Raw genomic sequence first — 51,669 nt, forward strand, 5'->3', positions numbered from 1 at the left:
CTTGAAAGGAATTAAAAATAGTAGTAAATTAGTTGCGTACCTCCACGAAAGCTTTAACCAGATATTTGCACTGAAAACTTGGCGTGGGAGGTTAGTATGATAAAATTCAGCTCGTCTTATGGCGCCCTTCCGGCGCTAAAAAATGAAACGACAGTTAGTTGAAACTAACTATGTGATGCGGCAAAGCTGGTTCATGCATTATACAGTATTGCGTAAATCAGGCTAAGAGCTCTGAAATGTTTGAAGGAGGTGAAACAATGAGCATTGTAATAATCGGAGGAAATGAATGTATGGTCTGTCAATACAAGAATTTATGCAAGCAGTATAAATGTCAGGCAAAAATATATACAAATATGAACGGTACGCTTAAAAACAAAATCGGTCAGCCTGATTTGCTTGTATTGTTCACAAATACAGTATCTCATAAGATGGTGCGATGTGCCATAACTGAAACCAAGGGGCAGAAAACAGTTATTGCACGTTCACATTCAAGCTCTATGGCGGCACTGAAGAATATTCTGGATGAACATGCAGTGTCATGAGGAGCCACAGGTGGCGCAAAAGGAAGGAGATGTTGATTGTGTCAGAAAAAATGCTTGTAAAATATTGTGCTCCTACCTTGGCAGGAATAAAAACGGGCAATTTGTTTAATTGTTCCTATTCCTGCGAGGAGCAGCTTCAAAATCAAATAAATGAGTTTAATAAAATACTCAACCCAAAGGGTGTATTTATTACACTGCTTCGCAAAAATGCAGAAAAAGCCCTTATTTATGTGTACCGCAGAAACAGACTGGAGAATGATATGTCAAACGTTGAGGTTAAAGAATTTCTTGAGGGCAACGGATATATTTTTGACGATACCTGCAGCTTTATAAGCGAGCTTTCCAGCCGATTGTGCAGGTCTGAGGCATTTCCCCATGAAATCGGCCTGTTTCTCGGCTATCCTCTTCATGATGTTAAAGCCTTTATTGAGAACAGCGGAAAGAACTGCAAATGTATTGGCTGCTGGAAGGTGTACTCGGACGAAGGAGAGGCAAATAAAATTTTTGCAAAATATAAAAAGTGTACTGATATATATTGTAAAAAGCATTCTCAGGGGTTGTCCATACAGCGGCTGACAATAGCCGTATGATACATAAAATTGACAGCTTCAATTGTTATTTGTGCCGGATTCCGGCGGAGTGTTGACAGAAATATTCAGGTAATAAGTCATACAGGATATAAAATTTAAAATATCGTGTATGGCCTTAAATATAATATTAACAGAAAGGTAGTGTTTTATATGAGTAAAATAGCAGTAGTATATTGGAGCGGTACAGGAAATACAGAAGCAATGGCTCAGTTTGTTGTTGAAGGGGCTAAGGGAAAGGGAGCGGAAGCGCAGCTTATAGCCGCGGCAGATTTCAAGCCTGAAATGGTAGGCGAATTTGACAGTATAGCCTTCGGCTGCCCGTCCATGGGGGCTGAGGTACTTGAGGAAACAGAATTTGAGCCTATGTTTAATGCTTGTGAAGGCTCGTTGAAGGATAAAAAAATTGCTCTCTTCGGTTCCTATGGATGGGGAGACGGAGAATGGATGAGAAACTGGGAGGACACCTGCCGTGCTGATGGAGCGGTTCTTGTGTGCGACAGTGTAATTTGCAATGAAAGCCCGGATGCAGAAGCAGAAGAAGCTTGCAAGAATCTTGGAGCAGCTCTTGCCGATGCATAAGTAATTTTAGCTTGTAAATATAATTTCCAGATAATTACATAATATAAATACTTCAATTTACCGGTGACGGAGTTTTCAAAGGGAATAAAACTCTGACACCGGTCTTTTTAGTACCATAAAAGTGTAAGTGTTACAGCACATCATTAGTGCTTAAACATTTGCACTTATTTTTTTATAATTAAGGGAGTAATTGGTCTGGCGGAGGTCTTTTTGGATTAACCACATCCGTAACAAAAACTGTCAGCCATCCCTTATTATAAACATTCGGTTAAGCAGGTAGAGACCATATAGGCTTTCGTGTAACCAACTAAAATGAATCGTAATAAGTGCAGGTGGAAGACAATTACAAAAAATACTTAGGAGGTTACATATGATAAGTGTAGGAATTGATGTTTCAAAAGAGAAGAGTACTGTGTGTATTTTAAAACCGTATGGAGAGATTTTAAGTTCGCCTTTTGAGATTTTCCATACGGAAAGTGATTTATCAGGATTGGTAACAATGTTGCAGCGTTTTGATGAAGAAGTACGAGTAGTAATGGAAGCTACAGGAGCATATCACTTACCTGTACTTAGTCATCTAAAAGAAAATGGACTATATGTATCGCTAATTAATCCTTTTGTCATGAAGGAATATAGATGTAAAGGATTGCGTAGGGCAAAGACTGATAGCCTTGATGCTAAAATGATAGCGAATTATGGTATTGATAACTGGTACCATCTTGAAAACTATGAATTTAGTGAAGAAATATACCAGGAACTAAAATTGTTAGGAAGACAGTATGCACACTATATGAAAATGAGGATAGAAAGCGTACTTGTGCTGACTAATATGTTGGATTATACAATGCCGGGGATTAAGATATTGCTAAATGGGTGGGATGAGAGTTCAGGAAAAGATAAATTGGCTGACTTTGTAGAGGAATATTGGCATTATGATAACATTACAAAGAAAAGTGAAAAGCAATTTGTAAACAGTTATTTGAAATGGGCAGAAAAGAAAGGATACCATCAAAGCGAAGCAAAAGCTATAAAGATTTATGCTATGGCTAAGGAAGGTATCCCAACTTTATCGTCCAGTGCCCCATCGACCAAAATGTTAGTACTGGAAGCTGTTCGAGTTCTACGTGAAGTAGATAATACTCTCAAATTGATTTTAACACAGATGCAAGAATTAGCAAGAAGCTTGAAGGAGTATCCAGTTGTAAGAGCTATGGGAGGAGTTGGTGATGTCCTTGCACCAAAACTGATAGCGGAGATTGGTGATGTACGACGCTTTCATAGTGGAAAAGCTTTGATTGCATATGCAGGTATAGATGCTCCACCTTATCAGTCAGGTCAATTTGTAGGAACCAATCGACACATATCGAAGCGAGGTTCATCAACGTTACGTAAAGTAGGATATGAAACAATGAGATGCTTAAAGACAACAAAGAATGTAGAAGACTCAGTATATCAATTTATGATAAAGAAAGAAATTGAAGGAAAGCCAAAGAAAGTAGCCAAGATGGCGGTCTTGAATAAATTCCTACGTATTTATTATGCAAGAGTAAAAGAAGTGTATCGGTAAAAATACATTTAATAAAGTAGATAGACCAGAGGATTTAGCTGGTCTTGTCAGTATGCAAAGAAATAGCATATGAAAAAAGATAAAACCTGCAACAAAAAGTATTGACTTTTGTTAGCAGGTTTTTGTAAAAAATTCCTTGCAGCTTTCAATAATATTTTATTTCAATAAAGTAATATTGTTGGACAAAGCCTAATATATTAATAATAACTAATTCAAAGGATAAGGACAGGGGATGGATACAAATGACCAATTCACAATTAAGAAAGCAGAAATCGGCAGCTTCGGTAGAAAATGAAATATTGCCTTTTGTGATATCCGGCATAAAAGATATCCTGCTGAGAATGGATAATAATTTGTTGGACAATCTTGAGGAAATAAGACTCAGAGCAGGGAAACCGCTAATGGTATTTGTAAAGAATGCCGATTGGTTTGTTACGGCAGAAGGTATTCTGACAAAGGATATAACAGCTGCCTATCCCGTATCTCAGGCGGAAATACTCAAGACAACGGAGCTTATGAGTGAAAATTCAGTATATGCCTATCAGGATGAAATAAGAGCAGGATATCTGACTCTTCGAGGAGGTCACAGAGTAGGCCTCAGCGGCAGGGTTATCCTACAGGATGGACAAATCAGAAATATCAAGGATTTCAGTGGCCTTAACATTCGTGTTTCAAAAGAAGTAACAGGCTGCTCAAAGCATATCATTAAATTCATAACCAAAAAAAGCTGTGACATATATAATACATTAATAATCGGCCCGCCTCAATGCGGAAAGACAACTATTCTGAGGGATATGGCGAGAACTCTGAGCAATGGGGCTCCAGAGCTTGATTTTTCGGGGCTGAAGGTGGGCATTGTTGATGAAAGGTCCGAAATTGCCGCCTGTTTCAAGGGAGTTCCGCAAAATGATGTGGGCTTCAGAACAGACATAATGGATGGGTGTCCTAAAACTCAGGGTATGGAAATGCTTTTAAGAAGTATGTCTCCCAACATAATAATTACAGACGAGATAGGCACTCAGGGTGATAAGGCTGCAATATTAAAGGTTTTGAACTCCGGAGTCAAAATAATAACATCTGCTCACGGATATAGCATTACAGAGCTGAAAATGAGGGAAGAGCTGCTGGCGATGATTAAGGCCGGTGTTTTTGAAAGATATATAGTACTCAGCTCAGGAAACGGCCCCGGAACACTTGAAGAGGTTGTTGATTCTCAACTGACGGCAATATACAGGAGGCAGGGAAATGATAATTAAAATTTTAGGAGCTGTTATTCTCATAGGTGCCACAAGCTTTATAGGATTTTTTCTGGCATCCGAATGCTCAAAAAGACCGAGAGCACTGAGGGAGCTGCAGTCCTTGCTGCAAATGCTGGAAAATGAAATAAGCTATTTATCAAATATATTGGCAGAGGCATTTAACAGAATTTATGAAAACACTGATTTTGATACTGCCGTATTATTCGGAGAAGCGGCAAGGCATCTGGGCTCGGATGGCTGTACAGCGGATTTTGCTTGGGAGACCGCGGTAGAAGAAAACTACGGAAGGCTTTCTCTCAATGGTGAGGACAGGAATATATTGCTTAGCTTCGGGAAAATGCTTGGTAACTCTGATTTGGAAGGACAGCTGAATAATATCCGGATGATTTCATCTCAGCTAAAGGTTCAGGAAATCAAAGCGGAAGAAATAAAAAAGAAAAATGAAAAAATGTACAGAAGTCTGGGAGTATTAAGCGGCTTGGCCATAGCGATAATTCTGCTGTAAAAGGATATTGGGGGTTAGCTTGAAAAATGGGAAGTGAATGATAGCGTACCTCCGCGAATACTTTATCAAATTTTTTGGTGCTGAAAACTCGGCATGGGAGGTTATTATGGACGGTGTTGATATTATTTTTAAAATAGCGGCAATAGGCATTATTGTTGCAGTGCTGAATCAGGTGCTGGCACGTACCGGCAGGGAGGAGCAGGCAATGATGATAACCTTGGCGGGAATAGTTGTTGTGCTGATGATGGTTTCAAAAGAAATAGCAGGACTTTTTCAGGCGGTCAAGACCATGTTTCAATTCTGAGACATATATATTTGACCGTACAGTCTCCAAAACGGTCATTATATAAACAAAATAACTATGAGGGGTTACATATGCTATGGACATACTTCAGATTGTCTGCATCGGAATAATTGCTGTTGTGTTATCCTCAACGATAAAAAAGCAGCGTCCGGAGATAGCCTTGCAGCTAAGCATAGCAACAGGACTGATAATATTTATTGTCGTAATTGTAAAGCTGTCTGCTGTGATTGATTTTTTACAGGCCTTCAGCAGGAAAGCAAGTATAGATTCTACGTACATAAATATTCTTTTAAAGATTGTGGGGATTGCTTATATTGCGGAGTTTGGGGCAGAAGTGTGCAAGGATGCGGGGGAATCCTCCATAGCATCTAAGATTGAGCTTGCGGGAAAGGTAACTATCGTAATCCTTGCGGTGCCTATAATTTCTTCATTGCTTGATTTAGTTGTAAAGCTGATGCCTTGAATTTACGTATATCAATACACTGAAAGAGCCTTAATTGACTTGTGGGGGTGTTAAAATGCCAATGAAAAAATTTGTGCCTGAGGGTAGTATCAAGCATATAAACGAAACAAGGATTTCAGACACGTCAGTTACCGGGCTCCCGGGATATCCGGCAGGAATGCCTGTGAGCTGCAAATATGCCTTGATAGTTATAGCCGTATTGATACTTGCCATATTTGCTTCCTGTCCGGTTAATATATATGCGGCAGCTTCCGATACAGCAGGCATGGCTCAGAAAACAGCAGCTGAGGAAGAAGAATATAATGAAACCGGAAGCATAATTGATGAGCAGCTGAATTCAGGGGATACAAAATCCATTACCGAAAGTGTCAAAAAATATTATGCAAAGGATTCAAAGGAGCTGTTTCCGGAATTTAATCCGGATGAGATTGCAGCTTCGGCAGTCAGGGGAGATTTTGACCTGAGTTTAACCGGAATATTTAACAGAATAGTTAAATACCTTTTTAACGAAGTGCTTTTGAATGTTGATATCCTTATAAAAATAATTATTCTGGCTATAATCTGTGCAATACTGAAAAACCTGCAAAGCTCATTCCTGAGTGAAAGTGTGGGGGAGCTTGCATTTTTTGTGTGTTACATAGTTATTGTATCTGTGCTTATTGTCAGCTTCAGTACTGCCATGAGCATGTGTGTGTCCATTATAGACAGTATGGTGGCCTTCATGCACTCTATTATTCCGCTTTTAATCAGCTTGCTCATATCTACAGGAAATATTTCATCGGCAGGAATATTCCAGCCTATACTTATTGTTCTTGTTGAAACGGGAGCTACAGTTATTAAAAGCTTTTTCATTCCTATGATATTTCTTATAACTGTATTGAATATTGTTAACAATATTTCGGACAAGGTTCAGCTGACAAAGCTTTCAGGTTTTTTGAAGCAAATATGCACATGGGGTATCGGCCTTATATTAACTGTATTCATAGCAGTGGTATCCATACAGGGAACCATGGGCGCGGTAGTTGACGGAGTAACAAGCAAAACCGCCAAATTTGCGCTGGGTACTTTTATTCCGGTTGTTGGGAAATATCTGGCTGATGCCGCTGACACTGTAGTCGGCTGTACTTTGGTAATAAAAAATGCCTCCGGCTTGATTGCAATGCTTGGAATAATAATAATCTGTCTGGCTCCGTTGCTTAAAATACTGGCACTTATAATATTATACCGGCTTGCCTGCGCAATCGTGGAGCCTATCTCCGACAAAAAAATTACCAACTGCCTCAGCGACATGGCAGGCTCCCTGACCTTTCTGCTGGGAATAACAGCCGCGGTGTCCTGTATGTTTCTTATAGCCGTTACTGTTGTTATAGGGACTACAAATTTATCAACAATGATAAGGTAGGTGAAAAGAGAGTATGCTTGAATTTATGAAAAGCTGGATAATAAATATTGTAACTATCTCAATAATACTGATACTTTTTGAAATTATAATTCCATCGGGAAAAATAAAAAAAATAATAAATTTGATTTCAGGCTTCATCCTGTTAATAGTCATTATAAACCCGTTTATAGCATTAAAAAATCAGGACTATGATTTAAGCAGGATTGTTGTTTCGGATAGCTTATATATTGATAAAAAGGAGATTGAAAAGGGCAGCAGGCTTCTGAATGAGACGCAAATGAAACAAATAGCAAGTGTATACAAAAACAAGCTTATATCAGAAATAAAAAATAAGGCAGCTGCTTTAGAGGGGATTCAAGTATTGAAGGTGGATGTGGAAATAAATGAAGATAATACAGGTGACAGCTTCGGGGAAATAAAGAGTGTTTATATAGAGCTGAAAAAAGCAAGTGAGCAGGATAAGGAAAAAAAGGCGGAGGACAGTATTAAAATCAGTCCCGTCCTTTCAGTAAGAAAGGTTGATATTACCGAAAGGGCCGGTAAACAAAAAGCAAGGACTTCAAAAACGTCAGACCCGGGAAGCACAGGTCTTGCTGAAAAGGTAAAGGAGGATTTAAACACAGCATTTGAAATACCAAAGGATTGCATTGTCGTATCAATAATAGAATAGCTTTTAATAACGGCAAAATGGTATGCGGACGGTTGAAAAAATATAACAGGTATAACTGATTAGATAATGAAAGGGGGGGAGAGTCCATGCAGCTTAAGTACGGTCGATAATATTTGATCTCTTGGGCATGGACACAACTATATGTTAAAAAAATTTCTTGAGAAAGCAAAACAAATATTCACGAAAAACGGAAGCAGAAAATTTATTGAACGGGCGGCAATAGTAGCACTTATTGGAGTTATGTTTCTGATTGCGGGGAGTGTCCTGTTTGAAAAAAATCCAAGGAGTAGTCTGGAGAGCGGGACATCAAGCAATACTTTGGGCAATACCGAAGTAAAGACAGGGGAGGGTGCTGTGGAAACTCTTAACCAAACTGAAAAAAATTTGAAAAATGAAACGGAATTGAGGCTTAAAGCAATTTTATCTCAAATAAGCGGTGCGGGCAAGGTGGATGTAATGATTACCTTTTACTCGGGAAATGAGTTTATTCCGGCTGCTGATGTAAATACAAGCGAGAATGATACCCAGGAAAAGGATAAGGAGGGAGGCTCCCGTGTAATTAAGCAGACTGACAAGGAAAGCACAACAATTTATCAGGAGGTTGACGGTGTGAAAAAGCCTTTTATTATTAAGGAGATATTGCCAAAGGTCAAAGGGGTCGTAGTGGTGGCGGACGGAGCGGCAGACGCAGAGGTAAAGGCAGACTTGGTAAAAGCAACGGAAGCTTTGCTTGATATTGCTGTTCATAAGATACAGGTATTTCAAAGAGACAGTAATTAGCAATGGAAAGTTTAGCAATTAATTTTAAAAAATAGAAATAAAGCGCATGAAAAGTGAATATACATAATTCTGAGATAAGTTATAATCCTTAAGTTAAAAGCTAAGGAGGAATATAAATTATTAACATTGTAAGGAGGGTCTATGTAATGAAATTTTTACAAAGAAAACAAATTGTTGTACTTTCCCTTGTATTAATGCTGGTTATTGCCGGCTATCTACAGATCAGCTACAACTCACAGTTCAGTGCAGCCGAAGATCCTGCTCAAAGCGGTGATGTTGTATATGTCGATAATCGGGGGACAGCTGAAGGTGAGGTTGCAGAAAGCGAGCAAGAGGCTGTAACGGCATCCAAAGAAACAAATAACTATTTTGCGCAGACAAAAATGGACAGAGAAAACGCCCGGGAAGAAGATATCGAAACAATTAAAAGCATAACCGGTGACGAGCTTGCAAGCAAGGAAGCAAAAGAAAAGGCTCAGGAAAAAATGTTGAAAATAGTTGAAGCTAATCAAAAGGAAGCCAATATTGAATCCTTAATAAAGGGTAAGGGCTTCAGTGACGCTATTGCAATGTTTGCAGATGACGGAAGTATAGATGTCATAGTTAAGGCTCCGGCAATTTCAAAAGCCGATACTGCCAAAATAGCCGATATAGTTGTCAGACAGGGAAATGTAACCTTTGATAAGGTAATTATTAAAACCATGTATTAAGCTTAAAAGTATTATACCGCCTAAAATGGTCTGCTTTCGGCCTATAAGAAATAAATGTCTGAAAAAATAAATAATGCCATATTAAATAATCAGAGAGGTTATCCATTCATTATGGGTAGCCTCCTTCTTTTTAAAATCTGTTTTTATTTCATTGATAAATGTATCCTTAAGTGATATAATTTACAAAGTTCTCAACGGTATTAAAATTTACATTTTGAAATAAAGTAGTTATATATCAAAAGTATGTATCTTAAAAATTGATATGCCAAAGCTCAAAGGATTTTCTTTATTAATGGCGGAGAGGTGCATTATGGACGAGGAAAATAGTATTTTAGATGATTACGGCTCTGTTAAAATATCTGAGGAGGTTGTGGCTATTATTGCGGGAATAGCTGCTACAGATGTGTCCGGAGTAGCGGGTATGAGCGGAGGCATAGTAGGCGGCATTGCCGAGATACTTGGGAGAAAAAACCTTTCAAAGGGTGTAAAGGTTGAGGTGGGTGAAAAGGAAGCCGCCATTGACTTATATATAATAGTTGAATTCGGTGCCAGAATACCCGAAGTTGCATGGAATATACAGGAAAAGGTTAAAATAGCCGTACAGACAATGACAGGACTGAATGTTATCGAGGTCAATATTCATGTTCAGGGTGTAAACTTTGATAAGGAAATAAAAAAGGAAGCCGAGACAAAATAAGGTATTATTCTGCAAAATGCAGGAAACAATTATTAATGTGTAATGCAGCCTCCGGTATATCAGGCTTGATACATACAATTGCTTAATGCAAAAATAACTGGTTACCGGAAGAAAACAGACCCTATATTAATTATTTCAGAACGACTATTGTTTGATTTTTATGAGTTTATGAAATATAATATGCTTATACGAAAAGGGAATGTTTGGCTTTTTGATTATATTGCGGTAAAAGCGCAGATTAGTTGGCAGACTTTTTATAAAGAGGTGGAGTTATATGAACATAATATTACGAGTTTTATTAGCAATATATGCATTTTTTCTTACAATTGCATCCCTATTTGCAATGCTGATTACTATAAAGTCGGACATATTAACAGATACCTATACATACTTATATAATGAGGTATTGCAGTATAGAAATCCATCAATAGTTATGTTTATTATCGCTTCAATATTTTTTTGCCTGAGCCTGACTTTTCTTCTTTCGGGCTTTAAGCCCGAGGGGGATAAGAAGGCTATTGTTAAATATAATAAAAACGGCGATATAAGGATTACATTAAACTCAATTGAAAACATTGCACTGGCAGCTTCAAGAAAGCTGTCAGGTATTCGTGACTCAAAAGCATATGTTACAAAAGCAGGGGAAAATGTCAGTATAACGGTCAAGGCTATAGTGCTTCCTGAGATAAATATACCATTGCTGTCTGAGGATATGCAAATCAAGGTGAAGTCGGCGGTTGAAGACTGTACAGGAGTGCAGGTGGATAGTGTCAAGGTGCTTGTGGAAAGCATTTTTACAGGCTACAAGTCTTCCAGAGTTGAGTAGCATATGGAGGTGTTAACATAATGGATAAACAAAAGTTATATGAAGTTTACAAACATCATAAAGGAGAAATTCTTGGTGCGGCAATTGGTCTTGCAGTTGCGGCTGCCATATTGCTGCTTGGTGTTATAAAGGCTGTATTTGTTATTATCTGTGTTACCGTAGGCTGTTATATGGGCAAGAGACTGCATCAGGATAAAGACTATATAAAAAATTTGCTTGACAGGATTTTACCGCCTGGTACATACAGATAATATTTACTAGACTACTCGACTTTCCCGGCGGAAAATTACGACATCGGTTTTGGTTTCAAGGCCAAGCTGTCGGATGATGAAATAGGTTTTTCAGCCGATAGACTTTTTATGAGGGAAAGATGAGCATATTTATATTAATTTTGGCTGCAGAAGCTACATAGGAGGAATTTTAATGGGACGTCGCGCATCCAGGGAAACGGCAATGAAACTGTTATATCAGCTGGAAATACAAAAAGATGACAGATGTGAACAAATTGATATGGCCCTGGAAGATGAAAATTTGACTGGAAATGATAAAAAATATATCATAAATATCATTGACGGGGTTAATGAGAAGGTTAGCTTAATTGACAGCATTATAGAAAAAAATTCTATGGGCTGGAAAATATCCAGACTATCGAAAATAGATTTATCAATACTCAGAATCGGCATATATGAAATTTTATACCGTGAGGACATACCTTTCAGCGTTTCGGTAAATGAAGCTGTGGAGCTGGCAAAGAAATACAGCAACGAGGATGCAGGAGCTTTTGTCAACGGACTTTTAGCGAAGGTTACAAAGGCTCCAAATGAACATTTGAGTGCAGAAGGCATGTCAACGGACGATACTTGCTCTTGAATTTTACAAGATGAAGATAGAATAAGTAAAACGGGTAATGTGAGAATAAATTTGCATTATCTTTTTTATTAGGAGAAATGTGCAATGGAAAAGGTTTTTTCTGTTTCGGATATAAATACTTACATAAAACAATTGCTTTCAACCGATAGCATCTTATCGGGATTGTCTGTGAGGGGAGAAATCTCAAATTTTAAGCATCACTATACGGGGCATATGTATTTTACCGTAAAGGACGAAAGCAGTGTTCTAAAATGTGTTATGTTCAGGTCCCATGCTTCTTTGCTGAGATTTATGCCCAAAAACGGTGAAAAGGTTATAGTTTCCGGTTATATATCCGTATTTGAAAGAGACGGACAGTACCAGCTGTATGCAGATGATATTCAGCCGGATGGGATAGGGGCTCTGCATCTTGCCTATGAGCAGCTGAAAAACAAGCTTCAGGCAGAAGGCCTATTTGACAGTGCAATAAAGAAAAAGCTCCCCTTGCTTCCAAGAAACATCGGTATTGTCACATCATCAACCGGTTCTGTAATCAAGGATATAATCAATGTAACCTACAGAAGGAATAAGAATATGAGGCTTCTTCTATATCCTGTTGCGGTACAGGGAGCTCAGGCAGCCGGGCAGATTGCGGCAGCAATTAATAAATTGAACCAGCTGGGCAATATAGATATAATAATTGTTGCAAGAGGCGGAGGCTCGCTGGAGGAGCTTTGGGCATTCAATGAAGAAATAGTTGCGCGAAGCATATATGCATCAAATATTCCCGTTATTTCGGCTGTCGGGCATGAGACTGATTTTACAATCTGTGATTTTGCCGCCGACATGAGGGCGCCAACACCATCTGCGGCTGCAGAATTGGCTGTACCTGACCTAGAGGTTTTTCTGTACAAGATACAGAATTATAACATAAGAATGAAGACAGCTCTTGTAAATAAGCTGGGAACATGCCGTGCGCAGCTGCAGAAAATCAGTTCGGGAGCTGTATTCCGTCAGCCTTATGACAGGATAAACCAATTAAGGCTGAGGCTTGATAATGAGATGAAGCATTTATTTATGTGTAATGAAATGCTTTTAAAGGATAAAAAGTCCGGGTTTGCCATGCTTGCCGGAAAGCTGGATGTTCTTAGTCCGCTGAAAATTATGGAGCGCGGATACAGCGTGGTCAAAGCTTCTGAAGGCGGTGTGGTAAGCAGGACCGAGCAGGTAAAAGCAGGAGACAGTCTCGAAATATGCTTAAAGGATGGAAGTATAGATTGTAATGTTATTTCTATAAACAGAGGAGGCAGGCTTTAATGGCAGGAAGTGCAAAGAAAAGCGGTGCGGAAAGAAGCTTTGAAGCTGCAATGCTTGAGCTGGAGGATATAGTATCAAAGCTGGAAAAGGGAGATACCTCATTGGAGGAAGCTATAGCAACCTTTCAGCAGGGGATTGAGCTTTCCAGATATTGTGCAGCCAAGCTTGACGAGGCTGAAAAGAAAATTTCCATATTGCTTCAGGATAAAGACGGAAATCTGATAGAAAAGGAATTTGACATATGAAATTTGAAGAAAAACAGCGTCAGTATATAAAAACAGTTGAGGATAGCCTTGCCGAAAGTATCAAGCTTGAAAATCCATACTATCCGAGCTTGAGGGCTGCCATGGAGTACAGTCTGATGGCAGGAGGAAAGCGGCTCAGGCCTGTTCTTGCTCTTGCCGTTGCAGAAATGCTTGAGAAGGACATAAGGGACGTGCTGGCATTTGCCTGCTCTATTGAAATGATACACACATATTCTCTTATTCATGATGATTTGCCGGCAATGGACAATGATGATTACAGGCGCGGAAAGCTTACCAATCACAAGGTATTCGGCGAGGCAACGGCAATATTGGCGGGAGATGCTCTTTTAAACCTTGCGTATGAGAATATGATAGAGGATGCCATTGCTTCAAAAAACAGCAGAAAGCTTGAAGCAATGGGTATTATAGCGAAATATGCAGGTGCACAGGGGATGATTGGCGGGCAGGCGATTGATCTGGATTCTGAAGGGAAAAGCATACCGGAGGATAAGCTTAAAGCAATGCACAGGCTTAAAACAGGGGCATTGATTAAGGCGCCTGTTGAAGCAGCTGCTGTTATAAGCGGTGCAAATGATAATGAATTTAGACTGTTATCCGGCTTTGCCGCTAATCTGGGCTTGGCTTTTCAAATAAAAGACGATATTCTGGATGTGGAAGGAAGCATGGATAATATGGGCAAAAAGCCGGGAAGCGATGCTTTGTCCCTCAAGACTACCTATGTAACTATGTACGGACTTGAGGAAGCTTCAAATCTGCTTAGAAATGTAACTGACGAAGGTGTTTCATATCTGCAGTCCTTCGGTGAAAGGGCTCACTTTCTGAGAGATTTGGCAATATCTCTGGTAAAAAGAAACAGTTAAGAATATCGTTTGTATTTTGTTATTAATTATGCTATAATATTGTCTTGATGGCACTTGATATGCCATCTGTATTTAAGATACAGGATAAACAGCGGTTGTTATTATATAAATGTGACAGGTTGATTTTTAGCTTGTCAATTGCAGCATTTGGCAGTATTACTTTAAAAAAGACATGGTGGCGCAGTATTCTAGTCAGTACTAATGGCTCTGAAGACGGGCCTAAAAATCCGTTAAAGGGCACATCGATGAAGTTCCTTGTGTCGGCTTGCTACGCCCAGTGGTGGGCTGGTGCTGGGAGTTAAGGCTTAGGGGCGATCCGCAATGGCATGCGGGCGTAGACCCCTTTTCCGTGGAGACCCTGACTTGTGGATGAAAAGTTAAGCACCTTGCTTACCACCTCATCTACGATAAGGGATTAAACCTGTTATGCGGTATCGCAAGATGCTGTGAACAGAGTAGCCTGCCGTGAGTGAAATTTGGTGGATAGTGGATCGGATGCTTAATGTATTGGCCGATATATGAGCATTATTGCTGCTTGAAACCTTTTTTGCAAAAGAGGCTAGGAGTCATTTTGACTGTTGGGGAAAACCCCTAGACTGTTCTATATGTGGTTTATTGGGGATTAAAGTGTGGACTAAGTGGTAATCAGGCCTCATACTTGGCAACAATATGGAGATGCGTTTAATGGGAAACCTCTGGTTTGGCGACATTCCAGCATGCATCTGGGAAACCCTGCCTGACCTAAGCCGCAAAATTTACTCAGTAGACTGCCACCTGTTTTCTATATATTTGGAGGATTGGTGTTGGAAGATAACTATAAACATCCGGTCGACGAAAAGAAAGTCAAGTTTAAGGCAAACAATGTCAGTTCAAAAAAAGAGACAAGAATATGGACACTCTTAATTACAGTTGTGACATTTTTAATTTCTATTTTTATGTCTTTTTTCTCTAATGAAACAATTGGTCATGCATCTACAGTGGTTTCATTTCTTATTGTTTTCGGTATCATTATTATAAGCATTTTATTTGATATAGTAGGTACTGCTGCTACTGCGGCAGATGAAGCACCTTTTCACTCAATGGCTTCACGAAAGCTGTATGGGGCAAGGCAGGCCATACGGTTAATCAGAAATGCGGATAAGGTATCGAACTTTTGTAATGATGTTGTAGGTGATATTTGCAGTGTAGTCAGCGGAGCCGCAGTTGCATTGATCGTATACAGGTTTTCGGGAAATGCGTCAAATTCCGAAAATTCAATATTTGCACTTTCTATAACTGCGATGGTAGCATCTTTAACAGTTGGCGGAAAATCGTTGGGAAAAGCTGTAGCTCTTGCAAACAGCAATTATATAATCTATAAGGTTGCAGTAATTACGAATTTCCCATTTGGAAAATTTAAAATGATAAATACTAAATCCAAGAGAAATAAAAAGGATAAGAGTAAAAAAGGATAAAGGAAATTAAAGGGGTATTAATAAAGTGGGGTATTTGGATAACATAAGCTCTCCTGAGGATGTCAAAAAATTAAATAATGAGCAGCTTTCCTGCTTGGCGGAGGAAATAAGGACATTTCTGATTAATAAGGTTTCGAAGACAGGCGGGCATTTGGCTCCGAATTTAGGAGTTGTAGAATTGACACTGGCCATACACAAAAATTTTAACACGGAATATGACAAAATTGTATGGGATGTAGGGCATCAATCATATGTGCATAAGATTTTGACGGGGCGTAAGGATAAGTTTGATACGCTGCGCAAGCTGGGCGGGCTTGCAGGCTTTCCCAAAACCTGCGAAAGCAGGCATGACTGCTTTAATACAGGTCACAGCAGTACTTCAATTTCAGCAGCCCTTGGCATAGCGAGGGCCAGAGACTTAAAGAAGGAAAACTACAGTGTTGCTGCTGTTATAGGCGATGGTGCCATGACCGGCGGAATGGCATATGAGGCACTGAATGACGGCGGCAGATTAAACAGTAATTTCATTGTGATTTTAAATGATAACGAAATGTCAATTTCGCATAATGTCGGAGGAATGTCAAAGTATTTGAGCAGATTAAGGACAGATCCCGTATATACAAAGGCGAAAGAGGATGTGGATAATTTTCTCGACAGGATGCCGAATTTCAGTAAAAAAGCCAGAGCGGCTGCAGTTAAGATAAAGGGAACGGTAAAATACCTGTTTGCTCAGGGAGTATTCTTTGAACAACTGGGGTATAAGTATTATGGCCCTGTAGACGGGCATAATTTTGAAGAGCTGAATAAAGCCTTGATTGCGGCAAAAAAAATAAAGGGCCCTGTTTTGGTTCATGTCAGCACGCAAAAGGGAAAAGGTTATTCCTTTGCAGAGGAAAGTCCGGACAGATTTCATGGAATCGCACCTTTTGAGATAGAAACCGGTGAGACCTTCGGATTAAATGAGCCGGACTATTCAAAGATTTTTGGGGATGCCGCATGTGATTTTGCAAAAGAAAATGATAGAATTGTTGCAATTTCAGCTGCTATGGCGAAAGGAACCGGATTGTACAGATTCAGCACAGAATTTTCACAAAGATTTTTTGATGTGGGAATAGCTGAGCAGCATGCCGTTACATTGGCGGCAGGAATGTCAATAAGCGGTATGATACCTATTGTGGCAATATATTCCTCGTTTTTGCAAAGGGCATATGACCAGATAGTGCATGATGTAGCTATACAAAAGCTGCATGTTGTTTTCGCGATAGACAGATCCGGCATTGTGGGCGAAGACGGCGAAACTCATCAGGGTATTTTTGATATATCTTTTCTTAATCATATACCCAATTTAACAATTATGGCGCCTGCCGATTATTATGAGCTAAGACAGATGCTGGACTTTGCGGTAAATAAACAAAACGGGCCTGTTGCCATAAGATATCCGAGAGGAAGAGGGAAAGCCATACTGGCAAAAGAATATCCCCTGAAAAAAGGAAAAGGTGCAGTTATCAGGGAGGGCAGGGATGTCTGTATTCTTGCTGTGGGAAGTATGGTTTCAACGGCTGCCGCTGCCGCTGAGATTCTTGAAGGTAAAGGCGTTAGTGCAGAGGTGGTAAGTGCCAGATTTGTTAAGCCTGTAGATGAACAATTAATTATTGAATGTGCGAATAGGTTTAAATGCATTGTCACAATGGAAGATAACTGCAAAACCGGAGGCTTTGGAAGCAGGGTATTGGATGTGCTTAATGAAAATGGGCTGAAAACCGATTTATATATTATGGCATTGCCTGATGAGTTTATTACACATGGTTCGAGAAATGAACTGCTTAAACAATCAGGATTGGATTCTGCTTCGGCAGCTGATGCTATTTTAAAAAAGATGAATAACATACATATATAATACAAATTTTATAGTAATATAAGCTTGGAATTGCAGCTTGCAAGGGTGAATATAATGGGGCACAGCTTATAAAGCGCAGCAAAAACAGGATACAGGGAATTTGGAGGATTGAAGTTGGAGAAGGAAAGACTGGATATACTGCTTGTTGAGAAAGGCTTGTTTGAAAGCAGAGAAAAATGCAAAAGTGCTATCATGGCAGGTGTTGTCCTGATTAACGGGATTCGTGAGGACAAGCCCGGTACAAAGGTACCTGTGGATTGCCGTATAGAGATAAAGGAAAATATAAATCCTTTTGTCAGCAGAGGCGGGCTAAAGCTGGCAAAAGCAATAAAAGAATTTGGTATAGTCCTTGAAAATAAGGCTTGCATGGACATAGGTGCTTCAACCGGAGGCTTTACTGACTGTATGTTAAAAAACGGTGCCGCAAGGGTTGTTTCAATTGATGTGGGGTATGGTCAGCTTGCGTGGGAGCTTAGAAATGATTCCCGTGTTGTTTGCATGGAGAGAACAAATGTAAGATACGTTAAGCCGGAGGATATAGGCTTTTCTTCTGATTTTGCATCAATTGATGTATCATTTATTTCTTTGACAAAGGTCATGCCTGCTGTGTTAGAATTATTAAAGGAGGATGCAGAGCTTGTCTGCTTAATAAAGCCTCAATTTGAAGCCGGAAGAGAAAAAGTCGGCAAGCATGGGGTTGTCAGAGACAGGGAGGTACATAAGGAAGTAATATTAAACATAATAAATTTTGTACTTGCCCGGAATTTATATGTAGAGGAGCTTTCTTTTTCACCTATTACAGGACCTGAGGGAAACATCGAGTATTTGCTTTATATATCAAAGCAGAGTGAGGAAAATACAGGCAAGGATATAGATAAACTTATTGACAGAGTAGTGTCTGAGGCACATGTGTCTCTGGTAAAAAACTGAAAAGCCCGAAAAATAAGCTTGTGCAAATATAGTGCATTTCGAGCTTTTATGTCAGAAACCCGGCGTGGAGGTTTGTATGAGAAACATAGGTGTTATAACGAACAGAGAAAAGGATATTGGGCTGAAATATACAAAGCAGCTTATTAAAAGCATTGAAAAGCATGGCGGACAGGTTATACTTCCTACACCTAATTCAAACGGCAAAGAGGGAATTGATGATGAAGTAAATGAAATATGCGGCAGATGCGATTTGATTATATGTCTTGGCGGTGACGGCACTTTTTTAAAAGCGGCACGTGCAGCTTATTTATATGATATTCCCATGCTGGGAATAAATCTGGGCTCCTTGGGCTTTTTAACAGATATCGAAAAAGGAGAAATAGATAAGTGTGTTGAAATTATTTTTGGCGGGAACTACAAAATTGAAGAAAGAATGATGATTTCTTCAAAAATATATAAGGGGGGAAGGCTGTTTGCGGAGGATGAGGCAATAAACGATGTCGTTATATCCCGGGGAGGTATCCAGAGAATACTTCATTTGAGTACGTTTATTGATGATAATTTTATCGAAATGTTTCCCTGTGACGGTATTGTAATGGCAACACCCACAGGCTCGACAGCATATTCGTTATCAGCCGGAGGACCTATTGTTGATCCCACCTCGAACCTTATTATTGTAACACCTATTTGCCCTCATATATTATATTCAAGCTCTTTTATAGCAAAGGAGGAGCAGAGAATAAAGGTTTCTGTGGCAGACGGCTTTGAGCATACCGCACTGGTTAATGTGGACGGGCAAAAGCTCTATGAGATATCGGGCGGAGACTATCTTGTAATAGAAAAGACCGAAAGTAAGCTGAAAATCCTGAAAATAGACTCTAAAAATTTCTTCAAAATTGTGAGAAATAAATTTTATGATAGAAAAGAGGATTAATGATATGAAATATAACCGACATGCAAAGATATTAGAAATAATTGACAACAATGCAATCGAAACACAGGAGGAGCTTGCCGAAAAGCTGAAGGAGCAAGGCGTGGATGTTACTCAGGCTACTGTTTCGAGAGATATCAAGGATCTTCGGCTTATCAAGGTTTTATCCTCAGACGGCAGATATAAATATGCTACTTTATCTCATACGGAAAATCAGATTTCCAGCAGGCTGACAACTATTCTTACAGAAGCGTATGTATCAAGCGATTATGCAAATAATATAGTAGTTGTAAAAACCCTCTCTGGAATGGCTCAGGCTGCGGCATCAGCCATAGATTCCCTGAAATGGGAAGAGATACTGGGCAGCATTGCAGGCGATGATACACTGATTATTGTTTGCAGGGCTGAAAAAATAGCAGAGGAAATAGTCAACAAATTCAATAAGATGATAAAGCAGTCTTAGCCGTATGTATATATTTGATTTGTGAGGATGCCGCTTTAAAAAGCATACTCAAAAGCTAAAGGTTACACAATTTTATTTAAAAAATTTAGGCAGGTGAATATGTATGCTGTTGCAGCTTGATATTCAAAATATAGCTCTTATCGATAAGCTTAGTCTTGAGATTGCACCCGGGTTGAATGTACTGACAGGAGAGACGGGAGCAGGAAAGTCGATTATAATAGATTCGATCAATGCCATCCTTGGCGAAAGAATAAACAGGGATATAATCCGTAATGGCAAGGAAAAGGCTTTTATTGAGGCTGTATTTGATTATGATGATACATATATAAATGATATATTGGAGCAGCTGGGAATCGAAGCTGAGGATGGAAACCTTATTATTTCCAGAGAAATTTCTTTGTCCGGTAAAAATACCTGCAGAATTAACGGCAGGCTTGTTAATGTATCGGCACTGAAGCAGGTGGGAGAGCTGCTGATAGATATTCACGGACAGCATGACAACCAATCGCTGCTAAAGACCGACACACATATCAAGCTTCTGGATGCTTTCGGCGGGGAGGCTGTACAGAAGTGCAAGACAGAATATTCAGAGGTATATGGAGAATATAAAAGTATTAAGTCAAGGATACAGGGACTTGCAGGTGACAAGGGTGAAATAGCCCGGCGTATGGATATGCTGAAATATCAGATTGATGAGATTAAGGGTGCAAAGCTTAAAAGGGGCGAAGATGAGAAGCTGAATAAGCAAAGACAGCTTTTGGCCAATTCAGAAAAGATTATGAGCTCTGTAATTGAGGCATATGGCTTGCTTAATGAGGATATTAACGGGAAGTCGGCTATGTATAATTTAAATAACGCACTTAGGGAGCTTTCCGGTATTTGCAGATATGATGAGGATATGGTACCTGTTTCGGAAAAGCTGGAATCTGTAATTTTTCAGCTGGAGGATATATGCAGTGATATACTTGCAAAAAGAGACAGTGCGGATTTCGATCCCGAGGAGTTGTCCCGTATTGATGAGAGAATTGACATTATTGCAAGTCTCAAAAGAAAGTATGGCTCAACTCTTGAAGAGATTATTGAGTTTTACGGAAAATCAAAGAAAGAGTATGATGAGCTTTTGCAGAGTGAAAGCCTGATAGAGGAATTAAACGATAAGCTGTCCGAAATAGTACAGAAATTGTATGAAGGCAGTAAAAGGCTTCATTTGGAAAGACAAAGGGCGGCAGCGGTTCTGGAAAAAAACATAACAGAGGAGCTTGAAAATCTGGAAATGAAGAATTCAGAATTTAAGGTGAATTTAATATATAGCGATAATCAAAACAGCTTTACAAAAAATGGATTAAATACTGTCGAATTCCTTATCTCAAGCAACATTGGAGAGCCTTTGAAGCCTTTGAACAAAATTGCCTCCGGCGGGGAAATGTCCAGAATAATGCTTGCAATTAAAACTATACTTGCAAATGTGGACTCTATTCCCACACTTATATTTGACGAAATAGACACCGGTATAAGCGGTAAAGCGGCTCAAAAGGTAGGAGAGAAGCTGTCATATATATCAAAAAACCATCAGGTTCTTTGTGTTACCCATTTATCACAGTTAGCTTGTATGGCAGACAACCACTTATTTATAGAAAAAAAATCAAATGATGAAAATACATTCACAACAGTCAGATATCTGGATCAGAAGGGAAGAATTGAAGAAATAGCCAGAATAATCGGAGGCTCTGATATTACAACTCTTGCCGTAAAGCATGCAGAAGAACTTATTAATTCTGCTGTCATTTTCAAATCAAAAAATTAAATTATTACTTTCATGTTTTATTTTACTTGAATAATAAAAATCCATAAAGGTTAACTTATGATTGTTGAGTTCAAAACCAATTGCGGTAATTGAGGTTTAAAGCCGTTAATGGTTCGAACCTTCGCACTATAGATGCAGGATTTTGCAAGTGATGTCAGATGTAAAAAAAAGCAAGCAGCAAAAAATTTTTATTTTAGGAATAGCCTTTATAATAATATAACCTGATTTTTAAGGTTCTATTATTATTTGGTTTTTCCTCATAGGGAGAGTGAATAAATGCACTATCTAAAATCAAATAAAAAAAAGCTGTTTGTATTGCTGATTGTATGTATTTGTGTAGTCTCATTCAGTTATTTGCAGGCATTTTCCGTTATACCAAAGAAATTAACACTTTTGGAAGGAGAAGAATATGTTTATAATTTTCAGAGCTTTTATTTTGTAAATATCAAAGCAGATAATACTGGGGCATTGCAATTGAATGACAAGGAAATAGAGGCAAATGGGAATTATCTTGAGCTTATGTCGCCTCTGGCCTTTAAAACTCAAAAGAAGGGTACCGTAAATCTGGATTTTAAGGTATTCGGAGTAATTCCTCTTAAAACTATGCAGGTTGATATTATCCCAAGTAAAAAGCTGGTTGCATGCGGAAATACAGTTGGAGTAAAAATAAACATGAATGGAATACTGGTAATAGGAGTAAGTGATGTTGAGTCCTGTGCAGGGGAAAGAATTGCTCCGGCAAAAGAGGGCGGAATCAGGATAGGCGATATAATATATGAAATTAACGGGAAAAAATTAGAGGATATTAACGATTTGATTAAACAGATCGATGACTCTAAGGGACAGAAATTGGATTTAAAATACAAAAGAGGAAATGCGGTAATGCACACTTTGATTAATCCCATTGAAGGAATTAATGACAAAAAATATCATATAGGATTATGGGTGAGAAACAGTACCGCAGGAATTGGTACTATGACCTTTTATGATCCGGAGTCTAATATCTTCGGAGCGTTGGGCCACGGTATAACAGACATTGATACCGGACTGCTTATGCCTGTGAACAGCGGAGAGGTTTTAGAATCAAATATTGTTGCTATAAAACGGGGAGTGCAGGGAACGCCGGGAGAATTAAAAGGTATATTTATGGAAAATAAGCTGCCTATGGGGAATATATTTAAAAATGATGATTTTGGAATATATGGAAAGCTATTTAATAGTAATATTAAAATAGCAAAAAACAGGTTATACCCTATAGGTATAAGAGGAGAGGTAAAGGTTGGCCCGGCAACTATTCTGTCAAATATAGAAGGAAATACCATAGAAGAATTTGATGTGTATATTGAAAAGGTGGCAAGGCAGTCATTTAGCGGACCAAAGGGAATGGTAGTAAAAATTACAGATAAGAGATTATTGGATACAACAGGCGGAATAGTTCAAGGCATGTCAGGCAGTCCAATAATCCAGAACGGCAAGTTAATTGGAGCCGTTACCCACGTATTGGTGAATGATCCAACAAGAGGGTATGGCATATTTATAGAATGGATGATAAAAAATATAGACGGAAATTCTAATATTAGTGCGGAAGAGTTGAAAGTTGGATGAAATTTTAATAAAATAACATTATATTATTACTCTTTGGGCAATAATATAATGTTTTTTCTTTATAATATTAGAGAAATATGGTAATATAGAGGCATACACGAGTTATTTTGTTTTTTAAAATATTTTTTCTTTGGCAATTAATGAAAAAACTTGTAATTATGTCGAGTTCAAAATATAATAGAGACATGACATATTTTGGTAAAATAAAAAAGTAGGGGGTTATTGCATTGAGTAATAATAAAATTCAAGTACTTATTGCAGACGACAATCGTGAATTCGGGGATATCTTAAGTGAGTATCTGTCAAATCAAAATGATATCGACGTTGTAGGTCTGGCAAGAGACGGGTTGGAGGCTGTTGATTTAATACTCCAAAATACTCCGGACATCGCAATACTGGACATAATCATGCCTCATCTTGATGGATTGGGTGTATTGGAAAAAATTGCCGAGTCAACCATGGAGAAAAAACCATTATTTATTGTATTATCAGCTGTAGGACAGGACAAAATTACACAGCGTGCACTTGCACTTGGGGCAGAATATTACATCGTAAAGCCATTTGATATGGATGTTCTGGTAAACAGAATCAGACAGCTGAAAAATAATACTTATTTGACAGCTCCTCAGACATCTATTTCTTCAACAATCTCATCTCACAAAAATGAGTATTTTACTACCAGTGCTTCTGCTGAGAAGAGACCGGCCCATATCAATAATACTTCAAGAAGTCTGGAGGTTGAAGTAACCAATATTATGCATGAAATAGGTGTTCCGGCCCATATTAAGGGCTACCAGTATCTGAGGGATGCCATTATGATGGTGGTAAAGGATTTGGATGTAATTAATTCAATAACTAAATTATTATATCCAAGCATAGCAAAGGATTATAATACTACTCCAAGCAGAGTAGAAAGAGCTATACGCCATGCAATCGAAGTTGCGTGGAGCAGAGGTCAGGTTGAAGCCATAGACGCTCTGTTTGGATACACTGTGAATATTGGAAAAGGCAAGCCTACTAATTCTGAATTTATAGCTATGATAGCAGACAAATTAAGATTAGAAATGAAAGTAAGCTGATTTATTTATTTGATAAAATTATATTTTTAAAATATGTCAAAGCTCTTCTGTTTTATTGTTTAAAAGCGGAGGAGCTTTTTGTATTACCCTATATTTTATGATGCGGAGCCTTGAGCACTAATGGAAAATCTTGGGACTGTTATACTTCTTATGCGGGAAAGCTGAGTAATATAATAATAATTATTTGTTAACATTTTAATTTTTATATTACATTTTAATATACTATTGATATAATTAAATAAAATATGCCTGTGTGCAGTTGAGGGATAAGCGTTTCCTAATTAATATAAGGCTATATAAATATGGTATAAAATATTAAAGAACTGAAATAAATAAAAGGGGGACATGATTTGAATAGCAAAAGCAAGGTACTGATTGTTGATGATGACAGAAATATTTGCGAATTAATAGGATTATACCTTCAAAAAGAAGGCTATGATGTAATATTTGCATACAATGGAATTAATGCCGTAGATATTTTTAAAGCGCAGACACCCAGTCTTGTGGTGTTGGACATAATGCTTCCGGGGATTGACGGATGGCAGGTGTGCAGAGAAATTCGAAAGGTCAGCTCGATTCCTATCATAATGCTTACGGCAAAGGGTGAGACCTTTGATAAGGTGCTTGGATTAGAATTGGGTGCCGATGATTATATGGTCAAGCCCTTTGAGCCCAAAGAGCTTGTAGCTAGGATCAAGGCTGTTCTAAGAAGATATGAGCATAAGGAAGTGGACACTCAGGAGGTTGCGTTTCCGAACCTCATAATAAATAAGAGCAATTATACAATAAGACTAAAGGGCAATTTGATTGAGATGCCTCCTAAGGAACTCGAGCTTTTATTCTTTTTGGCATCAAATCCCAATAAGGTATTTACCAGAGAGCAGCTTTTGGAACATGTCTGGGGCTTTGATTTTTATGGGGATTCAAGAACGGTTGACGTTCACGTAAAAAGAGTAAGGGAAAAAATTGATCTTGACGGACAGACCTGGCAGCTTAAAACTGTATGGGGTGTGGGATATAAGTTTGAAGTGAGAGGTTAAGAGGCAGCTTTGCTTTTAGACTAAAATTAAATATGATGATGGACGTGGATAAAAAATGAAGTTTAGGCTGAAAAACACAATATTTAAAAAGCTGGTAACTGTATTTATTTCACTGCTTGTGCTCAGCTATATAATTACAGGGGGATTTCTGTACTATTTTTTAAATGACTACGGGACCACCCAAAAGGTATCAACATTAAAAAGAAATGCTGAAGTTATAAAAGAAACGTTTACTGTACTGTACGGAAATATGGACGGCACATCATTGAAATGGTTTCAGAACTTCCTTAATCAATCAAGTGTATTAAGCAATTCAATGATTTGGATAGTAGACAATAAAGGCCATATTGTATATAGCGAGCCAAGTATGCCGGAGAGTCTTACCTCTAAATATATAGATGACAGCAAGCTTGCAAAATTACCGGATGTCAGGCAATATGCGGATGTTATGGACGGCGGAAATGAAACCTTGGTAAAGACAGGGGATTTTTTCGGCTTTTTTGCAGATGATGCCTTTAAAAATGACGGCAGTTCTTGGGTAACTGTTCAAATGCCTATTAAGGTAATACCCAGCAGCGGCAAGCAGATAACTATAGCTGCTGTTTATTTGCATACTCCTGTGCCTGAGGTTCAGAGACTGCAGTTTTCGGTATTCAGGCTTTTCATGATTTCGGGCGGGTTGGCAATATTAATAGCAATTTTATTGGTGTATGTGTTTTCTGTAAAGTTTACAAGGCCTTTAAAACAAATTAATCAGGCGGCAAAGAAAATTGCAGGCGGAGAATTTAGCAACAGGCTTGTAGTTAACTCCAAGGACGAAATTGGACAATTGGCAGACAGCTTCAATCATATGCTGGATGATTTGCAGGAGCTGGAGGAAATGAGAAGAGGCTTTATTGCCAATGTTTCTCATGAGCTCAGAACGCCGATGACCTCAATAAGAGGCTTTGTTGAGGGAATACTTGATGGAACCATTCCTCCTGATAGGCAAAGGAATTATTTATTTATTGTAAAGGATGAGGCAATCCGACTCAGCAGGCTTGTCAGCGACCTTCTGGATTTGGCAAAAATGGAGGCCGGAGAAATGAATCTCAATATAAAGCAATTTAATATAAATGAACTTATCCGAATATGCGTAATAAAGCTTGAAACGCTGATAACGTCTAAGAATCTCGAAATAGAAGCAAATTTTGCCATTGATAATCTTTTTGTGACAGCAGACAAGGATTCAATTGAAAGAGTAATAATAAATCTCTTGCATAATGCGGTAAAATTTTCTAATGAAAACGGGAAAATTATTTTAGAAACTGTAAAGAATAAAGAAAAGGTCTTAATATCAGTTCAGGATACAGGAATTGGAATTAGTGAAGAGGACATTAAACGTATTTGGGACAGATTTTACAAAACGGATAAATCTCGCGGGAAGGATAAGACCGGAACAGGATTGGGACTTGCTATTGTAAAAAATATTATTAATGAACACAATCAGGATATTTGGGTAGAAAGCAAGGTTGGGGAAGGAACTAAATTTACATTTACGCTTGACTATTTCAAGAATAGCTTCGAAGATTAACACTTTGTTCATAATTTTTTAAAGAAGTTTTATTAAAATTGTTTAATAACTGATGTACAATTTATATGCAGGAATCGGCGCGGAGGTTAGCTTGAAAGAAACAAAATGCGGTTGCAAAATAAATAGCGTACCGCCACGGTGCTTTACCAAATTTTTGTGCCCCGATTGGGCGTGGAGGTTAATATGATTGATGAAAATAATGATAACGGAAACGTTAATCAAAATAACGATAATTTAAGTGACAAATACGGATATGGTGACAGCGATTACCGGAATCAGGCAAACGGGAATGAAATGGCACAGAGCTCCGGTGACAAGGAAACAGAGGCTGTTATTCCTGACACAGGTAATGAACAGGGTACGAAGGCTATTATTGAAAATACCGATAAAGCCCATAATACAGGAGCTGTTGCTTCTGATACCGGCGGTATTCAAGAAGCAAAGGACAGTGCTCGGGCTGACGTTGATGCAGAGGCTGTAAATAACATATCTGGAACTTCTGATTTCCACGAAAGTAATAATTCAGGCGGCGGTTTGAATCCGGCAGAGGACAATTATGAAGGCCTTTCAGGATTAGGATATAATCAGAAGGAAAGCTGTCAGACTCAAAATCCATGGCAGGCGCAAAATATAAATAATGGCTATGGATCTAATAATATGAGCAGCTATTATAAGGAAAAATACAAGAAAACCAGCAATAAGAAATCAGATGTCTGGAAGTATGTATTGGTTTCATTAATCAGTGCTATAGTGGGAGGAGCAATTATATCTGTAATGCTTCTCGTTGTTGCGCCGGTAGCACAGCCAAGGCTTAAGGATTTTCTGGGAGTAGGCTCTCAGAGCTCAAATGGAAGCAGTGAATCAAAGTCGGGTGTAAGTGAGATTAAAAAGGTTGAGATAGTTCAAACCGGCGAAAGTGCCGTAACAAGTGTAGCTGAAAAGGTAGGCCCTTCAGTGGTTGGAATCAGGACTTCATATCAGAGCACAAATGAATTATTTGGCTCAGAATCTGATTACGGTGAAGGCTCAGGGATAATAATAAGCTCAGACGGTTATATACTGACAAACCATCATGTTGTGGAAAATGCTTTAAATGATAAGACCAGAGACATAAAGACCGGCTCAAAAATACAGGTGTATCTGCCTAATAAAATAGATAAGCCGTATGTTGCATCAATAAAGGGATATGACTCGAAAACTGACTTGGCTGTTTTAAAAATAAGTGAAAATAACCTTCAGGCGATAGAATTCGGAAACTCGGATAACCTTAAGGTGGGGGAGCCTGCAATAGCCTTCGGCAATCCGGGGGGGCTTGAATATATGGGTTCCTTGACAACAGGTGTTATAAGCGGCTTGAATAGGACTGTCCAGCTTGACGGAGGCAAAAAAATAAGACTTGTTCAGACTGATGCTGCTATCAATCCGGGAAACAGCGGAGGTGCGCTTGTAAATATTAAGGGGCAGCTGATAGGCGTAAACACGATAAAGATGGTTGCTACCGGCTTTGAGGGACTGGGATTTGCTATCCCTGTTAATGATGCAAAAGATATTGCCGATGAGTTGATCAAGAACACTTATATCTCTAAGCCATATTTAGGAATAACCGTAGATAATAGCTATACTGAGGAGGTTGCCAAGGAAAATAATCTGCCTATGGGAGTATTCGTAGCTGACGTACAGATACTTGGAGCTGCGCAGAAGGCGGGTATAAAGGCCTTGGATATTATTACGAAGTTTAATGACGTTTCGGTTACCTCATATGATGAGCTTGAAGAGGAAAAGAATAAATTCAAGCCGGGGGATGCTGTAAATGTAGAAGTTTATAGAGACGGAAGTAAAAAGACCTTAAAGGTTACATTGGGTGAAACGAAATAACGAAAGAATTTTTAATAATCAGGGTACAGCATATACTATGTTTGTGCCCTTTTTTATTTTATAAAATAAATTTATTTCACAAAAATATACATTTTATGTTGCTAATGTAACAAAAAAACTTTAAAATTAAAGGTGTGAGTATGCATTGCTTTTAAAAATTTACTAATGGAGGAAGGTATGAAATTTAGTAAGTATTACATTTATATTATAAAATGTATTGCTTTGATTATAACTATACCATTGCTTGTTTACGGATACACTAAACATTATATGATTTTATTAATAATTAGCCTGATAGTAGGTTTGATTCTTTTTGGCTTTAATATTTTTGAAATTGTTTCAATAGTGAAATCAGAAGCAAAAAGAAAAGACAGATTAAAGAGGATTATCAGGACTAAAGCCATAAAGGTTTTGGAAAATACGCGTTTTTTATATGCAAAGAAAAACGCTTTGAATGCTTATGCTTTATTAAGTCAGAAGCAGGATGAACTGGAGATATTAAGAATAACATCTGAAAAGTTTAATTCTATTATGGATGTAGACAATATCGTTGAATATATTTTTGATATTTACAAGAGATTTACGAATTGTGACAGGTGCTTAATTTGCTTCAAGGATATCAAGACACAGGATATTTATTGTAAATATGAGTTCGGGGATATTTTATTTGGTGAGGTTGGCAAGTTCTTTGACGATGATTCGGTTATTACAAAATGCTTTAACACAAATTCGGTAGTGGCTAATTACAGTATTTTTATAAATAAAAGGGGTATATACGGGGATAAGGTTGCAATTCCCCTGAGCATTTCAAATGAACAGCTGGGAGTTATATTTTTAGAAACAGCTATGAAGAATACTTTTAATGGTATTAATTTGCCATTCCTCAAAAGCCTGTCAAACTATGCTGCCGTTGCTATTAACAAGGCTGAGCTGTTTAATGATGTTTGGGCGCAGAAACAGGAGATTGAGGCTTTGTATGAAGAAACGGCTGCTGTGAATGACGATTTGAATTATAATTTGGAAAATCTCAACAAAGCCAAGGAAGAGCTGAAGCTTAAAAATGAGGAGTTGCTGAAATATTCGGAAAGTCTCAATACCGGATATATTCAGACTGTAATGTCGCTTGTAAATGCAATTGAAGCAAAGGATGCGTATACAAGCGGACATTGCCAGAGAGTTATGGAAATTTCCTGTGAAATAGCTGCCAACATGAATCTTGATGAAGATTCAATTCAGGATTTAAAATATGCAGCTGTATTGCATGATATTGGGAAGATTGGTATATCCGCCAGAATTCTGAATAAAACAGACAAGCTTACGGAACAGGAATATGAAGAAATAAAGAAGCATCCTCAGATATCATATAATATACTAAAGAATGTAGAGTTTTTGAACAATGGATTGAGAGCTATACTGGAGCATCATGAAAAGTATAACGGCTCTGGTTATCCTAATAGTCTCAAGGGTGAAGAAATAAGCCTGTTAGGCAGGATATTGTGTGTGGCGGATGCGTTTGATGCCATGACCAGCAACAGGACGTATCGCAAGGGTATGACCATGGAAGTGGCTGTAAATGAAATAGAAAGATGCAAAGGTATCCAATTTGATCCGAAGGTTTCTGATGTGTTTATAAAAATGATAAGGGAACTGGTTAATACTTAAATACACCTTGGAGGTAAAATAGTGAAATCAAATAAAAAACAACTTAAAGTGCTTTTTGTTTCAGCTGAGGTTGACCCATTTGCCAAAACCGGAGGATTAGCTGATGTGGCAGGTTCACTGCCTAAGGAGCTGTCTGTGCTGGGTCATGATGTAAGAATTGTAATGCCAAGATATGGGGTTATCAGTACAAATGCCAAATATGTTGCAGATATTCCTGTAGAAATAGGACATAGAACGGAAACCTGCGTAATAAAAGAAAGCAATATTTTTGACGAGGATAACAGGGAAGTACCGATTTACTTTATAGAAAATCATAATTATTTTAACAGGAAGGGTATCTATTGCTATTTTGATGATGCCCAAAGGTTCATACTATTGTGTAAAGCGGCACTTGAGATGTTGCCGGCTATCGGCTTTAAACCGGATATCATTCATTGCAATGATTGGCATACAGGGCCTATTTGCTTGCTGCTCAAAGAAAAATACCAAATGAATGACTTTTATAAGGATATTTCAACGATATATACAGTTCATAATTTGGAATACCAAGGCAATTTCAGCGCAGATGTTACAAGATATCTGAATTTAAAAGAGGGGTATTTTGTTCCTGAAAAGGCAGAGTTTTATGGAATGTTCAGTTTTATGAAATGCGGGCTTGTATATTCTGATATAATTAGTACCGTAAGTAAAAAGTATGCTGAAGAAATATTAACAGAAGAATACGGCGAAAAAATGGAAGGCGTTTTAAACAGCAGAAAAGAGGATCTTTTCGGTATAGTAAACGGCATTTCATATGAGGAATTTAATCCGGGCAAGGATAAATGTCTGTTTGCAAATTTTGATAAAGGTAATGCTGAGCTGAAGAAACTTAATAAGCAGGCTATTCAGGATGAGCTGAATCTGCACAGAAGTCAAGCTCCGCTTATGGGAATAGTAACAAGGCTTACAGGGCAAAAAGGACTTGAGCTTTTATTAGGATGTATTGATGACCTGATTATTAAGGAAAATGTTCAATTGATTGTTTTAGGACTGGGAGATGAATGTTATCATAATGCATTTTCAGAGCTGCAAAAGAAATATCCCCTTAATGTGGCGGCATTTTTTGAATTTAATGCTGCTTTGGCAAAAAAAATATACGCTGCCTGTGATATGTTTTTAATGCCATCCAGATTTGAGCCTTGCGGTTTGGGACAGATTATCAGTCTCAGGTATGGAACTATACCTGTAGTGCGGGCGACCGGAGGTTTGGCTGAGACTATTATAGATTATGATGAAAACAATTCAGAGGGAAATGGGTTTTCTTTTGATGAATTTTCTGTCAGTGAATTTGATAAAACAATTCAAAGAGCTGTCAATGTATATAAAAATAAGCCTGAGATATGGCAAAAGCTTATATTAAGGGCACTGAACAGTGATTTTTCATGGAAGAAGCCCACAAAGGCGTATCTTGAGCTGTATGAATCAGCTGTTGAAAGGAAAAATAAAGGTGTATTAACTGTCAATGAATAAAAAAGATAAGGTTACTCAAATATTACAGATTTTTGATGGGTTATATCCTCATGCAGAGTGTACGCTTGATTACAGCAGCCCTTTGCAGCTGCTTATTTCAACGCAATTGGCTGCTCAGTGTACAGATGCAAGGGTAAATATAGTCGCAAAGGCTTTGTATGCTAAATACAAAAGTGCGGAAGACTTTGCTGCTGCAGATATTAGTGAGCTGGAACAGGATATTAAGCCGACCGGGTTTTATAGAAACAAAGCTAAAAATATAAAAGAATGCTGCAGAATACTTGTAGATAAATATAACGAAAAGATACCGGCAAATATGGAAGAGCTTACTGCTCTTCCCGGTGTAGGACGTAAGACAGCTAATCTTGTGCTTTATGAGGTGTATGGTATTCCGGGAATAATTGTAGACACACATGCCAAGAGGCTGTCTAATCGAATTGGATTAACAAAAAATGAAAATCCCGAAAAGATTGAATACGATCTTCAGAAAATAGTGCCCAAGAAAAGATGGGCAGATTTCTGTCATATGTTAGTATCTCACGGTAGAATGGTGTGTAAAGCTAGAAAACCCGAATGTGAAAATTGCGGAATAAGGCAATATTGTGATTATTACACTACTAAAGTCAATTACTAAAGCGATAACAGTCTTCGCACGATTAAAATATCGGGACGAGCTTTATTATTACGGAGCTAACGCAAATTCGGTGTCAGGGCGGAGTTAACTGTAAAAAGGCGATATTGGGAATGGAGGTTGGCTTAAAAAGACTCAAAAGCAAAACTTGCGCAAGCATAGTGTTTTTTTGAGCGAACACGAGTGCAGCACCAAATTTTTTGTGCCAAAAGTGGGCGTGGGGGTTAATATGACAAACAAACAGACGATATCAAATATGAAGAAAAATATGGAAAAACAAAACCACGAAAACAAAGTAAGCAAGGCAAAAAAAGAGAAAAAAGCAAGCTATGACATTGAAGATTTGATTTTTTCTCTCGACATAGGTACAAGATCTGTAGTTGGCATAGTTGGTTATTATGAAAAGGAATGCTTTAAGGTTGTTGCGGCAGAAATTGTTGAGCATAAGAGCAGAGCTATGCTTGATGGACAGATTCATGATATTGTTAAAGTTGCGGAAGTAATAAGTGAGGTAAGAGGCAAGCTGGAGAAGTCACTTGGCATTACCTTGTCGAAGGTTGCTATAGCAGCGGCAGGAAGAGTATTAAAAACCAGCCAGGTGAAACTTGAATATGATATTGATGCTGACAGCGAAATAAGTGAAGAGATAGTCGGCGGTATGGAAGTAGATGCTGTTCAAAGTGCTCAGGTCAAGCTTGATGATGAATTGGACGATGAAAAGACAGTTTTTTATTGTGTTGGGTACAGTGTTGTAAATTACTTCCTTAATGGGTATGTTATATCGTCTTTGCTGGGACACAAGGGCAAAAAGATGGGAGTAGAGGTGCTGGCTACTTTTCTGCCTCGTGTTGTTGTTGACAGCCTGTATACTGTCATGGATAAGGTGGGACTCAAGGTACACAGTCTCACTCTGGAGCCTATTGCGGCTATAAGCGTCACTATTCCGAAAGAACTTCGTTTGCTTAATTTGGTATTGGTTGATATCGGAGCAGGAACATCGGATATAGCAGTTACACAGTCAGGGTCGGTTGTGGCTTATGGAATGGTACCTATTGCCGGTGATGAAATTACTGAAAAAATTGCGCATAGTTTTTTAGTGGATTTTAATACTGCGGAAAAGATAAAAATAGATATATCCTCGGGGACGGAAACAATTAAATTTAAAGATATTCTTGGGAAAAATAATGAAATTTCAAATCAGGAAGCTTTGGGAATGCTTGATTCAACAATTGCTCTATTGGCTGACAGCATAGCGGAAAAAATTCTTGAATTTAATAAAAAAGCTCCGAATGCAGTATTTTTGATTGGCGGTGGGAGTCAGATACCCGGATTGACAAGCAAAATTGCTGACGGCTTGGGCATTCATGAGGATAGAGTTGCAGTAAGAGGAAGGGATGTAATACATAACATAAAGACCAAGCTTAAAAAGTTATCAGGGCCTGAAGCAATTACCCCCCTTGGTATTGCAATGATGGCCTATATCCAGCAGGGACAGGATTTTTTATCGGTAACATTGAATGGTGAAAAGGTAAAGCTTTTAAACTCTAAAAGGCTGAGTGTTGCGGATGCCTTGATTTTAGTGGGATATAATCCGGATATGCTGATAGCAAGGACAGGCAAGTCCTTGAAATTTAGTCTTAACGGTAAGCAAATGTTTTTGAAGGGTGATTACGGCGTGGCTTCTGAAATTTATGTGAATGACAGTACAGCCAGTATAGATACTCAAATAAAAAACGGGGATGTCATTATCGTTCATCGGGCTAATAACGGAAAGAATGCCAGTCGATGCGTTATGGATTTCGTTGAGAATCCTGAGGGAATTATAATAAGCTTAAATGGTGATGCTTTATCACTTGTACCCAAAGCTGAGATAAATGGCGAGGCCTGTGATCTGTATACTGATATTAAGGAAAATGATAAGTTGAATATCTATGAGACTGTTACACTAGGAAACTTAGTACAGGACTTTGAGATTAATTTAGATGGCAGGGAGCTTTTGGTTAATGGAGAAGAAGGAGGCTTTGACTATATACTGCAAAATGGTGACTATATAGAATATCATCATGTATTTGCCGATATGGAAAGCAGCTCCGGAAAGCATAACGAAAAAATAAATGCTGAAGCTGCCAATATTGATGATTCAAGTACCATCGGCAGCATTGAGAATGATAAGCAGGGCGTCGGGAACTCGGACAGGGAGAGCTACGTTATTGTTAATGGAGAGAGAATTGTTCTCAAGGAATACAAGGCATATATTTTTGTGGATATTTTTAGTTATATAAATTTTGATTTATCTGCCCCTAAGGGAAATATTGTACTAAAGCTAAATGGAAAATCTGCAAATTTTACCGACAAAATCCAATGCGGTGACGATATAGAAATTTATTGGGAGAAGTCTAAACTGTAATCAAGTTTAACGGGTAAAAAGGTCTGAGAACCGATATGTAGTTTGTGGAGGATGTATGAATAAAATACAAAAGTTCGAAAAGGTATTAGGCGTATGCTGCTGGGGGTTCATAGCATTACTGTCTGTATCTGTATGCTTGGCGGTAGGGCCTGATTTTAAAATCGATAACATACTTGCACCCGACATAATGGTAATTGTTTTGATGTTTTTATTAAGCATTTATAATTTGGTGAGGTGGAAGTATGTCAGCAATAAATTTGTATATACCGAAAAAGTATTTGATGCTTTTAGAATAATTGAAGTTGTACTTGTTTCTATATTTATAATCGGCTCATATCAGTATATAGAGTACTGTATACTAATTGTTCCTATGATATTTTCAAGCTTGTCCAGAGGCAGGAAATTAAGCTTTACATTACTGGGAATCAGTATTCTGATTAAAATTGTAAAAGGTCTGATTTCATATTTTTTAATTGACGGTTATACACTTAGCTCGTCAGGCTTATTAAATCATTTATTGAGCTTGGCATGGGTATATATTGTTTGGATATCTTTAATTAATATTACGTCAGCCTTCAGTGAGCAAAATTATAAGAATGAAAAAGAAAATCAAAGACTGGTTGTTGAATTGGGAGAGAAATACGAACAGCTTGAAGCCGCTCAGAATGAAATTCAAATTCAGTATGATAAGCTGAAGGAATCCAATCACAAGCTGGAGGATACAAATTTACGCCTTACAAACAGCATTGCTGAGTTTTATACCCTTCAGCAAATTAGTGAGGCAATAGGCTCTATTTTTGACATTAATGAGCTTCTTAAGTTTGTAAATGATGTGATTATAGGTGTAATGGGTGTAAATTATTCTACAATTCTGCTTTTTGACCATAAAAAAAATAAGTTAAAGGTGCATTTTACAAATATAAAAGATAAAGAGGACCTTGCTATATTGGGTGACAATATTAATTGCAAGTTTCTGGTTGACATCTTGGAAAGTGAAAAGCCTATTCTTGAGAACAATGTTGTGCCCGATAAATATGATTTTATTAAGGCACGTATTATTGGTTCCTTTATATGCATCCCTTTGAGCTCAAAATCCAGAAAATTCGGATTGCTTTTAATTGAACATAAAAATCAGAATACTTTTAACAAGGAAAATTTGAGACTGGTTACAACTATCTGCAAGTCGGTAAGTATGGCAATTGAAAATGCCGAATTATATGCAAGTATGCAGGTTCTGGCAACTATAGACGGTCTTACGGGTGTATTCAACAGAGTATACTTCCATCAGAAATTGGAAAGTGAATTTAATACGGCAAGGGAATCGGGTTATGAATTGACTTTGGTCATATTGGATATAGACTACTTTAAAAAATTCAACGATACCTATGGCCATTTATTTGGAGATGTGGTATTAAAGAGTGTTGTCCAAACTGTAAAAAACAGCTTGAGGTCTACAGACACAATAGCCAGATTCGGAGGAGAAGAGTTTGTCATAATTTTGCCTCGGACCTCTATAAAAAGGGCATATGAGAAGGTTGAATTTTTAAGACAGAAAATTGCGGATAATGTTATAACAGATAATCTGGTATCTGCATCTGTTACAGCAAGCTTTGGAATAGCAAGCTATCCTGAGACCTCGAAAAATCTTAATGAAATTATTAAGGATGCAGACAATGCATTATACAAAGCTAAGGATAACGGGAGAAACTGCATAGAGGTGGCTAAGGATTTTGATTTCAACCGGTAATTTTTAATGAATTGACAATACCCATAAAAATATTATAGTCATCAGTACCGTACTCGTTTTGAGGAATGAAGTAGCTTATTCTGTATAACTTGGAGTTTTTTGATAAGAAGGCCTCCAGAGCCTTGTATTTTCCTGAATCACTATTGAATGAATAATCCCACAGATAGCCTTCAATATTATTCACAACGATTTTTTCTGATTTAAAATCCGTAAAATTAACCATTGCTGTCTCCTTTGACTTTTTCAGAAAGTCCTCAAGGGAAAAGGGCAGGTTCCAAACCTGAATAAAACCGTTTTTCAATGTGTTCTCTTTGCTTTTAAAATTAATATGACATAAAATCTCGCTTCCGGGAAAGTTTGATTCATTAATTTCAAAAATTCCGGGATAGCTGAATTCAATTCCTTGTTCAGGACACTTATAGTTCAAAAAACTTTTATAGCTATCATTACTGGCTTGTATATATGGAACAGTTTCATCATTTTTTGAGTAAATATCAGAAATAGTAAGAGACATGGGATATGAAACAGACAGATACTCATTTACCATAACAACATAGTCTGCGGTTTTGGTTAATACTATTTTCGATATTATTACCGCTGTTACCAACAATATAAAGGCTAATGCCATAATATATATATTTTTTTTGTAATTTTTAACCAGTAATAAATACATTCGAGCTCTCCCATAAATATATTATAATCATGGCAATATAAAATAAATGAAAATATCTGTTTAATATTATTCCTTTTCTTATCAATTTAGAAGCTAAATTTAAAAAGCTTCTGTTCTGAATAAAAGATTTTGGAATTTGTATCACGAAAAGGCAACAACAGGAATATGATAAATAGTGAGGAGCTATTTTAGGGGGAGTGTGGCTGAAGGCTTGAAAATGCAAGGCTTATATTTCATGCATTCATCGTTCTCTTCACATTTTGAGCGAGCAAGCAATGCATAACTTTTTTCCTTACTATTTGTTTCACCGTCGGTATCGGTGAAATGCAGGCAGCTTGAAAGAAAAAAATGCAGCCGCATAATAAGCAGCACACTTCTGTGAAGCAGAGGTTCGCCCCAGTTGCTTTATTAAATTTTTGTGCCTAATCAGGGCGTGGAGGTTATTATGAGAATAGTTGTTGTGAAAATGCCTAAATTTATTGGCGGTATACTCAAAAAGGTTTTTAAAATAGGATGAAAAACTGTAGATGGATTAACTGCTGTCTATAATTTCATTATACATAAAGCTGTTGATATACAACCGGCATATGCTTAAATAACGGGTTTTACTTTTACAATGTCAATTACGGCTCAAGCCTTTGTACGATAAGATTACCGGGACTATACGTATCTTTTTTAGCTGATAATAATTGACTTTTAGTGCAGTAAAAGCTTACCGGGGTATGGGAGATAATTCAAGCTGAAAAACATGATTAATGTATCAATTAAAGAAAAATAAAAAAGCGTAAGAAAACGCTTTTTTATTTTAAAAAAATTAAATTTTATCAATCATAAAGTCAAAACCCAAACTGCTTTTAAAACCAGCTTAAAAGGATAAAAAACGATATTATATCGTCGTGAAGGCTTGAATAATAATTGACTTTAGTCAAATGATTAGTTAGCTCTGGTAACTTTGTTTGAACGCAGACACCTTGTGCATATACTAATTGATTTTGGAGTTCCGTTATCAATTATCTTTATTTTTCTAACATTTGGTTTCCATGTACGGCTTGTAGCATTTAACGCATGGCTTCGATTATTTCCAAATACAGTTGCCTTACTGCAAATTTCACATTTTGCCATATATTACACCTCCTTTAATTTATGGAGAATTCTAGTTTCTCTTAATTCGACATCAAAGCAATAACTATTTTAACATAACAGAACTGTTAACTCAAGCTTTTTTGAATATTAAATTTATTTTTTCAATTATCCGTTGCCTATACAAAGGTGACTTCCTTTACTAAATTTACTTATAGTGTTAAAATATAGATATAATTATGGACTTGCTTTTACGTCTTCTTCTGATTTTTCCATATTATTATAAAAGTTTGACCATGAAATAAAGGGGAGGATTTAAATGAAATCATTTAAAATTAAGTTTTTTTCATTTTTGATTTCTGCAGCTATTTTGTTTGGAATAATGCCTGTTTATCAGGTAAAGGCGGATTCATCAGCAAAACCATTTTTACATCCGTTATTTTGCAGTCATATGGTTCTGCAGAGGGATGTTGAAAATGTAATTTGGGGGTGGACAAGTCCCGGAGAAAAGGTGTCTGTTGAGATAGATGGGACAGTTTCAACAGGAACAGCAAATTCAGACGGCAGGTGGATGGCTTCTATTAAGCCTTTTTCAAAAGGCGGTCCATATAAAATTAGGGTTTCAGGAGCATCCACCGTTACCATAGAGGATGTGTATTTTGGTGAGGTCTGGCTTTGCTCGGGGCAATCCAATATGGCTATGCAGCTTCCTTTTGTTTTGAACGGGGATATGGAAGCGGCAAATTCAGCTAATACTAACATAAGATTTTTTACTACTCCTTACAGCAGTACTGCAACTCCAAGTGACACTTTTGGCTATGTAAGCAGCTGGTATATATGTGGTCCCAATACTGTAGGCAATTTATCCGGAGCTGCTTATTTTTTCGCAAAACAGTTAACAAAAGAGCTTGATGTTCCTATAGGGATAATTAATTCCTCCGTGGGAGGCTCATTCATTGAAAGCTGGATTAGCAATGATGCTTTCGCAGGATTTTTGAAGGAAGCCAATGATTCCTCTTATAATCCTACCTCGCCGAATGGGTTCTATAATGGTATGATAGCACCGCTGACTCCGTTGAAAATCAAAGGAGTTATGTGGTATCAGGGTGAATCTAATACGCAATTCAATTATTTGTATGAAAAGCAGCTTCGTACCTTGATAACGGATTGGCGCACTGCATTCGGACAAAGTCAGGCACCCTTTGTTGTTATTCGGCTTCCGGGTTATCAGAAGCTTCAGACAAGTCCTGTTGAGGATGCGCCGTGGAATATCATCAGGGAAGGACAATTAAGCATTGCACAGGGTGATAAAAATGTCGGTCTTGTAACAACCATAGATATAGGAGAAGAAGATATACATCCGCTAAATAAGCAGGATTTGGGATACAGGGCTGCTCTGTGTGCTTTGGGGAAATTCTACGGCAGAGATATTACATATTCCGGACCTATTTATAACGGAATGGTAAAAGAAGGCGGCACAATAAAAATTAACTTTAAAAATACAGGCAGTGGATTAATGGCAGGCTCAAAATCAGGCTTGGAGCCGGTGAAGGAAGTTACACAGCTCAAGGGATTTGCCATTGCAGGCTCTGATGGGAATTTCGTATGGGGTAATGCAGCTATTGAGGGCAATAGTATAATAGTATCGTCACCTTCAGTAGCACAGCCGGTTACTGTCAGATATGCATGGGCTAACAACCCTATTGGAAATCTTTATAACAAAGAAGGCCTGCCTGCATCGCCGTTCAGGACTGACGGAGCCTTGGAAACTGTGCCGTCGGCGGTAAAAGGTGATATAAATAATGATTTGAACATTGATGCTCTTGATTTTTCACTCATAAGGATGCATCTCTTAGGTGTCAGGGAGCTTTCAGGTGATGCCTTTGATGCAGCGGATGTTGATTCAAGCGGTACGGTAGATGCACTGGACTATGCAATACTTAAAAAATACCTGCTTGGCATAATAAAGGAATTTTAGTTTTCAGCTTGGACAGGGCCCATTCGTAATTAGGTAAAGACCATAGCATAGCTTAAAAGCTTACTATGGTCTTTATTTTATGTGAAAATTTGAATTAAAATGCAAAAGAAAAATGTTGAAAAATATATTTTATACAATTTGATTAAATAAAAATGTTGAATTATAGCTTAAAACATGATAGTATATACCATATTATTCAATATTTTTATATGAATTACATAAATAGTACAATATATACTTAATTTACTTTAAATAGTCAATTGCAGTTACAGGCTTCCGCACGATAAAATACCGGTACGGTATATATTGTCTTTTCGGAAACATCATGCTTTCAGGCTGGTTGCTTTATGCAGTTTTAATTATTTTTTAAAAAATTTAGCAAGCATAAGTTATGAAGTGCCACTATTAAAAGGAGTTGTTGATTGTTATGAAATTGTCTTCAAAGATAGGAATGCTTTTGACGGTAGTAATTGTTATCATTGCTTCAGGACTGGGAACCTTATCGGCATATTTGAGTGAAATAGCTATTCTGGACAGAGCAGAGTTAAATATCACTCAAATAGGAAAAGAGTGCTCAAGGTACATTGATTTAAGTATATCAAGCAGAATTCAAATTTTACAGGAGATAGCTGACAGAACAGAAATCAAGAGCATGGATTGGAATACTCAAAGAGCTGCTTTAAAAGACGAGGTTGAAGAATTAGGCTATATAGAATTGGCAGTAATGGAGCCTTCGGGAGATGCGGCTTGTGTTTTGAGCGGTGAAAGGTACAATATATCAGACCGGGAATATGTTAAAAGAGCACTGAAAGGTGAAGGCTGCGTTTCCGATGTGCTTATAAGCAAGGCAACAGGTAAGACTGAGTTGGTATTTGCAGTGCCGATAACAATTGACGGAAATATAGCCGGAGTCTTAGTCGGACGTTCAGACGGCAATTCGCTTAATAAGTTTGCCGAGGATATTAAATACGGTGAAAGTGATTCCGCCTTTGTGCTTGGAAAGGATTCAACATTCTATTCCTATCCGGATGAGGAATATGTTCTAAATCAGGTAAATATCCTGAAAGATGGGGAAAAAGGCGGGAAATTCAGCGGATTTGCCAAGGAGCTAAAAAAGATTGACCTTCAAAAACAATCAGTAATTTATTATTCAATCGAAGATAAGGATTACATAGCTGCGGTTACACCGATAGAATCAACAGGCTGGCTTTTATGTAATTCTATTGACAAGTCGGATATATATCATACCGTTAATACACTGGCATTGAAAATACTGACAGCCAGTTTGGCATTTATCATTGTGGGATTCATATTATCTGTATTTTCAAGCAAAAGAATAACTAAGCCTATTATAATGGTTTCAAAAAAACTAAGTGATTTGGCAGCTTATGATTTTACTACATACAATGAGGAAATTAAGGAAAATGCCAAAAGGAAGGATGAGATTGGTCAGATTAAGCGGGCCTTGAAGGTTATGCAAGACAATTTGCTGCATTTGATAAAGGATATTTCGGATATTTCAGGCAGGGTTACAAATTCTTCTGATGAAATTAAATTAGCTACTCAGCAAATTGCCGCAATGGCTGATCAAACTTCCATCAGTGTAGGTGAAATGGCTAAAGGAGCCAGCGAGCAAGCGAAGGATACGGAGACCGGTTCTGATTATATGAGCGGTATGAGCGAAATTATACTTGAAGACAGCAAAAACAGAGATATTCTGAACAATGCGGCAATCAATGCAAATAAAACTAAAGATGAAGGAAATCTTATTGTTGAAGAATTAATGAACAAAACTAAAATTACAAATATTTCGATAACAGAAATAAATAATGTTATCATAGAAACACAAAAAAGTTCAGAAAAGATACAAGCTGCCAGCAAGATGATAGAACAGATTTCCGAGCAGACTAATTTGCTGGCGCTTAATGCATCAATAGAAGCGGCAAGGGCAGGAGAAGCAGGCAGGGGATTTGCAGTGGTAGCCGAGGAAATAGGCAAGCTGGCTGAACAGTCAAATAATTTTACGCGGCAGATAAATAACGATATCAGAAATCTGACAGATAATATTGATTTTGCGGTAAATACTATTGAAGAAATGGATAAAACCATAAACACCCAATCAAAAATAGTAGGTCAAACTAAAGAGAAGTTTGATGGGATCGCTTTTTCACTTGAACAGATAAAAACGGCGCTGTTGTCACTGAACAATTCCGGTAATGATATTGAGAACCGCAGAGATGAAATGCTTAGGATTCTAGGCAACCTATCAGCAATTTCGGAGGAAAATGCCGCTGCCACAGAGCAAACCTTGGCTACGGTGCAATCTCAGAATTCAAGCATGTCACAAATTGCAGATGCAAGCAGTGAGCTGGCAGAATTAGCCAAGGGAATTTACGCAAGATTAATTAAATTTAAATTTTGACAGTATTTATTATTCAGCCAGTTGTGATTCCAAATTATAAATTATTTAAACAAAAACCCTGTTTATCAAAGTAATTACGGCTTTCAGCCTATAGTAACCTACTTTGGCAAGCAGGGCTTTTGTTTTTGAGGATTTGGGCATCAGGGCTGTAAACTTAGGTTGTTTGATATTTACAGAAAGTATGGTACAATAACTTTTATATTACCAAAGTTTGCTTTGTACGATAAAATATCAAGGTGATATTCAAGGCAGTTTAGTTTTTGACTTATAATATGTTATAGCCTGGCTTGGTGTATGGAGGTTAAAATTGAAGCAAGTATCGTTTGAGGACTTAAAAAAACAATCCATCAGGTATATAAAGGGCGTTGGACAATCAAGATTAACCTTATTCAGCAGGCTTGAGATAAATAATATTTTTGAGCTTTTAACCTATTACCCCAAGGAATATGAGGACAGAAGCAGAATTAAAAACATTGCTGACCTTCAGGATGGTGAGCTGTGCTCGTTTGAAGGTACGATTGTTTCAAATGTAACTGTATTAAGGCCAAGAAGGGGAATGTCCATAGCAAAGGTATCTGTGCAGGACAGTACGGGGAAAATAACCGCTGTATGGTTTAACCAGCATTATATAAAAAGCTCTCTTGCGTTAGGAGCCAGTTATATATTTTACGGTAAAGCAGAAAGAAAATTAAATAAGCTTCAGATATCGAATCCGGTATTTGAAAAAATTGATACCAATCAATATGACAGCAATGAATTGAAAAGGAGCTTGAAAATACTTCCTGTTTATGCTTCCACAAAGAATTTGAGCCAGAATTTGATAAGGGCGATTGTTCAGGAAGCATTAAAGAGCTTAAGCAATGTTGAATTGGAGGATATGCTTCCACAGCCTGTCAGAGACAGGCATAATCTAGCTGATATTATGTTCAGCCTGAATCATATACATTTTCCCGTATCTGAACAGGATAAGGACAAAGCGAGATACAGACTGGTATTTGAAGAGCTGTTCATGCTGCAGCTGGGTCTTTTATCATACAAAAGTCTTGCTGCTTCTGCAAGACAAGGAATAAAATATATGCGGTTGAAAGAAATGGACGAATTCATAGGCGCGCTGCCTTTTCAGCTTACGGATGCACAAAAGAGAGTGCTTGGAGAAGTTGAACAGGATATGGAAAGCAATACTATAATGAATAGACTTATACAGGGTGATGTTGGTTCGGGAAAGACAATTATAGCGGTGCTGGCTTTATTTAAGGCGGTTAGATGCGGGTATCAGGGGGCATTGATGGTGCCGACTGAAATTCTGGCTGAGCAGCATTACAAATCGGTTAAGCCATTGCTTGAAAGATTTGGCGTTGCAGTTGAGCTGCTATCGGGCAGCCAGTCGAAGAAACAGAAACAGGCTGTTTTTGAGGGACTGAAAAATGGCTGCATAAATGTTGTTATAGGTACTCATGCGCTAATAGAAGATACAGTTGAGTTCTACAAGCTGGGATTGGTTATAACAGATGAGCAGCATAGATTTGGCGTGAGGCAGAGATCAATTCTGGCTGAAAAAGGCGGAAATACTGATGTATTGGTAATGACTGCGACGCCGATACCCAGAACCCTTGCACTTATATTATACGGTGACCTTGATATATCAATAATTGATGAGCTTCCTCCCGGGAGAAAGCCTGTTAGAACTTATTCGGTAAATGAATCGATGCGGGACAGAATTAATAATTTTATAAGAGAAACCGTAAAAGCAGGGAGGCAGGTATATATAGTATGTCCTCTTGTTGAGGACTCAGAGGAAATAGAAGCAAAATCAGCTGTGGTTACCGCAGAGGATATTGGGAATAATGTATTTAATGACCTGAAGGTTGGTATTATTCACGGTAAAATGAAGCCCTCGGAAAAGGAATCTGTTATGAAAAGCTTTGCAGCTTCCGATATAAGTATTCTTGTTTCAACTACAATTATAGAGGTTGGTGTAAATGTTCCAAATGCGACTCTCATGGTTATTGAAAATGCAGAGAGATTCGGACTGGCCCAGCTTCACCAGCTGAGAGGCAGAGTGGGGAGAGGAGAGGCTCAATCCTATTGTGTATTATTTAATCAGTCTAATTCAAAAGTAGCAAGGGAAAGAATGAAAATAATGGCACAATCAAATGATGGCTTTGTTATTTCAGAGAAGGATTTGGAAATAAGGGGGCCGGGAGAATTTTTCGGCATCAGGCAGCATGGATTGCCTGAACTGAAAATTGCCAATCTTTATAAGGACTTGGAAATTCTGAAGCTGGCACAGGAGACTGCTAAGGACATGGTTGCGGAGGACCCGGGACTTATGAACAATAAAAGGTTAAAGCAGTATTTAGCAAATCATTTCGGAGAAAAAGCCACACTGTCATAGTACGGTTTGTTAAAGCTCAGTTTCCGCTGTTAGCGAAGCTTTGCCTACATATTTTATACAGGAGGAATTATTGCAGTGAGAGTGATTTCTGGCAGTGCAAGGGGATTAAAGCTTGTTGCTCTGGAGAGTATGGATACAAGACCGACTGCTGACAGAGTAAAGGAAAATTTATTTAATATTATAGCTCCGTATATTGACGATACAAAGGTTTTGGATTTGTATGCGGGGAGCGGCGGCTTAGGTATTGAGGCATTAAGCAGAGGAGCACAGAGTGCTGTTTTTTGTGACAGTAACGATAAAAGTATAAACATTATAAAAACAAATATAGAAAAAGCGAAATTTTTGGATAAAGCAAATGTTTTTTTGGGAGAAGCTAAATTAATATTAAAAAAACTCTCCCATACAGGAGAAAAATTTGATATAATTTTTCTAGACCCGCCCTACAGGAAAAATATAGTGCCGGATATATTGACGGAATTGGAAGTAAACAGGGTGATGGAGGATAAGGTAATAATAGTTGCCGAAACTGATGTGGAGGATTCGCTTCCGTATGAGACAGCAACGCTGGTAGTATCAAGAAGGCAAATATACGGAAAAACCAAGTTGACATTTTACAAACACAAAGGATGAAGTATGATATGAGGACATTCATATATCCGGGCAGCTTTGATCCGGTTACAAACGGACATTTAGATATAATAGAGAGGGCATCAAAAATATGTGACAGGCTGATAGTGGGAGTTTTGGTCAGTCATAATAAGAAGCCGCTGTTTACTATGGATGAACGAGTAGATATGCTCGGAAGAGCCATAAGAAGCTGTAATTGCAACAATGTTGAGGTGGAGGATTTTTCAGGCTTGCTGGTTGATTTCGTTAAAAAGAAAAATGCTGATGTTATCATAAAGGGACTCAGGGCAGTATCAGATTTTGAGTATGAGCTTCAAATGGCATTATTAAACAAGAACCAATCTCCTGAAATTGAGACGCTGTTTATGATGTCCAGCATTAATTATTCCTTTTTAAGCTCAAGCATGGTGAAGGAGATAGCCAGATACGACGGAAACATTAAGGGCCTTGTTCCTGAATGTATTAAAGAGGATATCATTAGCAAATTTACGGGCAGAGGGATTAGCGATAGTTAAGTTATGTACAGGAAATAGAGTTTGTACAAATAAGGTGTATTTTTGAACGTGCAGTGCAGTTTGATACAAAATTGTAAAAATATAGTACCTTTCAGAGGTTCTATGCTGATAGTTTTATCACTTTTTGTACCTGGCACAGTGAAGGTTCTGTGCTTTGGGCACAAGCGAAAGGAATGATTGTTAATATGGAGATATTGACGATATTGGAATCTTTGGAGGATTTAATCGAAAAAAGTTCTGGTGTACCCTTCTCAGGCAAGTGTCTGGTTGACAGGGAAGAGGTTTTGGAAATAGTTAAGGAGATGCGGCTAAAATTGCCGGATGATATCAAGCAGGCAAAATGGATTAAGGAAGAGCGCCAGAAAATATTATTGGAAGCGCAGAAGGAAGCTAATAATATTTTAAAGGATGCCGAAAATAAAATAGCGTCATTGGTTGATGAGCATGAGATTACAAAAAAAGCATATGAACAGTCAAATGAGATTGTTAGCAGTGCTCAGAAGAATGCCAGGGAGATAAGGCTTGGAGCACGTGAATATGCAGATAGTGTTCTGAATAAAGTCGAAGAGATTTTGACAGATGCCACTGATGTAATTAAAACAAACAGAAAAGAATTAAAGTAGCCTTTTTTTTGTTGTAATACTTATATAGCAAATGTACAATAAAGAAACAGATATTATTACAGCTGACAGTATAATAATATTTTGAACCGACAGCATGCAAATATTACTCCAGCTATTAGAATGTCCGGCTGATACATCTGAAAAAACGGCTGCTTCATTCAGAAGAGCCTTGCCGAAGAATGTTGCCCCTATGTAGGTATAAGCTGCTGATAATATGCCTTGTATTGCCTTGCCGATTATATAGGGCTTTACACTGATATCCGAGGAGCTGACAATACTCAGTACCTGAGTATGGACTGAAAAGCCTGCCCATCCTATTATTAAGCTTATACAGCAAAGTTTTATTTTAAAATCGGAGGAAGCAAGGCTTATCAGGTTTGAGCCGGTAGTTATTTCGAATAATCCGCAAAGGACACCTTCCAGAGTTTTTGAGTCTATTCCGAGAGTTCCTGTAATATCCGGGAACAAAGAGCATGCTCTTCCTATAACTCCGCTTGTTATCAATATATTAATCAAAACAGAGAAGAATATAATAAAGCCGCCAATTGTCAGAATTGTAAATATTGAGTTTTTGATGCATTCCCCAAACAGAGTCCATGTATTGATATTGGTATTTCTCATTCTTTGAAGCTCTAAATGTAATTTCTGAGAGGTTTTTTTCTGGAGCTTTGTTTTTGGGCTGCTTTTATTTCTGTAAAATTTAAAGAGCATTCCTACTGTTAAACATGCCGCAACATGGCTGATATAGAGCAGGTAACCTATTTTGGGGGATTGAAGCATTCCGACGGCAACCGAGCCCATAATAAACAGAGGACCGGAATTGTTTGTAAATGTAAGCAGTCTTTCAGCCTCAATTTTTGAGATCAGCTCCTGTCTTTTAAGGTCGGCGGTTATTGTTGCTCCGACCGGATAACCGCTTATAATGCCCATTGCAAGTGCAAATGAACCGCAGCCCGGTATATTGAAGAGAGGCCTCATTATTGGTTCCAGTATTATACCGAAGATATTAATAAATCCTGATTTACTTAACAATTGTGAGGCTACAAAAAATGGAAACAAAGAAGGAAACACTATATTCAGCCATAGATTAATCCCTTGTGAGGCCGCTGCTACTACAGTTTTTGGATATATAACAAGTGCTGCTATAAGTAATATGCCGAATATAGGAAGTATGGATTTTTTCATGTATATATAAATAGCTTTTATGCCTATAAAATATGCTGAAACAGTTAAAGCGGTAAAGGAAAGCAATATAAATATATTCAAAATAACCTCCGCAAAAGAAAAACAATTCTGAATTTAATACTTCTTTATATAGAAAATATATACGTTTGCGGAAGCTATTATAACTTTAAAATCAGAGCAGCTCAAAAAAATACAAGATATTATTTACGCGCAGAAATAAAGCCTTCGGTTCCGGATAATAAATTCCGAAGCCGAGGCTTATGTTCAAATTATAGCAAGCGTATGCTGATGCTTAAAGCTTTTGAATCCAGCCAAAGGTATCTTCAAGTTCTCCGCTTTGGATTCCTGTAATGGTGTCGTATACCCTTTGTGATACCTCTCCGATTTTTCCGTCATTAACCTTAATAACATTGCCGTTCCAGCTGAATTCTCCAATCGGAGATATTACTGCTGCGGTACCGGTTCCAAATGCCTCTTCCAATTTGCCGGCAGCATGGGCGTCATAAATTTCCTGAATGGTTATTTTGCGCTCGGAAACAGGTACACCGGCTTTCTTTAACAGCTCGATGGTTGACATACGTGTTATACCCGGAAGAATCGTGCCTGTGAGTGCTGGGGTAACAACCTCACCGTTGATTTTAAAGAATACATTCATTGTTCCTACTTCTTCAACGTATTTTTTCTCAACGCCATCCAGCCACAGAACCTGAGTATAGCCTTGCTCTTTAGCCTCAACCTGAGCTTTTAAGCTGGCAGCATAGTTGGCAACTGTTTTTGCCTCTCCGAGACCGCCTCTGACTGCACGGACATAATTACTTTCAACATAAATTTTTACAGGATTGATGCCTTCTTTGTAGTAGGCTCCGACAGGTGAAAGTATAATTACGAACTGGTAAGAATGTGCAGGTCTTACTCCAAGTGCCGGTTCTGAAGCAAAAATAAACGGACGGATGTACAAGGATGTGCCCGGAGCGCTTGGAATCCAGTAAGCGTCAACCTTTACGAGCTCCTTAATAGCCTGTACGCAGTCATCAACGTTTATTTCAGGAATGCATAATAATCTGTTTGAATTATTTACTCTTTGCATATTTTTTTCAGGCCTGAAAAGTAAGATTTCACCATTGGCGGTTCTATATGCTTTTAAGCCTTCAAAAATTGCCTGACCGTAATGCAGAGCCATCGCGGAAGGATCTACTGCCATAGGCCCGTAGGGTACTATTCTTGCGTCATGCCAGCCTTTACCCTCAGTGTAGTCCATGATAAACATATGATCAGTAAAATGAATTCCGAAGCCTAAATGGCTCTGGTCCGGTTTTTGCTTCGGAGCTGCTGTTTTAGTAATAGAAATATTCATTTATATTACTCCCTTCATAAATTTAAATAAAATATTTAATTTGATTGATTTATAGTGTTCAATCAATTAATTATTAAAAAATACAAGTTTATTATGCTACTTTTAAAAATAAAAGTCTATAGTTTGGTGGCATTTTAAAAGAATGTGTGTAAAAACTGTAGGACAAAAAGAAAAAATATGTAATAAAAGGAAAAAATTAATAAAAAATTTTGCTCCTCAATATGCTTCCTGCGGAAGCCAATATCATTAGTTTTTGTAATCAAGTGTTCCTGCTTTTCATAACATAATAACAGAATACTTTTTATAATGCCGCTATTAGAGTACTGTTTGCTATAAAGCTCATGGAGGTCAGCTTGAAAGAATTTGGAACGTATGAAAGAAATATTTTTTGCCGGTACTCGGCGTGGGGGTTAATATGATATATCTTGATAATGCAGCAACTTCATTTCCAAAGCCCGAGAGGGTATATGAGGAAATGGACCGATGCTTGAGAACATACTGTTCAAATCCGGGAAGAGGCAGTCACTCAATGTCTGTTCAAAGCGCAATGGCAGTTACAGAAACCCGTGAGCATATCGCAAGGCTTCTTAATGTTAAGGATTTCTTAAATATATGTTTTACAAAGAATGCAACAGAGGCATTGAATCTTGCAATAAATGGATGCCTTTCGGAAGGTGACCATGTAATTACAACTTGTATGGAGCACAATTCCGTATTAAGACCGCTTAAGATGCTGCAAAAATATAATGGAATAAAAACTACGGTAATCAGCGGAGATGAACTGGGACGAATTGATCCGTTCCAGATAAGAAAAAGTATAAATAAAAAAACACGTTTGATTGCTTGTACATTATCATCTAATGTAAACGGAATTATTATGCCTGTCAGGGAAATAGGGGAAATTGCCAGAGATAACGGAATTTTGTTTCTTATTGATGCGTCACAGGGACTGGGCTGCATAAAAGTAGATTTGAACGAAATATATTCCAGCATGGTTGCCTTTCCCGGACATAAAGGACTTCTGGGCCCTCAGGGAACGGGCGGTCTTTATGTAGACCCCGATATCAGATTGAAGCCGCTAATGAGCGGCGGAACCGGCAGTAAATCAGGTATTTTGTACCAGCCGGATATTATGCCTGATATCTATGAGAGCGGAACCTTAAACACCCCAGGAATAGTGGGCCTGCGAGCAGGACTTGATTTCATTGAGCATACTGGAATAGAGGCTATTAAAGCTAAAAAGGATATGCTTACAAACAGATTGCAAAGCGGAATAAGCCAAAATAGACTTATAAGGCTTTACAGTCCGGAAAAAGCCTCGGAAAATTCAGGAATAGTTGCTTTTAATGTTAAAGGCACAGATTCATCGGAAATATGCGAATCCCTTGATAAAGCTTATACGATAGAATGCAGGGCAGGACTTCATTGTGCGCCGCTGGCCCATAATCACTTCAAAACAAAAAATTCAGGTATTGTCAGATTGAGCGTAGGTTATTTTAATTCAATAAATGACATTGACAGGACAGTAACAGCGGTAAACAAAATTGCATATGAGCTGAATAACGGCAAATAATAATTATATTATCTGCGTATTTCGTTTATATAGGGTAAGCTTTAAAATATAAAAGGATTTATATGAGAATTGTGGATGCAAGGCTTACAAATATTAATGAAATTGATTTAATAATTAAAAAAATTAATAAATAATTAAAAAATATTAAATAATATATAGACAGAATGTACTGCCGGGTGTATAATTTACCTATAATAAGTTTTGTAGTGAATTAGCTTAAAAAGCTTGAAAAAATAAGTTTGTACCAACATAGTGCATTTTCAAGCTGAGAAAACCCACAAGTGGCTTTTCTATATCAAGTGAAGGCATCTGTGAAAAAACTAGTGTACCGCCGCAAAGCTTACCAAATTTTAATGCCAAACCGGGCGTGGAGGTTAGCTTGAAGTAATCAAGAAGCGATTGCAAAACAAGATAGCGTACCGCCACGAAGCTTTACCAAATTTTAATGCCC

General features: G+C 37.9%; 47 protein-coding genes. 43 read left to right on the plus strand and 4 right to left on the minus strand.

What is annotated here, in order from left to right:
- The first annotated feature begins 257 nt into the window (after positions 1 to 257).
- The 36 genes from LY28_RS13040 (at position 258) to LY28_RS13215 (ending at position 36,793) form a co-directional block, all read left to right on the plus strand.
- Entirely contained in the window at positions 258 to 542 is a 285-nt protein-coding gene (locus LY28_RS13040; RefSeq protein WP_110462639.1) for a DUF2325 domain-containing protein, read from the plus strand.
- A 29-nt stretch (positions 543 to 571) separates the two neighbouring features.
- Positions 572 to 1,132: a DUF3793 family protein gene (locus LY28_RS13045; RefSeq protein WP_422785009.1), complete on the plus strand. Its 561-nt coding sequence runs from the start codon at positions 572 to 574 to the stop codon at positions 1,130 to 1,132.
- Between the two features lie 150 nt (positions 1,133 to 1,282).
- A complete protein-coding gene (locus tag LY28_RS13050; RefSeq protein ID WP_110462641.1) occupies positions 1,283 to 1,711 on the plus strand; it encodes a flavodoxin in 429 nt (142 codons plus the stop codon).
- Positions 1,712 to 2,081: 370 nt separating this feature from the next.
- Positions 2,082 to 3,278: an IS110 family RNA-guided transposase gene (locus tag LY28_RS13055; RefSeq protein WP_110462642.1), complete on the plus strand. Its 1,197-nt coding sequence runs from the start codon at positions 2,082 to 2,084 to the stop codon at positions 3,276 to 3,278.
- Between the two features lie 242 nt (positions 3,279 to 3,520).
- Positions 3,521 to 4,534 (plus strand): stage III sporulation protein AA, encoded by a 1,014-nt coding sequence (gene spoIIIAA, locus LY28_RS13060; RefSeq protein WP_110462643.1) that lies wholly within the window; start codon positions 3,521 to 3,523, stop codon positions 4,532 to 4,534.
- Positions 4,524 to 5,042: a stage III sporulation protein SpoIIIAB gene (spoIIIAB, locus tag LY28_RS13065; protein ID WP_110462644.1), complete on the plus strand. Its 519-nt coding sequence runs from the start codon at positions 4,524 to 4,526 to the stop codon at positions 5,040 to 5,042. Before spoIIIAA ends, spoIIIAB begins: the two co-directional genes overlap by 11 nt.
- 106 nt (positions 5,043 to 5,148) lie before the next feature.
- Positions 5,149 to 5,346 (plus strand): stage III sporulation protein AC, encoded by a 198-nt coding sequence (gene spoIIIAC / locus LY28_RS13070; protein WP_110462645.1) that lies wholly within the window; start codon positions 5,149 to 5,151, stop codon positions 5,344 to 5,346.
- Positions 5,347 to 5,422: 76 nt separating this feature from the next.
- A complete protein-coding gene (gene spoIIIAD / locus LY28_RS13075) occupies positions 5,423 to 5,809 on the plus strand; it encodes a stage III sporulation protein AD (protein ID WP_110462646.1) in 387 nt (128 codons plus the stop codon).
- Positions 5,810 to 5,864: 55 nt separating this feature from the next.
- The gene (gene spoIIIAE, locus LY28_RS13080) at positions 5,865 to 7,211 is read left to right on the plus strand and encodes a stage III sporulation protein AE (protein WP_242981273.1); all 1,347 of its coding nucleotides are present in this window, start codon (positions 5,865 to 5,867) and stop codon (positions 7,209 to 7,211) included.
- A 13-nt stretch (positions 7,212 to 7,224) separates the two neighbouring features.
- Positions 7,225 to 7,881 (plus strand): stage III sporulation protein AF, encoded by a 657-nt coding sequence (locus tag LY28_RS13085; RefSeq protein WP_110462647.1) that lies wholly within the window; start codon positions 7,225 to 7,227, stop codon positions 7,879 to 7,881.
- Between the two features lie 141 nt (positions 7,882 to 8,022).
- Entirely contained in the window at positions 8,023 to 8,661 is a 639-nt protein-coding gene (locus LY28_RS13090; RefSeq protein ID WP_110462648.1) for a stage III sporulation protein AG, read from the plus strand.
- Positions 8,662 to 8,807: 146 nt separating this feature from the next.
- On the plus strand, positions 8,808 to 9,371 hold the full coding sequence (locus tag LY28_RS13095) for a SpoIIIAH-like family protein (protein ID WP_110462649.1): 564 nt from the start codon (positions 8,808 to 8,810) through the stop codon (positions 9,369 to 9,371).
- Positions 9,372 to 9,681: 310 nt separating this feature from the next.
- Positions 9,682 to 10,068 carry an Asp23/Gls24 family envelope stress response protein gene (locus LY28_RS13100; RefSeq protein ID WP_110462650.1) on the plus strand — a complete coding sequence of 129 codons (387 nt, stop codon included), beginning with the start codon at positions 9,682 to 9,684 and terminating at the stop codon, positions 10,066 to 10,068.
- Positions 10,069 to 10,342: 274 nt separating this feature from the next.
- Positions 10,343 to 10,894 (plus strand): alkaline shock response membrane anchor protein AmaP, encoded by a 552-nt coding sequence (gene amaP, locus LY28_RS13105; RefSeq protein WP_110462651.1) that lies wholly within the window; start codon positions 10,343 to 10,345, stop codon positions 10,892 to 10,894.
- Between the two features lie 20 nt (positions 10,895 to 10,914).
- Positions 10,915 to 11,145: a DUF2273 domain-containing protein gene (locus LY28_RS13110; protein ID WP_110462652.1), complete on the plus strand. Its 231-nt coding sequence runs from the start codon at positions 10,915 to 10,917 to the stop codon at positions 11,143 to 11,145.
- Positions 11,146 to 11,317: 172 nt separating this feature from the next.
- Positions 11,318 to 11,764: a transcription antitermination factor NusB gene (nusB, locus tag LY28_RS13115; protein WP_110462653.1), complete on the plus strand. Its 447-nt coding sequence runs from the start codon at positions 11,318 to 11,320 to the stop codon at positions 11,762 to 11,764.
- Between the two features lie 84 nt (positions 11,765 to 11,848).
- The gene (gene xseA / locus LY28_RS13120; protein ID WP_110462654.1) at positions 11,849 to 13,060 is read left to right on the plus strand and encodes an exodeoxyribonuclease VII large subunit; all 1,212 of its coding nucleotides are present in this window, start codon (positions 11,849 to 11,851) and stop codon (positions 13,058 to 13,060) included.
- Positions 13,060 to 13,305, plus strand: coding sequence for an exodeoxyribonuclease VII small subunit (xseB, locus tag LY28_RS13125; protein ID WP_110462655.1), 246 nt, complete (start codon positions 13,060 to 13,062; stop codon positions 13,303 to 13,305). The genes xseA and xseB overlap by 1 nt, the downstream gene beginning before the upstream one ends.
- Positions 13,302 to 14,186, plus strand: coding sequence for a polyprenyl synthetase family protein (locus tag LY28_RS13130; RefSeq protein ID WP_110462656.1), 885 nt, complete (start codon positions 13,302 to 13,304; stop codon positions 14,184 to 14,186). The genes xseB and LY28_RS13130 overlap by 4 nt, the downstream gene beginning before the upstream one ends.
- A gap of 59 nt (positions 14,187 to 14,245) precedes the next feature.
- Positions 14,246 to 14,488, plus strand: coding sequence for a hypothetical protein (locus LY28_RS13135; protein ID WP_110462657.1), 243 nt, complete (start codon positions 14,246 to 14,248; stop codon positions 14,486 to 14,488).
- Between the two features lie 501 nt (positions 14,489 to 14,989).
- Positions 14,990 to 15,640: an Mg2+ and Co2+ transporter CorB gene (locus tag LY28_RS13140; protein WP_110462658.1), complete on the plus strand. Its 651-nt coding sequence runs from the start codon at positions 14,990 to 14,992 to the stop codon at positions 15,638 to 15,640.
- A gap of 25 nt (positions 15,641 to 15,665) precedes the next feature.
- Positions 15,666 to 17,537, plus strand: a complete 1,872-nt coding sequence (gene dxs / locus LY28_RS13145; protein WP_110462659.1) for a 1-deoxy-D-xylulose-5-phosphate synthase — start codon at positions 15,666 to 15,668, stop codon at positions 17,535 to 17,537.
- Between the two features lie 114 nt (positions 17,538 to 17,651).
- Positions 17,652 to 18,467, plus strand: a complete 816-nt coding sequence (locus LY28_RS13150; RefSeq protein WP_110462660.1) for a TlyA family RNA methyltransferase — start codon at positions 17,652 to 17,654, stop codon at positions 18,465 to 18,467.
- Between the two features lie 76 nt (positions 18,468 to 18,543).
- Positions 18,544 to 19,401: an NAD(+)/NADH kinase gene (locus tag LY28_RS13155; protein ID WP_110462661.1), complete on the plus strand. Its 858-nt coding sequence runs from the start codon at positions 18,544 to 18,546 to the stop codon at positions 19,399 to 19,401.
- A 4-nt stretch (positions 19,402 to 19,405) separates the two neighbouring features.
- Complete coding sequence (locus LY28_RS13160; RefSeq protein ID WP_110462710.1) at positions 19,406 to 19,861, plus strand: arginine repressor; 456 nt, start codon at positions 19,406 to 19,408, stop codon at positions 19,859 to 19,861.
- 103 nt (positions 19,862 to 19,964) lie between these two features.
- Complete coding sequence (gene recN, locus LY28_RS13165; protein ID WP_110462662.1) at positions 19,965 to 21,665, plus strand: DNA repair protein RecN; 1,701 nt, start codon at positions 19,965 to 19,967, stop codon at positions 21,663 to 21,665.
- 276 nt (positions 21,666 to 21,941) lie between these two features.
- Positions 21,942 to 23,270, plus strand: coding sequence for a SpoIVB peptidase (spoIVB, locus tag LY28_RS13170; protein WP_110462663.1), 1,329 nt, complete (start codon positions 21,942 to 21,944; stop codon positions 23,268 to 23,270).
- 227 nt (positions 23,271 to 23,497) lie between these two features.
- Positions 23,498 to 24,349: a sporulation transcription factor Spo0A gene (spo0A, locus tag LY28_RS13175; protein ID WP_110462664.1), complete on the plus strand. Its 852-nt coding sequence runs from the start codon at positions 23,498 to 23,500 to the stop codon at positions 24,347 to 24,349.
- Between the two features lie 350 nt (positions 24,350 to 24,699).
- Positions 24,700 to 25,389, plus strand: a complete 690-nt coding sequence (locus tag LY28_RS13180; protein WP_110462665.1) for a response regulator transcription factor — start codon at positions 24,700 to 24,702, stop codon at positions 25,387 to 25,389.
- A 55-nt stretch (positions 25,390 to 25,444) separates the two neighbouring features.
- On the plus strand, positions 25,445 to 26,962 hold the full coding sequence (locus LY28_RS13185; protein ID WP_207658095.1) for a sensor histidine kinase: 1,518 nt from the start codon (positions 25,445 to 25,447) through the stop codon (positions 26,960 to 26,962).
- Positions 26,963 to 27,145: 183 nt separating this feature from the next.
- Positions 27,146 to 28,837 (plus strand): S1C family serine protease, encoded by a 1,692-nt coding sequence (locus LY28_RS13190; RefSeq protein ID WP_242981275.1) that lies wholly within the window; start codon positions 27,146 to 27,148, stop codon positions 28,835 to 28,837.
- A 177-nt stretch (positions 28,838 to 29,014) separates the two neighbouring features.
- A complete protein-coding gene (locus LY28_RS13195) occupies positions 29,015 to 30,499 on the plus strand; it encodes an HD domain-containing phosphohydrolase (RefSeq protein WP_110462666.1) in 1,485 nt (494 codons plus the stop codon).
- A gap of 21 nt (positions 30,500 to 30,520) precedes the next feature.
- Positions 30,521 to 32,008: a glycogen synthase gene (locus LY28_RS13200; protein ID WP_110462667.1), complete on the plus strand. Its 1,488-nt coding sequence runs from the start codon at positions 30,521 to 30,523 to the stop codon at positions 32,006 to 32,008.
- Positions 32,001 to 32,642 (plus strand): endonuclease III, encoded by a 642-nt coding sequence (gene nth, locus LY28_RS13205; protein ID WP_110462668.1) that lies wholly within the window; start codon positions 32,001 to 32,003, stop codon positions 32,640 to 32,642. Before LY28_RS13200 ends, nth begins: the two co-directional genes overlap by 8 nt.
- A 226-nt stretch (positions 32,643 to 32,868) precedes the next feature.
- Positions 32,869 to 35,046: a cell division protein FtsA gene (locus LY28_RS13210; RefSeq protein ID WP_242981277.1), complete on the plus strand. Its 2,178-nt coding sequence runs from the start codon at positions 32,869 to 32,871 to the stop codon at positions 35,044 to 35,046.
- 55 nt (positions 35,047 to 35,101) lie between these two features.
- Complete coding sequence (locus tag LY28_RS13215) at positions 35,102 to 36,793, plus strand: sensor domain-containing diguanylate cyclase (protein WP_110462669.1); 1,692 nt, start codon at positions 35,102 to 35,104, stop codon at positions 36,791 to 36,793.
- On the opposite strand, the gene LY28_RS13220 is transcribed toward LY28_RS13215, so the two are convergent.
- Positions 36,783 to 37,466: a hypothetical protein gene (locus LY28_RS13220; protein ID WP_110462670.1), complete on the minus strand. Its 684-nt coding sequence runs from the start codon at positions 37,464 to 37,466 to the stop codon at positions 36,783 to 36,785. The genes LY28_RS13215 and LY28_RS13220 overlap by 11 nt on opposite strands.
- 933 nt (positions 37,467 to 38,399) lie before the next feature.
- The gene (gene rpmB, locus LY28_RS13225) at positions 38,400 to 38,588 is read right to left on the minus strand and encodes a 50S ribosomal protein L28 (protein WP_110462671.1); all 189 of its coding nucleotides are present in this window, start codon (positions 38,586 to 38,588) and stop codon (positions 38,400 to 38,402) included.
- A 277-nt stretch (positions 38,589 to 38,865) separates the two neighbouring features.
- Here rpmB and LY28_RS13230 point away from each other — a divergent pair, with 277 nt between their 5' ends.
- From LY28_RS13230 to LY28_RS13255, 6 genes are all read left to right on the plus strand, one after another.
- Complete coding sequence (locus LY28_RS13230; RefSeq protein WP_110462672.1) at positions 38,866 to 40,524, plus strand: sialate O-acetylesterase; 1,659 nt, start codon at positions 38,866 to 38,868, stop codon at positions 40,522 to 40,524.
- 427 nt (positions 40,525 to 40,951) lie between these two features.
- Complete coding sequence (locus LY28_RS13235; RefSeq protein WP_110462673.1) at positions 40,952 to 42,946, plus strand: methyl-accepting chemotaxis protein; 1,995 nt, start codon at positions 40,952 to 40,954, stop codon at positions 42,944 to 42,946.
- 307 nt (positions 42,947 to 43,253) lie between these two features.
- Complete coding sequence (recG, locus tag LY28_RS13240) at positions 43,254 to 45,341, plus strand: ATP-dependent DNA helicase RecG (RefSeq protein ID WP_110462674.1); 2,088 nt, start codon at positions 43,254 to 43,256, stop codon at positions 45,339 to 45,341.
- Positions 45,342 to 45,416: 75 nt separating this feature from the next.
- The gene (gene rsmD / locus LY28_RS13245) at positions 45,417 to 45,971 is read left to right on the plus strand and encodes a 16S rRNA (guanine(966)-N(2))-methyltransferase RsmD (RefSeq protein ID WP_110462675.1); all 555 of its coding nucleotides are present in this window, start codon (positions 45,417 to 45,419) and stop codon (positions 45,969 to 45,971) included.
- An 8-nt stretch (positions 45,972 to 45,979) separates the two neighbouring features.
- Positions 45,980 to 46,483 carry a pantetheine-phosphate adenylyltransferase gene (gene coaD / locus LY28_RS13250; protein WP_110462676.1) on the plus strand — a complete coding sequence of 168 codons (504 nt, stop codon included), beginning with the start codon at positions 45,980 to 45,982 and terminating at the stop codon, positions 46,481 to 46,483.
- A gap of 149 nt (positions 46,484 to 46,632) precedes the next feature.
- Positions 46,633 to 47,106 carry an ATPase gene (locus LY28_RS13255; RefSeq protein ID WP_479692086.1) on the plus strand — a complete coding sequence of 158 codons (474 nt, stop codon included), beginning with the start codon at positions 46,633 to 46,635 and terminating at the stop codon, positions 47,104 to 47,106.
- Here LY28_RS13255 and ylbJ read toward each other — a convergent pair.
- Entirely contained in the window at positions 47,098 to 48,372 is a 1,275-nt protein-coding gene (gene ylbJ, locus LY28_RS13260) for a sporulation integral membrane protein YlbJ (protein ID WP_242981279.1), read from the minus strand. The genes LY28_RS13255 and ylbJ overlap by 9 nt on opposite strands.
- 211 nt (positions 48,373 to 48,583) lie before the next feature.
- Entirely contained in the window at positions 48,584 to 49,645 is a 1,062-nt protein-coding gene (locus LY28_RS13265) for a branched-chain amino acid aminotransferase (RefSeq protein ID WP_110462677.1), read from the minus strand.
- Between the two features lie 415 nt (positions 49,646 to 50,060).
- On the opposite strand from LY28_RS13265, the gene LY28_RS13270 reads away from it, so the two are divergent.
- Positions 50,061 to 51,218 carry an aminotransferase class V-fold PLP-dependent enzyme gene (locus tag LY28_RS13270; RefSeq protein ID WP_110462678.1) on the plus strand — a complete coding sequence of 386 codons (1,158 nt, stop codon included), beginning with the start codon at positions 50,061 to 50,063 and terminating at the stop codon, positions 51,216 to 51,218.
- Positions 51,219 to 51,669: the final 451 nt, after the last annotated feature.

The sequence above is a fragment of the Ruminiclostridium sufflavum DSM 19573 genome (genome assembly GCF_003208175.1).
Taxonomy (GTDB): Bacteria; Bacillota; Clostridia; order Acetivibrionales; family DSM-1351; genus Ruminiclostridium; species Ruminiclostridium sufflavum.

Excerpts from the sequence above, each read along its gene's own strand:
- rpmB (WP_110462671.1), bottom strand. The coding sequence starts at position 38,588 with ATGGCAAAATGTGAAATTTGCAGTAAGGCAACTGTATTTGGAAATAAT.
- LY28_RS13215 (WP_110462669.1), top strand. The coding sequence starts at position 35,102 with ATGAATAAAATACAAAAGTTCGAAAAGGTATTAGGCGTATGCTGCTGG.
- LY28_RS13265 (WP_110462677.1), bottom strand. The coding sequence starts at position 49,645 with ATGAATATTTCTATTACTAAAACAGCAGCTCCGAAGCAAAAACCGGAC.
- LY28_RS13220 (WP_110462670.1), bottom strand. The coding sequence starts at position 37,466 with ATGTATTTATTACTGGTTAAAAATTACAAAAAAAATATATATATTATG.
- LY28_RS13045 (WP_422785009.1), top strand. The coding sequence starts at position 572 with ATGTTGATTGTGTCAGAAAAAATGCTTGTAAAATATTGTGCTCCTACC.
- spoIIIAD (WP_110462646.1), top strand. The coding sequence starts at position 5,423 with ATGGACATACTTCAGATTGTCTGCATCGGAATAATTGCTGTTGTGTTA.
- nth (WP_110462668.1), top strand. The coding sequence starts at position 32,001 with ATGAATAAAAAAGATAAGGTTACTCAAATATTACAGATTTTTGATGGG.
- LY28_RS13185 (WP_207658095.1), top strand. The coding sequence starts at position 25,445 with ATGAAGTTTAGGCTGAAAAACACAATATTTAAAAAGCTGGTAACTGTA.
- LY28_RS13050 (WP_110462641.1), top strand. The coding sequence starts at position 1,283 with ATGAGTAAAATAGCAGTAGTATATTGGAGCGGTACAGGAAATACAGAA.
- LY28_RS13100 (WP_110462650.1), top strand. The coding sequence starts at position 9,682 with ATGGACGAGGAAAATAGTATTTTAGATGATTACGGCTCTGTTAAAATA.
- LY28_RS13135 (WP_110462657.1), top strand. The coding sequence starts at position 14,246 with ATGCCATCTGTATTTAAGATACAGGATAAACAGCGGTTGTTATTATAT.
- LY28_RS13110 (WP_110462652.1), top strand. The coding sequence starts at position 10,915 with ATGGATAAACAAAAGTTATATGAAGTTTACAAACATCATAAAGGAGAA.
- LY28_RS13055 (WP_110462642.1), top strand. The coding sequence starts at position 2,082 with ATGATAAGTGTAGGAATTGATGTTTCAAAAGAGAAGAGTACTGTGTGT.
- LY28_RS13190 (WP_242981275.1), top strand. The coding sequence starts at position 27,146 with ATGATTGATGAAAATAATGATAACGGAAACGTTAATCAAAATAACGAT.
- LY28_RS13210 (WP_242981277.1), top strand. The coding sequence starts at position 32,869 with ATGACAAACAAACAGACGATATCAAATATGAAGAAAAATATGGAAAAA.
- LY28_RS13235 (WP_110462673.1), top strand. The coding sequence starts at position 40,952 with ATGAAATTGTCTTCAAAGATAGGAATGCTTTTGACGGTAGTAATTGTT.
- spoIVB (WP_110462663.1), top strand. The coding sequence starts at position 21,942 with ATGCACTATCTAAAATCAAATAAAAAAAAGCTGTTTGTATTGCTGATT.
- spoIIIAE (WP_242981273.1), top strand. The coding sequence starts at position 5,865 with ATGCCAATGAAAAAATTTGTGCCTGAGGGTAGTATCAAGCATATAAAC.
- LY28_RS13160 (WP_110462710.1), top strand. The coding sequence starts at position 19,406 with ATGAAATATAACCGACATGCAAAGATATTAGAAATAATTGACAACAAT.
- coaD (WP_110462676.1), top strand. The coding sequence starts at position 45,980 with ATGAGGACATTCATATATCCGGGCAGCTTTGATCCGGTTACAAACGGA.
- spoIIIAB (WP_110462644.1), top strand. The coding sequence starts at position 4,524 with ATGATAATTAAAATTTTAGGAGCTGTTATTCTCATAGGTGCCACAAGC.
- nusB (WP_110462653.1), top strand. The coding sequence starts at position 11,318 with ATGGGACGTCGCGCATCCAGGGAAACGGCAATGAAACTGTTATATCAG.
- amaP (WP_110462651.1), top strand. The coding sequence starts at position 10,343 with ATGAACATAATATTACGAGTTTTATTAGCAATATATGCATTTTTTCTT.
- LY28_RS13095 (WP_110462649.1), top strand. The coding sequence starts at position 8,808 with ATGAAATTTTTACAAAGAAAACAAATTGTTGTACTTTCCCTTGTATTA.
- LY28_RS13085 (WP_110462647.1), top strand. The coding sequence starts at position 7,225 with ATGCTTGAATTTATGAAAAGCTGGATAATAAATATTGTAACTATCTCA.
- xseB (WP_110462655.1), top strand. The coding sequence starts at position 13,060 with ATGGCAGGAAGTGCAAAGAAAAGCGGTGCGGAAAGAAGCTTTGAAGCT.
- LY28_RS13130 (WP_110462656.1), top strand. The coding sequence starts at position 13,302 with ATGAAATTTGAAGAAAAACAGCGTCAGTATATAAAAACAGTTGAGGAT.
- xseA (WP_110462654.1), top strand. The coding sequence starts at position 11,849 with ATGGAAAAGGTTTTTTCTGTTTCGGATATAAATACTTACATAAAACAA.
- LY28_RS13155 (WP_110462661.1), top strand. The coding sequence starts at position 18,544 with ATGAGAAACATAGGTGTTATAACGAACAGAGAAAAGGATATTGGGCTG.
- spoIIIAC (WP_110462645.1), top strand. The coding sequence starts at position 5,149 with ATGGACGGTGTTGATATTATTTTTAAAATAGCGGCAATAGGCATTATT.
- LY28_RS13090 (WP_110462648.1), top strand. The coding sequence starts at position 8,023 with ATGTTAAAAAAATTTCTTGAGAAAGCAAAACAAATATTCACGAAAAAC.
- recN (WP_110462662.1), top strand. The coding sequence starts at position 19,965 with ATGCTGTTGCAGCTTGATATTCAAAATATAGCTCTTATCGATAAGCTT.
- spoIIIAA (WP_110462643.1), top strand. The coding sequence starts at position 3,521 with ATGACCAATTCACAATTAAGAAAGCAGAAATCGGCAGCTTCGGTAGAA.
- LY28_RS13230 (WP_110462672.1), top strand. The coding sequence starts at position 38,866 with ATGAAATCATTTAAAATTAAGTTTTTTTCATTTTTGATTTCTGCAGCT.
- LY28_RS13040 (WP_110462639.1), top strand. The coding sequence starts at position 258 with ATGAGCATTGTAATAATCGGAGGAAATGAATGTATGGTCTGTCAATAC.
- LY28_RS13195 (WP_110462666.1), top strand. The coding sequence starts at position 29,015 with ATGAAATTTAGTAAGTATTACATTTATATTATAAAATGTATTGCTTTG.
- LY28_RS13270 (WP_110462678.1), top strand. The coding sequence starts at position 50,061 with ATGATATATCTTGATAATGCAGCAACTTCATTTCCAAAGCCCGAGAGG.